Origin of the sequence: Microbacterium sp. 1S1, from assembly GCF_008271365.1 — a bacterium.
Classification (GTDB): Bacteria; Actinomycetota; Actinomycetes; order Actinomycetales; family Microbacteriaceae; genus Microbacterium.
Map to the genome: position 1 here is coordinate 2,196,429 of NZ_CP043430.1, position 57,010 is coordinate 2,253,438.

General features: G+C 70.4%; 52 protein-coding genes and 1 tRNA gene (2 of these 53 only partly in view). 27 read left to right on the forward strand and 26 right to left on the reverse strand.

Going from position 1 to position 57,010, the window contains the following annotated elements; genetic code table 11:
• Window positions 1–1,040: the 5' portion of an ABC transporter substrate-binding protein gene (locus FY549_RS10595; RefSeq protein ID WP_149084979.1), read on the reverse strand. It extends 481 nt beyond the left edge of the window; the window shows 1,040 of its 1,521 coding nt (coding positions 1–1,040); it begins with the start codon at window positions 1,038–1,040; the stop codon falls past the left edge of the window.
• A gap of 46 nt (window positions 1,041–1,086) precedes the next feature.
• Window positions 1,087–2,049: an alpha/beta fold hydrolase gene (locus tag FY549_RS10600; RefSeq protein ID WP_262380921.1), complete on the reverse strand. Its 963-nt coding sequence runs from the start codon at window positions 2,047–2,049 to the stop codon at window positions 1,087–1,089.
• Window positions 2,050–2,226: 177 nt separating this feature from the next.
• Between FY549_RS10600 and FY549_RS10605 the strand changes: the two genes are divergently transcribed.
• The 3 genes from FY549_RS10605 to FY549_RS10615 are packed head-to-tail and all read left to right on the forward strand — an operon-like array spanning window position 2,227 to window position 3,938.
• Complete coding sequence (locus tag FY549_RS10605) at window positions 2,227–2,703, forward strand: carboxymuconolactone decarboxylase family protein (RefSeq protein WP_149084981.1); 477 nt, start codon at window positions 2,227–2,229, stop codon at window positions 2,701–2,703.
• Window positions 2,700–3,434 carry a tyrosine-protein phosphatase gene (locus tag FY549_RS10610; protein ID WP_149084982.1) on the forward strand — a complete coding sequence of 245 codons (735 nt, stop codon included), beginning with the start codon at window positions 2,700–2,702 and terminating at the stop codon, window positions 3,432–3,434. The genes FY549_RS10605 and FY549_RS10610 overlap by 4 nt, the downstream gene beginning before the upstream one ends.
• Before the next feature lie 33 nt (window positions 3,435–3,467).
• A complete protein-coding gene (locus tag FY549_RS10615; protein WP_149084983.1) occupies window positions 3,468–3,938 on the forward strand; it encodes an SIP domain-containing protein in 471 nt (156 codons plus the stop codon).
• Between the two features lies 1 nt (window position 3,939).
• Here FY549_RS10615 and FY549_RS10620 read toward each other — a convergent pair whose 3' ends face one another.
• The 4 genes from FY549_RS10620 to FY549_RS10635 form a co-directional block, all read right to left on the reverse strand.
• A complete protein-coding gene (locus FY549_RS10620; RefSeq protein ID WP_149084984.1) occupies window positions 3,940–4,383 on the reverse strand; it encodes a Fe-S oxidoreductase in 444 nt (147 codons plus the stop codon).
• Window positions 4,380–5,183 carry an arginase family protein gene (locus tag FY549_RS10625; RefSeq protein WP_149084985.1) on the reverse strand — a complete coding sequence of 268 codons (804 nt, stop codon included), beginning with the start codon at window positions 5,181–5,183 and terminating at the stop codon, window positions 4,380–4,382. The genes FY549_RS10620 and FY549_RS10625 overlap by 4 nt, the downstream gene beginning before the upstream one ends.
• A gap of 63 nt (window positions 5,184–5,246) precedes the next feature.
• Entirely contained in the window at window positions 5,247–5,990 is a 744-nt protein-coding gene (locus FY549_RS10630; RefSeq protein ID WP_149084986.1) for a PspA/IM30 family protein, read from the reverse strand.
• A 59-nt stretch (window positions 5,991–6,049) separates the two neighbouring features.
• On the reverse strand, window positions 6,050–8,083 hold the full coding sequence (locus FY549_RS10635; protein WP_149084987.1) for a TPM domain-containing protein: 2,034 nt from the start codon (window positions 8,081–8,083) through the stop codon (window positions 6,050–6,052).
• A gap of 122 nt (window positions 8,084–8,205) precedes the next feature.
• Here FY549_RS10635 and FY549_RS10640 point away from each other — a divergent pair, with 122 nt between their 5' ends.
• From FY549_RS10640 to FY549_RS10655, 4 genes are read left to right on the forward strand one after another with little or no spacing between them, the layout of a single operon-like run.
• Window positions 8,206–9,045 (forward strand): DUF3097 domain-containing protein, encoded by an 840-nt coding sequence (locus tag FY549_RS10640; RefSeq protein ID WP_149084988.1) that lies wholly within the window; start codon window positions 8,206–8,208, stop codon window positions 9,043–9,045.
• A 41-nt stretch (window positions 9,046–9,086) separates the two neighbouring features.
• Window positions 9,087–9,812 (forward strand): tRNA (guanosine(46)-N7)-methyltransferase TrmB, encoded by a 726-nt coding sequence (gene trmB, locus FY549_RS10645; RefSeq protein WP_149084989.1) that lies wholly within the window; start codon window positions 9,087–9,089, stop codon window positions 9,810–9,812.
• Window positions 9,809–10,660 (forward strand): CPBP family intramembrane glutamic endopeptidase, encoded by an 852-nt coding sequence (locus FY549_RS10650; protein WP_149084990.1) that lies wholly within the window; start codon window positions 9,809–9,811, stop codon window positions 10,658–10,660. Before trmB ends, FY549_RS10650 begins: the two co-directional genes overlap by 4 nt.
• 39 nt (window positions 10,661–10,699) lie before the next feature.
• Window positions 10,700–11,776: a DNA polymerase IV gene (locus FY549_RS10655; protein WP_149084991.1), complete on the forward strand. Its 1,077-nt coding sequence runs from the start codon at window positions 10,700–10,702 to the stop codon at window positions 11,774–11,776.
• Window positions 11,777–11,795: 19 nt separating this feature from the next.
• Here the strand turns inward: FY549_RS10655 and FY549_RS10660 are convergent, their stop codons facing one another.
• From FY549_RS10660 to FY549_RS10670, 3 genes are all read right to left on the reverse strand, one after another.
• Complete coding sequence (locus tag FY549_RS10660; protein WP_149084992.1) at window positions 11,796–12,197, reverse strand: RidA family protein; 402 nt, start codon at window positions 12,195–12,197, stop codon at window positions 11,796–11,798.
• A gap of 43 nt (window positions 12,198–12,240) precedes the next feature.
• Window positions 12,241–13,074: a mechanosensitive ion channel domain-containing protein gene (locus FY549_RS10665; RefSeq protein ID WP_149084993.1), complete on the reverse strand. Its 834-nt coding sequence runs from the start codon at window positions 13,072–13,074 to the stop codon at window positions 12,241–12,243.
• Window positions 13,075–13,185: 111 nt separating this feature from the next.
• Window positions 13,186–13,572 carry an SHOCT domain-containing protein gene (locus FY549_RS10670; protein WP_149084994.1) on the reverse strand — a complete coding sequence of 129 codons (387 nt, stop codon included), beginning with the start codon at window positions 13,570–13,572 and terminating at the stop codon, window positions 13,186–13,188.
• Between the two features lie 183 nt (window positions 13,573–13,755).
• Here FY549_RS10670 and FY549_RS10675 point away from each other — a divergent pair, with 183 nt between their 5' ends.
• The 3 genes from FY549_RS10675 (at window position 13,756) to FY549_RS10685 (ending at window position 19,194) form a co-directional block, all read left to right on the forward strand.
• Complete coding sequence (locus tag FY549_RS10675) at window positions 13,756–15,429, forward strand: SulP family inorganic anion transporter (protein WP_200839145.1); 1,674 nt, start codon at window positions 13,756–13,758, stop codon at window positions 15,427–15,429.
• Window positions 15,430–15,538: 109 nt separating this feature from the next.
• Window positions 15,539–16,519, forward strand: coding sequence for an FUSC family protein (locus FY549_RS10680; RefSeq protein WP_149084995.1), 981 nt, complete (start codon window positions 15,539–15,541; stop codon window positions 16,517–16,519).
• Between the two features lie 131 nt (window positions 16,520–16,650).
• On the forward strand, window positions 16,651–19,194 hold the full coding sequence (locus tag FY549_RS10685; protein ID WP_149084996.1) for a LuxR C-terminal-related transcriptional regulator: 2,544 nt from the start codon (window positions 16,651–16,653) through the stop codon (window positions 19,192–19,194).
• An 83-nt stretch (window positions 19,195–19,277) separates the two neighbouring features.
• Here the strand turns inward: FY549_RS10685 and FY549_RS10690 are convergent, their stop codons facing one another.
• The 4 genes from FY549_RS10690 to FY549_RS10705 form a co-directional block, all read right to left on the reverse strand.
• Window positions 19,278–19,994 carry a GAP family protein gene (locus FY549_RS10690; protein ID WP_149084997.1) on the reverse strand — a complete coding sequence of 239 codons (717 nt, stop codon included), beginning with the start codon at window positions 19,992–19,994 and terminating at the stop codon, window positions 19,278–19,280.
• 43 nt (window positions 19,995–20,037) lie between these two features.
• Window positions 20,038–20,709, reverse strand: coding sequence for a GAP family protein (locus FY549_RS10695; protein ID WP_149084998.1), 672 nt, complete (start codon window positions 20,707–20,709; stop codon window positions 20,038–20,040).
• Window positions 20,710–22,389: a SulP family inorganic anion transporter gene (locus FY549_RS10700; protein ID WP_149084999.1), complete on the reverse strand. Its 1,680-nt coding sequence runs from the start codon at window positions 22,387–22,389 to the stop codon at window positions 20,710–20,712.
• 126 nt (window positions 22,390–22,515) lie between these two features.
• Window positions 22,516–23,646: an AI-2E family transporter gene (locus tag FY549_RS10705; protein ID WP_200838735.1), complete on the reverse strand. Its 1,131-nt coding sequence runs from the start codon at window positions 23,644–23,646 to the stop codon at window positions 22,516–22,518.
• A gap of 126 nt (window positions 23,647–23,772) precedes the next feature.
• On the opposite strand from FY549_RS10705, the gene FY549_RS10710 reads away from it, so the two are divergent.
• Window positions 23,773–24,396: a hypothetical protein gene (locus FY549_RS10710; RefSeq protein ID WP_149085000.1), complete on the forward strand. Its 624-nt coding sequence runs from the start codon at window positions 23,773–23,775 to the stop codon at window positions 24,394–24,396.
• A 152-nt stretch (window positions 24,397–24,548) separates the two neighbouring features.
• Window positions 24,549–27,020 carry a LuxR C-terminal-related transcriptional regulator gene (locus FY549_RS10715; RefSeq protein WP_259614018.1) on the forward strand — a complete coding sequence of 824 codons (2,472 nt, stop codon included), beginning with the start codon at window positions 24,549–24,551 and terminating at the stop codon, window positions 27,018–27,020.
• A gap of 13 nt (window positions 27,021–27,033) precedes the next feature.
• On the opposite strand, the gene FY549_RS10720 is transcribed toward FY549_RS10715, so the two are convergent.
• Window positions 27,034–27,459, reverse strand: a complete 426-nt coding sequence (locus FY549_RS10720; RefSeq protein ID WP_149085001.1) for a DUF6325 family protein — start codon at window positions 27,457–27,459, stop codon at window positions 27,034–27,036.
• Window positions 27,460–27,610: 151 nt separating this feature from the next.
• Here FY549_RS10720 and FY549_RS10725 point away from each other — a divergent pair, with 151 nt between their 5' ends.
• The 5 genes from FY549_RS10725 (at window position 27,611) to FY549_RS10745 (ending at window position 33,101) form a co-directional block, all read left to right on the forward strand.
• Entirely contained in the window at window positions 27,611–28,045 is a 435-nt protein-coding gene (locus FY549_RS10725) for a DUF6325 family protein (RefSeq protein WP_149085002.1), read from the forward strand.
• Between the two features lies 1 nt (window position 28,046).
• The gene (locus FY549_RS10730; RefSeq protein WP_149085003.1) at window positions 28,047–28,403 is read left to right on the forward strand and encodes an SHOCT domain-containing protein; all 357 of its coding nucleotides are present in this window, start codon (window positions 28,047–28,049) and stop codon (window positions 28,401–28,403) included.
• A 22-nt stretch (window positions 28,404–28,425) separates the two neighbouring features.
• A complete protein-coding gene (locus tag FY549_RS10735) occupies window positions 28,426–29,763 on the forward strand; it encodes a hypothetical protein (RefSeq protein WP_149085004.1) in 1,338 nt (445 codons plus the stop codon).
• Window positions 29,764–29,842: 79 nt separating this feature from the next.
• Entirely contained in the window at window positions 29,843–32,176 is a 2,334-nt protein-coding gene (locus tag FY549_RS10740) for an arylsulfatase (RefSeq protein ID WP_149085005.1), read from the forward strand.
• Window positions 32,177–32,207: 31 nt separating this feature from the next.
• Window positions 32,208–33,101: a formylglycine-generating enzyme family protein gene (locus FY549_RS10745; RefSeq protein WP_149085006.1), complete on the forward strand. Its 894-nt coding sequence runs from the start codon at window positions 32,208–32,210 to the stop codon at window positions 33,099–33,101.
• 19 nt (window positions 33,102–33,120) lie between these two features.
• Here FY549_RS10745 and FY549_RS10750 read toward each other — a convergent pair whose 3' ends face one another.
• Window positions 33,121–34,053 carry an HAD family hydrolase gene (locus FY549_RS10750; protein WP_149085007.1) on the reverse strand — a complete coding sequence of 311 codons (933 nt, stop codon included), beginning with the start codon at window positions 34,051–34,053 and terminating at the stop codon, window positions 33,121–33,123.
• Window positions 34,054–34,211: 158 nt separating this feature from the next.
• Here FY549_RS10750 and FY549_RS10755 point away from each other — a divergent pair, with 158 nt between their 5' ends.
• The 4 genes from FY549_RS10755 to FY549_RS10770 all read left to right on the forward strand — a co-directional run bounded on the left by FY549_RS10755 (window position 34,212) and on the right by FY549_RS10770 (window position 39,243).
• Window positions 34,212–34,421, forward strand: coding sequence for a heavy-metal-associated domain-containing protein (locus FY549_RS10755; protein WP_149085008.1), 210 nt, complete (start codon window positions 34,212–34,214; stop codon window positions 34,419–34,421).
• A gap of 12 nt (window positions 34,422–34,433) precedes the next feature.
• Complete coding sequence (locus tag FY549_RS10760) at window positions 34,434–36,701, forward strand: heavy metal translocating P-type ATPase (protein ID WP_149085009.1); 2,268 nt, start codon at window positions 34,434–34,436, stop codon at window positions 36,699–36,701.
• A 23-nt stretch (window positions 36,702–36,724) separates the two neighbouring features.
• The gene (locus FY549_RS10765) at window positions 36,725–36,985 is read left to right on the forward strand and encodes a YHS domain-containing protein (protein WP_149085010.1); all 261 of its coding nucleotides are present in this window, start codon (window positions 36,725–36,727) and stop codon (window positions 36,983–36,985) included.
• A gap of 62 nt (window positions 36,986–37,047) precedes the next feature.
• Window positions 37,048–39,243, forward strand: coding sequence for a heavy metal translocating P-type ATPase (locus tag FY549_RS10770; protein ID WP_149085011.1), 2,196 nt, complete (start codon window positions 37,048–37,050; stop codon window positions 39,241–39,243).
• Between the two features lie 27 nt (window positions 39,244–39,270).
• On the opposite strand, the gene FY549_RS10775 is transcribed toward FY549_RS10770, so the two are convergent.
• The 7 genes from FY549_RS10775 to FY549_RS10800 all read right to left on the reverse strand — a co-directional run bounded on the left by FY549_RS10775 (window position 39,271) and on the right by FY549_RS10800 (window position 45,364).
• The gene (locus tag FY549_RS10775) at window positions 39,271–39,837 is read right to left on the reverse strand and encodes a hypothetical protein (protein WP_149085012.1); all 567 of its coding nucleotides are present in this window, start codon (window positions 39,835–39,837) and stop codon (window positions 39,271–39,273) included.
• A 2-nt stretch (window positions 39,838–39,839) separates the two neighbouring features.
• Window positions 39,840–40,988, reverse strand: coding sequence for a zinc-dependent alcohol dehydrogenase (locus tag FY549_RS10780; protein WP_149085013.1), 1,149 nt, complete (start codon window positions 40,986–40,988; stop codon window positions 39,840–39,842).
• Between the two features lie 61 nt (window positions 40,989–41,049).
• Window positions 41,050–42,756: a cytochrome c oxidase subunit I gene (gene ctaD / locus FY549_RS10785; RefSeq protein WP_200838740.1), complete on the reverse strand. Its 1,707-nt coding sequence runs from the start codon at window positions 42,754–42,756 to the stop codon at window positions 41,050–41,052.
• Window positions 42,757–42,826: 70 nt separating this feature from the next.
• Entirely contained in the window at window positions 42,827–44,125 is a 1,299-nt protein-coding gene (gene nhaA / locus FY549_RS10790) for a Na+/H+ antiporter NhaA (protein WP_149085014.1), read from the reverse strand.
• A 61-nt stretch (window positions 44,126–44,186) separates the two neighbouring features.
• Entirely contained in the window at window positions 44,187–44,360 is a 174-nt protein-coding gene (locus tag FY549_RS16530; protein ID WP_187614854.1) for a hypothetical protein, read from the reverse strand.
• 105 nt (window positions 44,361–44,465) lie between these two features.
• A tRNA-Arg gene (locus tag FY549_RS10795) sits at window positions 44,466–44,538 on the reverse strand.
• Window positions 44,539–44,554: 16 nt separating this feature from the next.
• Window positions 44,555–45,364 carry an SGNH/GDSL hydrolase family protein gene (locus FY549_RS10800; RefSeq protein ID WP_149085015.1) on the reverse strand — a complete coding sequence of 270 codons (810 nt, stop codon included), beginning with the start codon at window positions 45,362–45,364 and terminating at the stop codon, window positions 44,555–44,557.
• Between the two features lie 93 nt (window positions 45,365–45,457).
• Here FY549_RS10800 and argS point away from each other — a divergent pair, with 93 nt between their 5' ends.
• Complete coding sequence (gene argS / locus FY549_RS10805; RefSeq protein ID WP_149085016.1) at window positions 45,458–47,122, forward strand: arginine--tRNA ligase; 1,665 nt, start codon at window positions 45,458–45,460, stop codon at window positions 47,120–47,122.
• A 7-nt stretch (window positions 47,123–47,129) separates the two neighbouring features.
• Window positions 47,130–47,975, forward strand: coding sequence for an LmeA family phospholipid-binding protein (locus FY549_RS10810; RefSeq protein WP_149085017.1), 846 nt, complete (start codon window positions 47,130–47,132; stop codon window positions 47,973–47,975).
• A gap of 14 nt (window positions 47,976–47,989) precedes the next feature.
• Here FY549_RS10810 and FY549_RS10815 read toward each other — a convergent pair whose 3' ends face one another.
• The 4 genes from FY549_RS10815 to FY549_RS10830 all read right to left on the reverse strand — a co-directional run bounded on the left by FY549_RS10815 (window position 47,990) and on the right by FY549_RS10830 (window position 51,098).
• Complete coding sequence (locus FY549_RS10815) at window positions 47,990–48,724, reverse strand: alpha/beta fold hydrolase (protein ID WP_149085018.1); 735 nt, start codon at window positions 48,722–48,724, stop codon at window positions 47,990–47,992.
• 1 nt (window position 48,725) lies between these two features.
• Window positions 48,726–49,016 (reverse strand): hypothetical protein, encoded by a 291-nt coding sequence (locus FY549_RS10820; protein WP_149085019.1) that lies wholly within the window; start codon window positions 49,014–49,016, stop codon window positions 48,726–48,728.
• A 63-nt stretch (window positions 49,017–49,079) separates the two neighbouring features.
• Window positions 49,080–49,970, reverse strand: coding sequence for an alpha/beta fold hydrolase (locus FY549_RS10825; protein WP_149085020.1), 891 nt, complete (start codon window positions 49,968–49,970; stop codon window positions 49,080–49,082).
• A 54-nt stretch (window positions 49,971–50,024) separates the two neighbouring features.
• A complete protein-coding gene (locus FY549_RS10830; protein ID WP_187614855.1) occupies window positions 50,025–51,098 on the reverse strand; it encodes a YihY/virulence factor BrkB family protein in 1,074 nt (357 codons plus the stop codon).
• A 147-nt stretch (window positions 51,099–51,245) separates the two neighbouring features.
• Here FY549_RS10830 and lysA point away from each other — a divergent pair, with 147 nt between their 5' ends.
• From lysA to rho, 4 genes are all read left to right on the forward strand, one after another.
• On the forward strand, window positions 51,246–52,664 hold the full coding sequence (gene lysA / locus FY549_RS10835; RefSeq protein WP_149085021.1) for a diaminopimelate decarboxylase: 1,419 nt from the start codon (window positions 51,246–51,248) through the stop codon (window positions 52,662–52,664).
• A gap of 21 nt (window positions 52,665–52,685) precedes the next feature.
• Window positions 52,686–53,990: a homoserine dehydrogenase gene (locus FY549_RS10840; RefSeq protein WP_149085022.1), complete on the forward strand. Its 1,305-nt coding sequence runs from the start codon at window positions 52,686–52,688 to the stop codon at window positions 53,988–53,990.
• Entirely contained in the window at window positions 53,987–54,955 is a 969-nt protein-coding gene (gene thrB / locus FY549_RS10845) for a homoserine kinase (RefSeq protein ID WP_200838742.1), read from the forward strand. Before FY549_RS10840 ends, thrB begins: the two co-directional genes overlap by 4 nt.
• 164 nt (window positions 54,956–55,119) lie before the next feature.
• Window positions 55,120–57,010 carry the 5' portion of a transcription termination factor Rho gene (gene rho, locus FY549_RS10850; protein ID WP_222930637.1) on the forward strand. Its footprint extends 65 nt past the window's final position, so only the first 1,891 of its 1,956 coding nucleotides appear in the window; it begins with the start codon at window positions 55,120–55,122; the stop codon falls past the right edge of the window.

The following is a 57,010-nucleotide window of genomic DNA, read 5'->3' on the forward strand; positions in this document are numbered from 1 at the left end:
AGCAGCTCCTTGGCCCGCTCCGGGTCGTACGAGATGACGTCGGAGAGGTCTTCGTAGCCGGGGTCGAGTTCGGGGATGGGTCCGTACAGCGGCGTGCCCGCGCCGACGGCCTCGATGAGCGCCTCGTGGTCGATGGCCAGGCGCAGCGCCTCACGGACCCGGACATCGTCCAGCGGAGCCTTCTTGTTGTTGAAGGCGAGCGTGGCCTTGTCGGTCGTGCGGCCCGTCGTGAGCGTGAACTCGCCGGAGTCCTCGAGCTGCGGGGCCAGGTTCGGGTCCACGGCGGTGAGCACGTCGACGTCTCCGGCGAGAGCGGCGTTCACTCCTGCCGTGAAGTCGGGGATGTACTGGAACTCGACCTCGGCGACGCCGGCCGGGTCTCCCCAGTACGCATCGTTGCGAGTGAAGGTGATCGTGCTTCCCTTGTTCCAGCGCGCGAGGGTGAACGGCCCCGTGCCGTTCTCCGCGGTCTTGAGGTCGGTGGTGTCGCCCTTCTTGAAGACGAGACCGGCCGGGCCCGTGAGCGCGAACAGGAAGTTCTGGTTCGGCTCCGACAGCACGATCTGCACGGTGGCGGCGTCCGGGGCCGAGATCGAGGCCACGGATGCGAACTCCGCGTTGCCCTGCACCGTGGCGTCCGTGCGGACGGTCTCGTAGGAGGCGACGACGTCTGCGGAGGTCAGGGTCGAGCCATCGTGGAAGGCGACCCCCTCGTTGAGGGTGAACGTGTAGGTGAGGCCGTCGTCGGACACCTCGTAGTCGGAGGCGAGACGCTCCACGATCTCATTCTCCTGCGTGCGGCTCACCAGGCCCTCATAGATGTTGTCGATGAGGATCTGCTCGAGGGCGGCGCCGCTGGTGTGCCGGATGTCGAGGTTCGTGGGCTCGAGCACGAGACCGACGTGCAGGGTGGCGTCGGGGTCGGGCTCTCCGCCGCCCGCCGACGGGGCGGGGTCGGCTGAGCCGGAGCAGGCGCTGAGGATCACGGCGGTGGCCGCGAGCGCGGAGATCAGCGCAAGGCGTCGATGACGTCGGAACATGGGTTTCCTCTCGGGGCGGCAGGTGCTGTGTGCCGGTGGGACGAGCCTAGGGTCGGGCGGGGGCGTGCGGGGCGGGTGCGGAACGGAACGTCATATTCCGCCTGCCGCGGCCGCGGCGAGGAGCGCCGCGAGTCCCTGGGGGGGCGGTCTCCTGGACGTTGTGGGTGGCGTCCAGGACCACCACGCGGGCGTCGGGGAGGCGCCGCTGGAACTGCTCGGCATCGGCAGCGCTGACGAAACCGCGCTCGGCGCGGACGAGCGTGACGGGCGCGGAAACCGCGGCCAGATCGTCCCAGCCCGTCTCGTGCAGTGCAGACGGGGCCGTCGGGGTGCCCGGGTCGTGGGCGGCGAGCGCGGCGGCCGCGAGGTGCGCGAAGTGGTGCTTCCACTCCACCCGCCCGTCATCACGGACGCGGGTGTTGAGGAAGACGCCGCGCTCGGTCTCCGGGCGGGTGCCCCCGAATCCGAGAGCCATCGCCTTGTCCACGAGCTCGTCGCGGCTCGCGAAGTCGGTGGGGCCGGCGTAGAACTCCCGGAGGGCGGCGGGGCCGGCGGAGACGTCGATGCCGGGGGTGATGTCCACGACGATCAGCTCGGCCACCAGGTCGGGGCGGGCTGCGGCGACGGCCGCGCCGGTGAGGCCGCCGAGCGACTGACCGACCAGGACCTGCGGCTGCGAGGTCCACGCCTCCAGCGCAGCGACGACATCGGCAGCCAGGGTACGCGGGGAGTAGTCGGCGTCGTCGCGCCAGGAGGAGTCGCCGTGACCGGCAAGGTCGATCGCGAGGATCGGCTGTCCGAGCGCCAGCACGGTCGTGTCCCAGGTGTGGGCATTCAGGCCGGCGCCGTGCAGGAACGTGACGCGGGGAGTCTCGGCCCCGAAGCGCAGGGCGCTGACGACCCGGCCGTGGGGGAGCGGGAGCGTCAGGCGCTCCACCGTCGGGAGGGGGACGCCGAGAGCTTCGGCCTGCGCGGGAAGATAGGAGAACTCGCTGCTGTCGATCGCCACGCGGCTATTCTGCGCCCCGACCCGGGTTCCGGAGAAATGCCGGAGCAAATCGACAACCTGTTTCAGCTGTATGCAATGCATTCCGCTAGGTCATCCCTCATCTGGCTTGCCAGATTGCATTTCCCGCCTTCTTGATCGAGCCGCTTCCGACCCTGCTCGTCGGAATATCATGGAGATATGACCGAACAGCGCGTGCACCTGTCCAAGACGGAGCCGGCCGCCTATCAGGCGCTCGATGCCTTCTCGAAGACGGTGGGGAGCATCTGTGCCGCGAACGGGATCGACGATCGCCTCAAGGAGATCGTCATGATCCACTGCTCCCAGCTGAACGGATGCAGCTATTGCACGCGGATCCACGTGGATCGGGCGGTCGCTGCGGGCCTCGATGCCGACACGATCAGCCAGATCGCGGTGTGGCGGGAGAGCGGCGTCTTCAGCGACCGGGAGCGTGCCGCCCTCGAACTGGCCGAGGCCTTCACGTTCATCGCGGAAGACGGCATCTCGGATGAGGTGTACGACCTGGTCGGCGGAGTCTTCACCGAGAAGGAGTACGCCGCCCTGAGCTGGGCCTGCGTGTCGATCAACGCCTTCAACCGCATCGTCATCGCCGGGCGCTACCCGGTACCGCCGCGCGGCGCTCAGGCGGGCGCGTGACGATCCTCGACGTCGAGGGCGTGACGAACGTCAGGGACGTCGGCGGCATCCCCGCGGAGGGCGGACGCATCCGCAGCGGTGTCCTGTTGCGCTCTGGACAGCTCTCGAACGCGACGACGCGCGGGGCGGCACGGCTGCGGTCGTCGGTCAGACGTATCGTCGACCTCCGCGACGGCGAGGAGGTGGCCGCGGAACCGAGCGAGATCGAGGGCCCGGAAACGACCCACCTTCCGTTGTTCCTCGGATCCGTACGCTCCTTCTTCGAAGCCGACACGAGCCTGGACGACCTCTACCTGCATCTGCTGGAGGAGAGCGGGGACCGGCTGGTCGCCGCTGTCAGGGTGATCGCGGCGGGAGAGCCCACCCTGATCCACTGCACCGTGGGCAAGGACCGGACGGGGGTCACGGTCGCCCTCGCGCTGTCCGCGGTCGGAGCTGATCGCGAGGCGGTCATCGAGGACTACGCGCTCACCGAATCCCAGTTGCCCGCGGAGCGCTCCCGCCGGATCGCCGCCTACCTGCGGGCGCAGCACCCGGAGGCGGTGCACGCCGTGGATCTCGCCACCCGCTCGCCTGCCGAGGTGATGCGACGCCTGCTCGCCGCGGTGGACGAGCGCTGGGGTTCCGCGGCGGGTTATCTGCGGGCGAACGGAATGACCGACGAGGAACTCGCCGCGCTTCATGACGCGCTCGTGGAGCCGCTGCCGAGGGAATCGGCGGTCGAAGGTTAGGCAAGCCTTCGCTTGGTGTACGATGGGATCACCATGGACACCACGCTCGACACCCGGGGCACGCGTGCGGCACGCCGCGCGGCGCGCCGTCGCGCACACCACCTGGTGACCGCCGACGAGCACTCACTGCTCGATCTCGAGGCGTTCCTCGCGACCCTCCCTTTGTGCGCATCCGGCCGCATCTTCATCGAGGTGCCGGAGGCGTCCGACATCGGGCGCATCCACGCGCCCGGCCGCATGACGGTCACCTGGCTGGCGCGCTCCGCGCGTTCGGGGGCTCCCGGCAGCGGTCGCGGCTGTGCACCCGGCGAGGCGCTGGCCAGAGCCACCTGCGCATGGGCCGACGAGATGCTGCTGGACGACGAGGTCGAGACGCAGGTGACGCTGCTCGGGGGCTACCTCGGCACGGCCGACATCGTCGAGCACCTCACGGAGCGGCTGGCGGTCGCGCCGAACCGCATCCGCGTGCCCGAGCGGTTCGGCTTGCTCCGCGTCGAGAGCTGACTCAGCCAGCGCGGCGCACGTAGTTGCCGTCCGCCAGCCCGGCCTCGATCTCGAAGCGGTTCCGCAGCGGATTCCGCCCTGCGACGAGATAGAGCAGGGGCATGAGGAACCCGTAGCGCAGCCACTGCGCTTTGTGCACTCTCTCATGGCGGAGGACCGCGTCCGTGGGGGCCTCGTCGCCGGTGAGGAAGCACCCTCCCACGCACACCCCGCCGCGGTTGAAGGTCCACCGGGGCATGCCGCGGAAGATCCAGAGGCCGGCGCGCCGTTCGATCGGACCAGTGCTCCACAGTGATCCCCACACCCAGCCGACCGCAGTGCCCCAGGCATAGCCCAGGCGGCTGATCGGCGAGCGCAGGAGGAACGACGGGATGCGTCGATCGAGACGGCGTCCGCGAGCGAGGCGCTCCGCAGCGGTCTCCTCCCAGCCCGACCCGGCCGTCACGCGACGGCTCCGACGAGTCGGAGAAGGGCGCCGAGGTCGTCGACCGCATCGGCGGGTGTCCGGGGGGCGAAGCCTGCGACCGTCGCTCCGGCGAGCGGGACACGGGAGCGCAGCTCCCGGATGGCTGCGCTCAGGGCGGCTGGAGTGGTCCCGAACGGGACCGGGGAGGAGACACCGGAGAAGGAGGCGGGGTCGAGGACGTCGACATCGATGTGCACCCAGACGCGTGTCGCCCCGGTCGCCTCCACCGCGCCGGCGAGGGCAGCGGTGTCCTCCACGTCGTTCACACCGAGGTTTCGCAGGCGGTCCAGTTCGTCGGTCTCGGTGTCGTCCACGGTACGGACGCCGACGGTGACCACCCGCTCCCGAGGGACCCCGGGGGAGAGCGCGAGTCGCGCCTCTCCCTCGCCGAGGACCGCCCGCAACGCCATGCCGGAGAAGGCGCCGGAGGGCGACGTGTCGGGCGTGTGCAGATCCGCGTGCGCATCGCACCAGACCACCGCGAGGTCGTCGGTGCCACCGGGGAGCGCGTCGAGCGCCGCGACGGTGACGCTGCAGTCGCCGCCGATCACCACGGTCCCGGCTTCGAGGTGCCCGGCCACCAGCTCCCGTGTCCTCGAGAGCGTGCTGAACCGCCGGACACCCGTCCCCAGGGACTCGCCGGCTTCGACGGGAACGTCGAGGACGGTCGTCGCGGCGCGGGGCAGGTCGCCGGCGATGGCCGATGCGCCGTCGACGAGGAGCATCGCCCGCGCGGCGGGCGAGCCCTGCCACTGCGGCACGACGAGGAAACGCACCATGGAGACCTCCCGAAAACGGAACGGCGGGTGCCCGGGCACGGGGCCCGGGCACCCGGGACGGTGTCAGTTGCCTTCAATCGCCTGCCGCGGCGCGGTGCCGCCGGCCTTCAGCTCGGCGAGCCGCGCCTCGACCTCGGTGAGCTCCCCGAGGTCCTCGAGGCTCTCGAACTGCGCGTCCAGGCTCGATGCGGCGAGCTCCGCCTTGCCCTGTGCGATGGCTTCCTGACGACGGACCTTGTCCTCGAACCGGCCCAGCTCGCTGGTCGGGTCGAGCACGTTGATCGAGCTCACTGCGTCCTGCACCTTGGTCTGCGCCTCGGCGACCTTGGCGCGAGCGAGGAGTTCGCTGCGCTTGTTCTTCAGCTCGTTGAGCTTGTCCTTCATGCCGTTCAGGCCGCTCTTGAGCTTGTCGACGATCTCGGTCTGCGCCGCGATCTGCGGCTCGGCACCGGTCGCCTCACGCTCAGCGCTGATCTGGCGCTGCAGAGCGATCTTGGCGAGGTTGTCGAACTTGTCGGCGTCGGCGGTGTTGCCCGCTCCGCGCATCTCATCCGCCTTGCGGCTGGCGGCCAGGGCCTTGTTGCCCCACTCGGTCGCGGCCTGCACGTCTTCCTCGTGGTCGCGCTCGAGCAGGCGCAGGTTGCCGATGGTCTCGGCGATGGCCGACTCGGCGTCGGCGATGCTGTTCGTGTAGTCGCGGACGAGCTGGTCCAGCATCTTCTGCGGGTCTTCCGCAGAATCCAGGAGGGCGTTGATGTTCGCGCGGACGAGGGTCGAGATCCGTCCGAAGATGGACTGCTTGGTCATGCGTGGTTCCTTTCAGAGGGGCGTCTTCGAGAGCTTGGCGTATGTGTCTGTGCAGGGGATCAGAAGCGTCGACCTCCGGAGCGTCCGCGGCCTCCGCTGCTGCGGGATCCGCCGCCCCCGAAACCGGAGCTGCGGAAACCGCCCGAGGAGCGCCAACCACCGCCGCGACGCGAGGATCCGCCGCTCCCGCCACCGGCGAGGAGACCCCCGATGATCCCGCCGAGGATGTCGCCGCCGATGCCGGAGCTGGTCGAACGCGATCCGGAGCCGCCGAACAGCCCGCCCCAACCGTCGTCCCCGTAGCCGCCGGGGGAGTAGGAGCGGAGGTCGGCCTCCGCCGTCGCTGTGGCCTGGCGAGCGAGGTCGAGGGCGCGCTGTGCCTCGCCGAGGGCGGCTTCGACGTCGGTCGTGCGCAGCGTGAGCGCCTGGGTGAGCGCGGCGTCCGCAGCCGCGAGCCGGGTGCGGGCGGTGGAGCCCACCGTCCCCCGGCGCGTTTCGATGAAGTCGCGCGCCGCGCGGATCTCCGACCCGGCCTGAGCCAGCGTCTGTTCGAGGAGCTGCTGCGCACGGTGCGCGCGTTGCACGGCTTCCCGCCCTTGCGCGATCGCCGCGTCGATCTGGGCGTTCGCCGCGGTGAGAGCGTCGAGCGCGCGCTGCGGGTTCCGCGGCGTTCCGAGGAGATCGGTCTGCGCCGCCTGCAGCTGTGCCGTGACGGCGCTCGCCGCGGATGCGAGGGCGCCGGACGGATCGGGGAGCTGCGACGCCGCGCTGACGTCGGCCTGCAGCTCCGCGACCAGCCCCTGGGCCTGCGCGTCGATGGTGGACAGCTCGGTGCCCAGCGCGGTGAGGGCTTGGACGAGTTGCGCGGCCTGCGCGATCGCCTGTTCGGCGGTGCGGATCGCGAAGGCGGCCTCGCCGCTGCGGCCCGCGGCCAGCGCCTGAGCCGCCGCGTCGATCGAGCGATCCGCCAGGGCAGCGCGCTCCTCCGCCTGTACCGCGTTGTCGGCCACGGTGGTCAGCGCGCTCTGGTCGTAGGTCGCGGAGAGCGCGGCCAGCGCGGGGGCGGCAGAGGCGAGGAGCGGCGTCAGCTGATCCCGCTCCCGACGGACCCGATCGAGCTCCTGCGGAGCGTTCTGTTCCAGCTGGCGCAGTTCGTCGAAGGCCTCGGCGTTGTCATCGAGGATGTCGTCGATCTCGTCGGCGAGCCGGATGATGCGGATATGCCACGCGCGGCGGTCGTGGATGGAGTCCTCGACCTCGTCGTCGAGCTTCTGCCGGAGGTCGAACGCCTCGGCGATCTTCGCTTTCGCTTCGTCGACCGCCCGGGAGAATTCGGCCGTCGCCCCGTCCCCGTACTGCGCCACGGCGAACCCCAGCTCCTCCCGGCTGGACGTGATGGCGTCGTCGGCGCGCACGAGTGCGACCCCGGCCTGCTGCTCGACCTGCGCATCCGTCAGCGTCGAGAAGGGATCGCGGGGATCGGGGTTCTCTGGCATGGCGCCCCGCTCGCGGATCGCGGCGTTGCGCCTGGCACGTCGGACGAGCACGACGATGAGCCACACCAGCAGCGCGGCGGCGACCACCCCGAGGACGACCAGCGTGACGCGGAGCGCCGCGGCACCTCCGTCTCCCTGGATCTCGTCGGCGGCCAGCGTGATCGCCCCGGTCCAGTCGCCGCTGCCGGCGAGGGGCGCGATGGCGTCTTCGATGGCGGCGAGCTGCCCGTCGCTCAGCGGCCCGGAGGAGTCGGCGGAGATGTAGAGGCTCCGGCCCTCGACGGCGATCGCGAGCAGGTACTGATCGGGGCCGAGGCGGTTGTCGTTGGCGACCTGGTCGGCCCAGGCGACGCTGTCGCTCGGGTTGGTGAAGTCGTCGACGAGGACGACGAAGAGGTCGGCAGAGGAGTTCGTGGTGAGCTCCTGCAGGCGTGCCTCGACCTGCTCCTCTTCGGCGGGGGAGAGGACCTCCGCCTGATCGGTGACGTATCCGGAGTCGAGGGGAAGCGGATCGGTCGCGGACGCCGCCGAGGCGGAGAACGCACCCATCGCGACCGCGAGGGTCAGAGCGCCCAGCGTCAGCCACCGTTTCGTCATCGTGTTCCCTCCGACCGGCAGCCGAGCCCCATGTGACGAGTCTATGCATCGCATCCGACACGCGACAGCACTCGCGCGCGTCTCGCCGTTCGCCCTCAGCGGAGACACATACGCTGGAAGGCATGGACGACAGGTATGGATCGGACGTGCTGGCGGCGGGATGGCGCGACCGCGGCGCGAAGCCGGTGCCGCAGGTGCCCGCGGAGATCGACCTCGTGGTGGAGGTCGCGGCGGATGGGTTCTGTGGCGCGGTGACGAAGGTGCAGGGCGGCGCCGTGGAACTCGAGGATCGGCTCGGCAGACGACGACTGTTCCCCCTCGGCGGCGGCTTCCTCATCGACGGCGCACCGGTTCGGCTCGCCGTGCCGTCCGCCTCCGCACAGGGGCCCCGTCGGACGGCCTCCGGGTCCTTCGCCGTGGCCGATCAGCGTGCGCGGACGGCTCTGCCCAGCCGCATCCTCGTGGAGGGGCGACACGACGCCGAGCTCGTGGAGAAGGTGTGGGGTGCCGACCTGCGCGTCGAGGGTGTCGTGGTGGAGTATCTGCAGGGCGTCGATCTGCTCGACGACCTCCTCGCGGCGGAGCCCCCGAGCGCGCGACGGCGGTACGGCGTCCTCGTCGACCACCTCGTTCCCGGGTCGAAGGAGTCCCGCATCGCCGACGCGGTCGCCCGCGGCCCGCACGGGCGGCACGTCCGCATCGTCGGACACCCGTTCGTCGACGTCTGGCAGTGTGTCACCCCGCGGGCCCTCGGCATCGCCGCGTGGCCGGAGATCCCGCGCGGCGTCGATTGGAAGACCGGCATCTGCCGCGCCTTCGGCTGGCCCCATGAGACGCAGGCGGATACGGCTCGCGCCTGGCAGCACATCCTGTCGAGGGTGACCACCTACCGCGATCTCGAGCCCGCGCTGCTGGGTCGCGTCGAGGAACTGATCGACTTCGTCACGGAGCCCGCGGCCTGACCGCGTCCGGGCGTCGCGACGTCGACGGCTACCCTGGATCCATGCCCGAACCCCGAACCTTCCGCGACGAACCGGTGTCTTTCGTGCGCCGGAGCGGCCGGATGTCCGAGGCGCAGGAGCGCGCCTTCTCCGACCTCGCCCCGCGGTACCTGCTCGACGTGCCCCGCGACGTCGCGTGGACGTCGGTGCACCCGGAGGCGCGGCTCGACATCGGCGAGGAGTACGGCAGGGACGCGGATCTCTATGTCGAGATCGGGTCCGGCCAGGGGCACGCCATCGTCGCGGCGGCATCGAGCCGCCCTCACGACGATTTCCTCGCGGTGGAGGTCTTCCGCGCCGGGGTCGCGCGCACCATGCTCGACGCCGATCGTGCCGGCGCGCACAATCTCCGTGTGGTCGAGGCGAACGCGCCGGAGGTCCTCGCCTCCTACCTGCCGGAGGGCGCCGCCGCCGAGGTGTGGATCTTCTTCCCCGACCCGTGGCACAAGAAGCGCCACACCAAGCGCCGCCTCGTACGACCGGGCTTCGGTGACACCGCCGCCAGGGCGCTCCGCGACGGCGGCCTGCTCCGACTCGCGACCGATTGGGAGGATTACGCCTTCCAGATGCGGGAGGTCCTCGACGCGGAGCCGCTCTTCGAGCGGGCGTTCGACGGCGACTGGGCGGAAAGGTTCGACGGTCGCGTGATGACGGCCTTCGAGCGCAAAGGGATCGCGAAGGGACGTGACATCCGTGATCTGGTGTACCGCCGACGGGACCGTGTGTGACTCAGCCGACCGTGGTCTCGACGGCCGGTGAGCGGCTCGTCCCGGCCGTACTGGTGTGCGCGGCGGCCCCGGCCTTCTTCGTCGCGGCGCTGCCCTGGCTCGGCTGGCTGCTGCTGGCGCTCGGGGTGGGCGTCGCCGCACTGATCGAACGCCGCGAGCCGGTGCCGACGGCGGCCGAGCGAATGCGGCGTCCATCTCTCACCCGCGATCTCGCGCTGATCGCCATCGGCATGCTGATCGTGAGCGCGATCCCGCTCGCGGCGGAACTGGACAACCTGGCCATGCTGCGCTTCACGATCGCGCTGGGCGGAGCGGTGCTGGTGCCGTACGTGCTCTCGCGATTCGTCTTCCGCGACCACGCGATCCGTTTCCCGTGGCGGACGGGGCAGCGCTGGGGGGCGCTCCAGTGGGGGTGGCTCGCCGCCGTCCTTGTGCTGGGCTGGCTGATTCTGCCGTTCTACTTCATCAGCAGCGGGGTTTACCAGAACTGGCCCGTGGTCGACACGCCGGATCTCATCGTGCGCCTCTTCGTCGGCGTCGGCGCGGTCGGCATCTGGGACGAGCTGTTCTTCATCTGTACCGTCTTCGCCCTGCTGCGCCGGCACTTTCCCGACGCGCTCGCGAACGTGCTGCAGGCCGTCGTGTTCGTCTCCTTCCTCTGGGAGCTGGGGTATCGGGAGTGGGGACCGCTGCTGACGATCCCGTTCGCCCTCCTGCAGGGATTCATCTTCCTCCGCACGCACTCGCTGGCCTACGTCGTCACCGTGCACCTCCTCTTCGACGCGGTGGTCTTCGCGGTGCTCGTCCACGCGCACAACCCGGGTCTCCTGCCGATCTTCTTGGTCTGACGGGGTGACTTCCCGGTCGCGAGCGGCCACACTCGATGCATGGCCGAGTGGGTGCTGCACGTCGACATGGATCAGTTCATCGCGGCCGTCGAGGTGCGGCGCCGCCCCGAACTCGCCGGCCGCCCGGTGATCGTCGGCGGACGGGGCGATCCGACGGAACGGGCCGTCGTGTCCACGGCCTCCTACGAGGCCCGCGCGTTCGGTATCGGCTCGGGGATGCCCTTGAAGGTCGCCGCACGGAAGGCGCCGGAGGATGCGGTGTTCCTTCCCGTGGATCATGCCGAGTACGAGCGTGCGTCCGACGAGGTGATGGCGGCGCTGCGTGGCCTGCCGGACGTCGTGCTCGAGGTGATCGGATGGGACGAGTGCTTCCTCGGGACGGTCACCGACGACCCGGAAAGCGTGGCCCGCGCCGCTCAGCGCGCCGTGGACGAGGCGACAGGACTGCACTGCTCGGTGGGTATCGGCGACAACAAGGTCAGGGCGAAGATCGCGACGGAGTTCGGAAAGCCGCAGGGCGTGTTCCGACTGACCGCCGACAACTGGTTCGCGGTGATGGGGGACCGGCCGACGCGCGACCTCTGGGGCGTGGGCCCCAAGGTGCAGAAACGGCTCGCCGCCCACGGCATCGACACTGTCCGTGAACTGGCAGCGGCAGACGAGGCGACGTTGGTGGCGGAGTTCGGTCCGAAGATGGGGCGCTGGTACCTCGGGCTCGGTTCCGGGCTGGGTCCGCGGGTCGTCGACGACACCCCCTGGGTGGCACGGAGCCACAGTCGGGAGACGACGTATCAGCAGAACCTCACGACTCACGGCGAGGTGCGGGACGCCCTGCGGGAACTCGCCGAGCACGCCTTCGACGACTGCGCTGCCGAAGGCCGCCCGGTGACGAGGGTGCATCTGAAAGTGCGGTACGCGCCGTTCGAGACGAAGACCTTCGGTCGAAAGCTCGCGGCGCCCACGACGGAACGCGAGGAGGTCGTCGCCGCGGCGCTCGCCCTCGGCGACACCCTCGACCCCGACCGCGAAGTGCGCCTGCTCGGTGTGCGGGCAGAGATGGCGATGCCGGACGCACCGGGCGGTGTCGAGCGGACGCCCGTGCGAGGCCGGATCTGAGCTCAGTGGCGGACGGCGCTCAGTCGCGGACGATCGCCGCGATCGCACTCACCTCGATGAGTGCACCGGGTACCCCGAGTCCGGCGACGCGTGCGGCGGTCACCAGGGGCGGGGCCCCGTCCCTGGTGAGGGTGGAGGCCACGGCGCCGTACGCGGCGCGCAGATCGGCATCCTCGTGGATGAGGATGGTCCAGCTCACGACGTCGTCGAGCGTCGCCCCCGCGGACTCCAGCGCGACCCGCGCGTTCTCGACAGCGCGGCGGGACTGCTCACCGACGTCGGGCGAGACGACGGTGCCGGACGCGTCCACGCCGTTCTGCCCGCCGAGGTAGACGGTGGTCGCCCCGGGTGGGACGACGGCGGCGTGACTGAAGGCCGGGCTGCGGACGAGTCCGTCGGGCTGCAGGAAGGTGATGTTCATGCGCCGATCATCCCGCGGGCCACCGACATCGCGCCCCGGGGACTCACACGGGGTCGGACGGGACGAGGGCGGGCGGGCCGGGAACGCTGGTGACCGTGCCGGTCGTCCCGAGCGCGCGCAGGGCGTCAAAGACCGCGACCACCACCGCGGCGCTCACCACCGCACCATGCAGGGGATGGTGCCAGAACTGGAGCCGCGCGATCAGCCGGTCCTCGCTCACACCGACGACGAGCGCCCGGACCGCCTCATGCCGGCGCACTCCCTCGGCGGTCGATGCGGCGGCGACGAGCGGCGCGATCACCTCATCGATTCCGGTCGAACCGTCGCGTCGAACCCGCACCTGCACCTCGCTGCGGCGCGCCCCGTGGGTGGAGTCGTTGACGACGGGCTCCGAGAGGAGCCGCGCGTTGGGGATGTGGAGGGCGCGCCCGTCCGCCGTGTGCAGGATCACGGCACGGGCGTTGAGCTCGGTCACCGTCCCGGCGATGACGGAGTCCAGCGCCTCGACCACGACCTCGTCGCCGATGCGGACCGTCTGCCGTGCCTGGAGGAGCACCCCGGCCGCGAAGTTGTCGGCGACGCCCCGGAGGACGAGGACCGCGACGACCGCGAGGATGACGACGATCGCCAAGAGGGGCTGGACGTTGGCGCCCAGCATCGCGAGGGCGATGCCGAAGCCGAGGAGAAGGATGGCGTACCCGACGAACTGCGCGATCGCGGTGCCGACTGCGGCCGATATCCCGGGAGCTCGCCGGAGGAGGGCCGTCGTGCCTCGCCGCGCGAATCGCGAGACGATCCAGGTCGACACGGCGACGAGGAGGGCGAACAGCAACTGCCACCAGTCGATGTCGGTGGGCAGAACATCCTGAAGGTCCATGCCATGGACTCCTCGAGGTGGTCGGTGTCGGAGAGGTGATCGTCGGCGGCGGCCGAGATGTCACCGTCCGCGGGGGGGGGGGGCGGGAATTCCGCACCTCCGCGGGGCGCCCTACTGGAGGGCCTTCGCCTTGATGAGGGAGTACTCGTCAGGCGTGATCGTGCCCGCGTCCAGGAGGGCCTTGGCCTTCGCGATCTCCTCGCTGGGGCTGCTGCCGGCGACCTGCTGGATGTACGCGTTCGCTGCCTCCTGCGCCCGCCGGGCCTCGGCACTGCTGCGTTCAGCCATCCCGTCGCCGCGTGCGATGAGGTACACGAGCGCGGTGAGGAACGGCACGAAGATCAGGAAGAAGATCCACACCGCCTTCCACCAGCCGCTCAGCTTGTGGTCACGGAACAGGTCCCCGATGATCGCGAACAGGGCGAAGAGATACGCGGTGAACGCGAAGATCCACAGGAACCACCAGATGATGTCCCAGAACGATGCCCAAAATCCCATGACTGCTCCTTTCTCGGTGCCCGCCGTCGCCGGGGGCACGCTGGGACCATACCGGCGAGCGTGGCACCGGCGCACCGGTTCCCTGTCGAGTTCACCCTGGTGACTCGTCGAGTCCAGAGGATCTCGGTCCTCCGCCGCCTTGTCGTCGGCAGTACGCTTCCCCCGACGGCGGAGGGAGCCCTGATGAGCGCAGTGCGCAGACCGTCCTGGCTGCTGAGCACCCTGCACGGCTACCGGCGCCGCTGGATCGTACGGGATGTGATGGCCGGTTTGTCCGCAGGTGCGGTCGTGGTGCCACAGGCCATGGCGTACGCCACGATCGCGAACCTCCCGGTGGAGGTCGGCCTCTACACGTGCATCGTGCCGATGCTCGTCTACGCCCTCCTGGGCGGCAGCAGGGCGATGAGCGTGTCGACGACCTCGACCATCGCCACCCTCACGGCGACGACCCTCGTGTCGGCGGGGGTCGCTGCCGGGGCGGACGATGCGATCGGCTCGCTCATGATGCTGACGCTCCTGGTAGGAGTGGTGCTGCTGCTGGCCCGCGCGTGCCGTCTCGGCTCCGTCGTCGAGAACATCAGCGGAGCCACCGTCCTGGGATTGAAGATCGGCGTCGGAGCGACGGTCGCGGTGGGGCAGCTCCCGAAGCTCCTGGGAGAGTCCTTGGACTTCTCCGGCCACGGATTCCTCCGCTCGCTCTTCGCCGTCGGCGGAGCGTTGGACAGCGTCAACGTGCCCACTGTCCTGCTCTCGGTCGGCTCCATCGCCACCCTTCTCCTCCTCAAGAGCGTCGCCCCGCGGGTCCCGGGGACGCTCGTCGTCGTCGCCGGGGGGATGCTGCTCGTGGGGCTCGGCGGGATCGACGATCTCGGCGTCGACCTGATCGCGCCGGTGCCCGGCGGTCTGCCCGCCCCGGGGATCCCCGACGCTTCGGAGGCGATCGCGCTCGTGCCCGGGGCGCTCGCCATCGCGGTGATGGCCTTCCTCGAGTCCGCTGCCGTCGCTCGGAGCATGCGCGAGGCCGGTGAGCCGCAGATCGACAGCGACCAGGAGCTGTTCGCGACCGGGGCGGCGAACACCATCGGTGCGTTCTTCGCGGCGATGCCCGCGGCGGGCGGATTCTCGCAGAGCGCCGTCAACCAGGATGCCGGCGCCCGTTCCCAGCTCGCGACGCTGACGACGGTGGCGCTCGCCGTCCTCGTCGCGCTCTTCCTCGCCCCCGTGCTCGGTCTGCTCCCCGAGGCGACGCTCGCCGCGATGGTCTTCACCGCGGTGGCCGGACTCATCAACATCCCCGAGCTCGTGCGGTGGGCGCGCATCAGTACGATGGACTTCTGGGTGGCTACCGCCGTCGCGGCGATCGGACTGACGGCGGGGCTCCTCCCCGCCGTGGCCGTCGGCGTGGTGGTGACGCTGGTCCTGGTGCTTCGCGAGCTGAACATCCCCCGGGTCCGCGTGGTGGGGCGGCGCGGGAGCGCGCTCGGTCTGGAGTTGGAGCGGGGGCTGTACTCCGCTAATGCGCTCGCCAACGAACGGCTCGTCATCGAGACCGTGACGTCGGAGGACGGGCCGGTGAATGCCGTGGTGCTCGGGCTGCCGCAGCAGGTGGTGATGTCGATCACCGTCCTCGATGCGCTGGAGGCGCTGGACAGGGAACTGGCACAACTCGGTGTACGACTCCACTGCGCGGCTCTCCCGCCGCAGGCGACGGTCGTGGCCGCGCGGACGTCCTGGTACTCGGCGCTCGTCGCGGAGGGGCGCGTGCACTCGAAGGTGGACGTCGGGCTGGCGGCTGCGTCCGCGGGCATGACCGCGGGAGGAGGCGTTCACCCGGGTGAACTGCCCGACGAACGCTGACGCCGCCGTGCTCGATGCCTAGGCTGACCACACCGATCACGCGAGGAGCTCATCGAGACGGGGGGGACGGGATGCCGAGCCGCAGGGGCGACAGGGGAGCGAGGCCGGGGTGGCGGTGCGGGGAGCGCTGACCTGGCAGTGGTCGCGTTTCGGCCTCGGCGTCCTCTATGCCGCGCCCACGCTCGCGATCGCTCCGGCCGATCCGCGGATAGCGCTGGCATTGAGCGTCGGGGTGCTGCCGGCCGCGGCGATGGGGCTGCCCCCGCGGCGCCGCGCGAGGATCGCGATACCGGCGCTGGGAATCCTGGTAGCGCTGGGCCTCCTGCTGGGAGCCACGCTCGCGCTCGCGCCGATCCTCGCGGTCCTCGCGGTGGCCGGTCTGTCCGTGCTCGCCAGCGTGGGGGCGGGGCGGGGGCGCGCCGGTCAACTCGCCCTGACCCTGGTGCTGCCGATGGTGGGAATCGGTCTGAGCTTCCCCCTTTCGGCCTCGACGGTCTCGCTGGCCGCGGCGATCCTGGCCGGGTCGGTGTACGCATGGCTGGTGAGCCTGCTGTGGCCGGAGCGCGCCGAGAAGTCCCCTTCGGCATCCGCGATGCCGAAGGGTCGGCCCATGGTCGTGTACGGCATCCTCCTCGGTGCGGCCGCGGCGACGGCGGCCGGGGTCGGCTTCGCCGCCGGCCTGGAACACGTCGGCTGGGCCACGGGGGCCGTGCTGCTCGTGATGCGGCCCGTCCGCGGCCAGCTCGTCCTACGGAGCGTCGGGCGCGCGGGCTCGGTACTTGTCGGAGCGTCGGCTGCAGCGGGGTTGGCCGTCCTGTCCCCGAACGGCGTGACGGTCGGCGTCGCGATCGCCGTGGCGGTCGGCTCCCTCTGCGCGATGCAGGAGAGCCGGTGGTATGTCGCGCCGGCCTTCACCACTTTCCTCGTGCTCACCCTGCTCCTGTCGACCTCGACGGCCTCGCCGTCCGCTCGATTCCTCGAGCGCACCGTGGAGACCTTCCTCGGGATTGCGATCGCCCTGTTCTTCGGCGCCCTCGTTCCGGTTCTGCTGGCGATGCGGCGGCCCGCTGCCGCGAACGACCCGCAGTGAGCGCCGCGCGCGTCCCTCTTGCGGGACCGCTCTCAGGGGGGAATAGACTGCCCGCGAGGGGGAGCAGGATCGGAATCGGGGGGTTTCGAGTGCTACGTGGTGCAGGAACGGCGGGAATCGGCGAGAGTGCGGTGCCCGCTCCGGTGAAGGGCGACGTCCGGCGGCAGCGGCTGATCTCCAAGTTGACATCCGCGATGGACGGGCCGTGGACGCTCACGCTCGTGAGCGCGCCGGCCGGCTCCGGCAAGACGAGGATGCTCGCCCAGTGGGCCGGCGATTTTCGCGCGGACCCCGGCGTCGAGCTCGTCTGGGTGTCGCTGGAGCGCGGAGAGGCCGATCTGCCCCTCGTGCGCACAGCGTTGGAGCGCATCGACGACCCGGTTCTGCGCAGGGCTCTGGACCGCGTGCCGCCCGTGCGGTCCGTCGCCACGGCACGAGCGCTCGCGCGCTCCCTTCAGGAGGCCGGGAACCGAATCGTCGTCGTTATCGACGATGTGCATCGTGTCGAGGATGAGGAGACGGCTCAGCTGCTCTCCGCCTTCGTGCAGAGCGCTCCGGGCAACGTGCACATCGTGCTGTCCGGTCGCGGCATCCGAGCCATCCCGCTCGCCCGCCGCCGCCTCGCCGGCGTTGCACTGGAGATCGATGCCGATGCACTCGCGTTCACCCCTGCCGAGGTGCGGGACTTCTTCAGGGCGCGGGGCATCCGGCTCTCCCAGGGGGAGGTCAGCACGGTGCTCTCACGCACAGAAGGATGGGCGGCCGGGCTGCAGCTCATGGTGCTGGACGCCGCCGGTGAGCAGTCCGTCCTCACTCATCCACTTCGCGGGGACGCGCCGGGAGTCGCGGACTACTTCCTGGAGGAGCTCTTCGGAGAGCTCGACGCTCCTCTGCGGACCTTTCTGGAGACGACGGCCGTGGCCGAGGCGTTCACGCCCGAGCTGGCGTCGGTGCTCTCCGGCGGTTCCCCGGTGGCAACCCTGATCGACCGCCTGCTGCGGATGCAGGTGCTCACGCAGCGGGATGGCGCGGACCCGGCCCAGTATCGCTATCCGCCGCTCCTGCGGGAGTTCCTCCTGGGACGGCTGCGGGCCAGCGGCGCCGACCGGGTCGAGCGACTGCATCGATCTGCGGCGGAGTGGTTCGCCGCGCAGCAGCAGCCGCTCCTCGCCCTGCAGCACGCCATCCGCGGTGGCGAAGGGTCCTGCACCGCCGGCGTCCTGCGCCGGTGCGGGATGCAGCTCGTGCTCGACGGGCGAGCCGATGCGGTGCGGCAGGCCATGGCAGAGCTGCCCGTGGCGCTGCACGCCGCGCCCACCGTGCGTATGCTCGCCGCCGCCGCGGACCTCGCGTGCGGTGACGCATCGGCGGCGATCGTGGTGCCACCGATCGGTGCGGAAGAGTGCGAGGCCGACCGACGCTGGCGTGTCGGGATCGAGCTGCACACCGCGCTGCGGCGGGGCAGAATCGCGGAGATCCTCGACGCTGCGGACGCCGACCTGGGTGCCCTCAGCGGAGACGACCAGCTCGACACCTACGTGCTGCTCGAGGCCGCGACGGCGGAGCTGTACGTGGGCATGCTCGACCGTGCGGAGGCCACCGCCCGCACGGCGCGCGATCTCGCCCGTGCGATCGGGGCCGGTGCGGCGGAGCTGCAGGCGGAGGCCGTCCTCGCTACGGCCGGGCTGTTCCGCGGCCGGCTCCGCGACGCGATCGAGGCGGGAACGGCGCTCGAGCGGCGCTGGACCGAACTCGGCGCGCCGGACAGCCCGTTCTTCGAGGTCACCAGGGTCTGGCGTTTCTGGGTGCCCTACGAGAGCATGCAGACCATCGACGCCGGAGAGACCCTGCGGACGGCAGCAGAGATCATCTCGAGTGGCGGGGAGGCCGCCATCTCCCGGGGGCTGCGGGGGATGCGGACGCTCCTCGGCGTCGACCAGATCCTCGACCCCCGCGAGGCCGCGGTCGCTCTCCTCGACACCCTGACTCCGCGGGACGATCTGCCACTCCCGCCGCACTGGTACGCCATGATGGGCGCCTTCGCGGTGCGTGCCTTCGATCGGCTGCAGGAGCCGACGCTCCGCGACCGGTTCATCTCCGCTGTCGAGGAGGCTCTGGGTGACGTCGGAGACGTGCTCGTCTTCCGTGCGATCGCGGCCGCGCATGATCGCCGCGACGGCATCGCGCGCGGCGCGCTCGCTCCCGTGCTGGAGGGCTCCGTGCCGTGTCTGCTCCCGGCATCCATGGTCGACGCCTGGCTCGTGGAAGCGGAGCTCGATGTGAACGACGGGGAGCCCGACCGTGCGCAGATCGCGCTCGCGACCGCCCTGGCTCTGGCGGAGCCCGAGGACCACGTGCGACGCGTCGCCGAAGCCGGCCCTGTCGTCTCGCGTCTGCTGACCGCCAGGGCGACGCCCGGGGCCCGCACGCACCTCGCCGGACGCGTGCGGGAACGGCTCGCCGCTGCCGGGGTCCTGGTCGACGAGGAGCTCACCCAGCGCGAACGCATCGTGCTGGCCGCGCTGAGCCGGAATGCCACGCTGCGGCAGATCGCCCAGCAGGAGTACATCTCCCCGAACACCGTGAAGACCCACGTCCGCAACATCTACCGCAAGCTGGGTGTCTCGGATCGCGACGGTGTGACGGCGGCCGCCCACGCCCTCGGATTGCTCTGAGGGCGCGGGCGCCGCCAGGGTCGTCCGTCGCGGGCCATGGCTGCCGCCAGGTGTGCCTCCAGGTCGAGGTCGCGTGTCCCACGTCAGACCAGGGCGGTGAGCCCTTTGTCCAGCTGCAGCCCTCCGATCACGAGCAGCATGGCGGCGTTGAGGACATGGGTGTTCCCGGCGATCCACGTTCGCAGACGGTCCAGCGCCGGCTGTGCGGCCGCGCCACGGGCGACGACGTACAACACCGGGCCGGCGATCGGCAGCGCCCCGAGGACAACGAAGACGACGGCGGTGGCAGCGGTCGCGGGGGGACCGACGTCGGCCAGCGAGATGTCGAGGGCGGCGATGACCGCGCAGGACGCGTCCACGGGATTGAGGACGAACAGGGCGAGCCCGAGCAGGAACGTGCGACCCGGCCGGAACGACTCCACCGAGCGCAGCCATCCCGGAAGCTGGGGGGAGGCGGCGACCACCTCTCGCGGCGACGAGGCCCCGGCCATCGCCACGATTCGTGCTCGTCCCTTGCGATACACCCAGATCGCGGCGCTCGTGAGAACGACCCCCAGCAGGAGCCGCACGAGCGGAACCCAGAGCGGCGGCTCGAGCCGCTCGTGGACGGCGACCGTGCGGAACAGCCAGAGGTACACGACCAGCAGGCCGGCGAGTCCCACCAGCCAGCCCAGCAGGTAGGCGATTCCATTCGCGCGAGCACGTCGCGAGACCAGCACCGCCACAAGCGCCATGATGGCCAGCGGGCTCAGGATCACCCCGAGAACCACGGGGAGCAGCGAGACGACGAGCTCGCCCATACGTCCCTCCTTCCCGGCCACTCGCTGCGCCGGTACGCCGCGCTCAGAAGCTGCCGATGCCCTTGCCGATCATGGAGACTCCGATCACGAGCAGCAGCACGGCCATGATGACGGCGTTCTCGGCGGCGAGCCATCCGCGGAGCGCGTCGAGCGGAGCCCGCAGCCGGGCGGCCGCGAACAGGTAACCGATGACGGGCACCAGTACCGTCGACGCCCCGATCAGCGTGAAGACGGCGATCACGAGGATCGTGGAACCCACGTCCAGCGATGCGGCACCGATGTCGACGCCGGCGCCGGCCGCGAGCAGGAGGTTCTTCGGGTTCACGGCGGAGAGGAGGAGTCCCAGTCCGAGTGCCACGCCGAAGGACATCGTGTCGATCGCCTTCATCCACGGCGGAAGGGCGGCCGATCGTCCGGCTTTCGGGCGCTTCCGCCACTGCCCGACGGCGAGCACGAGCAGGAGGATACCGAGGAGGAGCTGGATAGCGCCCCGGACGGGGCGGGAGGCATCGGGATCCTCCTCGGGGAGCACCGCCGACAGCAGCGTGAACACGGTGACCGCCGCGACGATGCCAACGACCCAGCCCATCAGGAACCCGACGCTCGTGACGCGGGCCTTCGGGGACAGCAGCATGAGGATCGCGGCGATGATGGGCACGGGGCTGATCGCCACTCCCACGGCGAGGGGGAGTATCTCCCCGATGACGGCACCCATTCAGTCGCCCTTCCTGTTCGGCGCCGGCGACGTGGTGTCGGTCGACGCGAGATCCTTGATGGCGGCCCGGTTGGTCGCGTAGACCGTCTCCCGGTCGAGGAGTCCCAGGGCTCGGAGCCGGTGGAGCGTGTTGGGCCGGACGCGGCTGAAGGCCAGGGAGATCGACTGAGCGTCGAGCCACTCCCGCAGCGCTTGGAAAGCCTCGGCCCCGGTGACGTCGACGTCGGTGACGGCCTCCATGTCGATCACGACATGCCGCACGGAGGGGGTGCCCGCTGCCCGCACGGCCTCCTTCACCGCACTGGAGAACACGGCACCGTTGGCGAAGAAGAGGGGGGCGGCGAGGCGCACCACGATCACGCCCGGGGCGGTCGTCGTGCCGGCGGGGGCGTCCTCTAGCAGGGACTCACCGGGGTCACCCGAGGATTCCAGGACATCGATCGCCGGGTGGGAGGCCCGTTGCGCGAGGTTGACGAGCGCGAGCACGAACGCCACGACGATGCCCGCGATCGAGCCGACGAAAAGGGTCACGAGGAAGCAGACCGCGCCGATGACGAACTCGAAGCGGTCCAAGCGCCAGAGGGCGATGAAGTCGCGCACACCGAGAAGCGGGATGATCGCCACTCCGACGATCGCCCCGATCGCCGGAGAGGGGATGTCGGCGAGGAGGGCGGTGCCGAACAGCAGCAGGAGGAGCGTGCCCACGGCGAGCACGAGGGCCGGGAGCTGCGTGCGCGACCCCGCCTGATCCATCGCCGCCGTGCGGGAGGTGGACGACCCGACCGCGAAGCTGCCCTGGGCGCCCGCGGCGAAGTTCGCGACCCCGAAAGCGAGCAGATCGCGGTTGGCGTGGAACGGGTAGCGGTGCTTCTCGGCGTACGACCGGGACACGAGCAGACCCTCCGCCGTGGTCACCAGCGTCAGCGCGATGGCGGACGGGACGAGCGCGAGCCACAGGGACCAGTCGATGACCGGCCAGGTGAGCGCCGGTGGCCCGGCGGGCACTTCCCCGAGAACGTCCACCCCGCGCCCGTCGAGGCCGGTGAGCACGACCACGACCGTCGTTGCGATGAGGACGACGAGAGCCCAGGGGACGGCACGGAGGTAGCGTTTCCCGAGGAGCAGCACCGCGACGGAGGCGGCGGCCAGGAGCACGGACCACCCGTTGAGCGTGGGAAAACCGGTGATCAACGCCACGGTCTTGTCGACGAACTCCGCTCCGGAGTCGATCTTCACCCCGAGCATCTTCGCGATCTGGCTCACCATGATGTCCAGCGCCAGGCCGCCGACGAAACCGACGAGGATCGGCTTGGAGAGGAAGTTCGCCAGGAATCCGAGCTTGAAGACGGCGAGCAGCAGGAACATCCCGCCGCAGAGGATCGCCTGGGCGAGGGCCAGCGTGGCGTAGTCGGCGCTGCCCGCGACCGCCAGGCCGCCGATGGAGGAAGCCACGAGGGCAGCCGCGGCGGCGTCGGGTGAGGCGACGACCTGCCGAGACGAGACGACGAGGGCGTAGGCGACCGTCGGGACGATCAGCGCGTACAGACCCGCGGTCGCCGGGAGGCCGGCGATCTGCGCATACCCGATGTTGAGCGGGATGGCGATCGCCAGGAGCGTGACCCCCGCGGTGAGCTCGGTTGCGAGGTTGCGCCTGGTCAGGCCGGCGAGCGGACGCGGCATGCGTTCTCCCTTCGTCGGCCGGCGGCACGTTCCGGCTTCACGATGGCACCGCTTCGCGTCCGCGGCCAGAGCGACGCGGAACCTCGCCCTGGTGATTTCCGCCCGCCCCGGAACGGCGCGGCCGTGTCAGCGCCGTCGGAACGGTCGCCGCGGTGGCGCCTGCGGCTCGGCGGCCTGCGGGGCGGGGAGGGCGGTGCGATCACCGCTGATCCAGCGCACCCAACTGGCGCCCGGATCGCCCTCCAGCACGACGGCGCGGACGAGCAGCGTCAGCGGGATCGACAGGATCGCACCCAGGGGCCCGATCACGAAGGTCCAGAAGATGACGGAGAAGAAGCTCAGGGTGAGGCTCAGGTCGACCGCATCGCTGACGAACTTGGGTTGGACGAGGACCTGGAGGACGACGTTGACGACGCAGTACACCGCGACCACCCCGAGCAGCAGCGGCCACCCGCCGACCACGAAGGCGAGGATCGCCGGCGGGATGAGCCCCAGGACGAAGCCGATGTTCGGGATGAAGTTGGTCACGAACGCGAGGATGGCCCAGACCACCGGTGCGGGCACCCCCAACCACCACAGGGCGAGACCGTCGATGATCGCGACCACGGCACCGAACGCGGCATTGACGACGTAGTAGCGACGGACGCCCGTCTGCAGCCGGGTGATGCGATCGAGGACCGCTCCGTGAGTGGCGCCGAAGAGAGCGCGGGCCTGGCGGTAGCGAGCGGCGTCCGCCGCGAGGAAGATGATGTAGGCGCAGACGAAGAACAAGGCGGTCGCCACGCCCAGCACCGCGGCACCCAGGCTTCCCGCGACGCCGAGGAGCGTCTCCGGGTCGAGGACGGAGGCGGCAGCATCCGCCGCCTCCTGATCCAGCCCCAGGGACTGCAACCACACGACGACGCCGTCTGCGGTGCGCACGAGGTCATCCTGGGACGCGAGGTCGCCGACGAGCCGGGCGAACTGGGTGCCGGCCAACCACAGCAGCGCGGCCATCGCCGACAGGATCACGTAGGCGAGCACGATCACCGCCGTCGTGCCGACCCAGGCAGGCCAGCCTCGGCGCTGGAAGGGACGGCGGAGGGGCTCGCAGATCACGACGATGACGATCGCGAGGGCCAGCGGGCCGAACACCTCACGGGCGACGGCGATGCCGGCGAGAGCGATGACGCTTGCCGCCAGGATCAACAGAACCTTCAGCGCCGGCGGCATCGTGCGGTCCCGGTCGGGGCCGGGGGAGTTCGGAAGCGAGGTCACGCCGCCAGCGTATCCGCCGCACGGGCCGACCCTCCGGGGCTCGCCCGATCCGACCGGTGATCGGACGTCACCCGCCCCGGGTGAGCGTCGCGGCTCGGGACAGGCGGTGGCCCCAAGAATGAGTGCATGACCGCGCACAGCGAGACCCGGCCGTCGCATCGGTTCCTCGATGTCGCCACCGTGGTCCTGCTGTCGGTGACCGCCGTGCTCACGGCGTGGTGCGGTTTCGAAGCGTCCAAGTGGGGAGGCGAGATGTCCATCGCCTTCAGCCAGGCATCGTCGGCGCGCGTGGAAGCGGCGTCTGCCAGGGCGACGGCGCAGGCCGCACGTCAGTACGACCTCACGCTCTACACGGAGTGGGTGCTCGCCGAGGCGGACGGCCGCGCGGACCTCGTCCCGTTCATCGAGCAGCGCTTCACGGAGGAGTTCGCCGTGGCGTTCGACGCCTGGGAGGCGGGCGGGCGGAGCGAGCGGGGACCGTTCGTGATGGAGGAGTACGTCCCTCCGGGAACGGTCGAGGCCGAAGAGCTGTCCGCCGAGGCTGATGCGCGGTTCGCCGACGCCTTGCGGAACAATCAGCGCGGCGACGACTACTCTCTCCTCACGGTTCTCTTCGCGCTCGTGCTGTTCTTCGCCGCGCTCTCGCAGAACCAGCGCGCGATGTGGCGCCGCACGGTCTTCCTGGGCCTCAGCGGTTTCATCGCGGTCATCGGCGTCGTCCTGCTCGCCACCTTTCCGATCAAGCTCTGATTCTTCCCGCCCACATTCATCCGGGTGATTGCCGGTCCGATGGCTAGGGGCGGAGTTCCCGCCCGTGGTTTCGTGTTGGCATGTCGCCTCCCGTACGTTCCACGAGGCCGGGACCGGCGATGCGTTTCCGGCCGCCCGCCCCTCCTGCCGGCGTGCTGCGCCGGGACCGCGTGACCATGGCGATCACGGCGGCCGTGGATGCGGATGGCGTGACGGTGCTGAGCGCTCCCAGCGGCTACGGGAAGACGACGGCGGTCGCGGCCTGGGCGGCGGCGCGAGAGGATGTCGCCTGGCTGGAGCTGAGCGCCTCCGATGACGACCCCGCCCTGGTGACGTCCGGTGTCGTCGACGCGCTGGCGCTCGCCGCCGACCGCTCGGGCCGTCCCTTCGAGGTCCGGCGCGATCCGGGGGATCCTCGTCGGGCGTACCGGGAGATCTGCACCGCCCTCCACGATGGGGAGCGTCCCGTGTACCTCATCGTCGACGATGCCCATCGTGCCGGCGAGGCCTGGCGCGAGGGATTGCTCGGCATGCTCGCCGAGCAGGCTCCGGAGGGCCTGCGCCTCATCCTCGTCGGGACCACGCTGATCGAGCTGACCCTCTCCCGTCATCGCCTCACGCATCCGGAGTGCTTCGTCGGCATCGAGACTCTCCGGTTCACCAGGCAGGAGATCGAGAGTCTCTCGGCGTCCGCGACGGACCGTCCCGACGCCGCGGCGGTTCTGGAGGAGACGGGAGGGTGGCCGATCGCCGTCCGCCTCCTGCTGATCGGCGGTGCCCTCCCGGTCGCGGGGGCGACGAGCCCCTCGTCCTTCCTCGGCGAGTACGTCCGCGAGCATGTGCTGGACGTGCTGCCCGGCACTCTCGCGTCATTCGTCCTCGACGCCACCGCCTGCGCTGAGCTGAGGCCCGATACCGCCGCTCTCGTGACCGCCAGGGAGGATGCGGCGGAGATGCTCGAGAGCTGCGTCCGGCTCGGCCTGTTCCTGGACCGTTTCGACGGCCCGGACGGCCCGTCGTATCGCTGGCATCCCGCGTTCGCGCGTCGCTGCGCGGACCTTTCCGTCGCCGACGCGGATCGGTACGTCGCCGTGCACCGCCGTGCCGCCCGCGCACTGGAGCGCACCGATCCCATCGCGGCCGTCACGCACGCCCGCCGTGCCGGAGATCGTGCGGAGGCCAGAGAGATCCTGCTCCGCCACTGGCTGGGTCTCGTGGTCGCAGCGTCCGCGAGCGACGTGGAGCGGACCGCGACGATGCTCCTGCGCGACACCCCGGATGATCCGCTCCTGCTCCTCGTCCGCGCCGGTGCCAGCGATGTCCTCGGAGACCACCGCGTGGCCCGCGAGCTGTGCCGACGCGCGGAGGCGATCCTCGACCGGGCGCACGTGCACGCCGAACCGGCCGTGCTGAGCATCGTGCGCCTGCTCCTTGCGGAGTCCTCGGTCGAGAAGGCTGTCTCCGGCCCCGAGATCCAGGCGGTGCTCAACGCTGAGGATCAGGGGATGTACGGGGGACGGGTGGCGCTCAACCATCTGCTCGGATGGGCCGCGCTGCACCATCGCGAAGCCCCCGACATCGCGGTCGAGTACTTCTCCGCGGCGGCGCGGGAAGCGCGGGACGCGGGCGACGCGGAACTGACGACCCGGGCCCTCGGTCACCTCGCGTACGGTCTGGCAACCTCCGGCCGCCTTGCCGAGGCCGACTCCGTGCTGAAGGAGAACGGCCGCGACGCGGACTCCCGGCTCCCGGTCAACACCTTCGCCCGAGGAAGCGGCACGTCCGCCGCAGGATGGGTCGCTTATTGGGGTGGCGATGCCGAGGAGGCGGTGCGGCTCTTCGACGCCGTTCGCGACGTGGCCGGTGCCGGGCGCGGGCTTGCGGGCCATGCACGCATGATGACCGCGTACGCCGCGGCACTGACCGGAGACGTGAGCATGTGCCGCCGGGCGGCGATCGGCGTCCAGGAGCTTCCGATCGAGCCGGTGCAGGGGGTCGCGTGGCCGGCGTTCCGGGAGTCCGCCGTGGCGTTGCTCGAGGAGGCCGTGGGCCGGAGGGAACGCGCACTGCGCATCGCGAGGAAGTACGTGGGCACGGACCTGCCGCTGGTCGGTGTCGCCCTGTCGGGCGTCCTGCGGCGAGCGCAGCAGCACGCGGCGGCTCTGGAGATGCTTCGCGCGATGCGCGCCTCCACAGAGGTGTCCTACGTCAAGGCGGCCACGCTCATCACTGCGGCGGTCCTCCGGCGGGCGTCCGGGCATCACGAGGATGCCCACGAGCTGTGCGAGGCGGCGCTCGCGGTCGCCGCCTCGGAGAACCTCCTCGTGCTCTTCGGCCCGGGCGAGACCGAGGTGCGCCGGCTGGTCAGGGCGCATCTGCACCACGGCACGCAGTTCGAGGACTTCATCGGGCGGTGCCTCACGGTGGACGCGGCGGGGAGCGTGACGGATCGTCTTTCCGAGCGTGAACGCGATGTGTTCCATCAGATGCAGACGGCGCGGACGCTGCCGGAGATCGCCGCGGAGCTGCGTGTCTCGGTGAACACGGTCAAGACGCACCAGCGGGCGATCTACCGGAAGCTCGGAGTGACGTCGCGGCGCGAGGCCGTGCGCGTGACGGTGTGATGCCGGGACCGCATCAGGGAGGCGAGGGCAGGGTGCCGACGAGAGCGACGTTCGCGATCGCGGACGGGATGCTCTGCCTCGCCAGTACCCGGTCGCCCGCCTCCTCGACCTCACGCAGGAAGTGAACGTCCCAGAGCTGCTCGACGAGCACGACCGCGGCCGTCGACCCCAACGGTACCCAGGGAAGGAAGTGGGAGACGTCGTCGAGCGCGATGAGCCCGGGGGCGTAGAGGCGGAGGCCCGCGAGGGTGAAATCCTCGGCGTCGATCTCCGTGATGCGGTGTCCCTCGGCATCGCGGCGCACGACCAGGAAGTCGAGGACCCGAATCCGGCCGGCCTCGACCTGCCGCAGCAGGGGCTCCAGCACGGGCGGCCCCGGGCGTTCGCGGCGCAGCTCGACCAGGACGAACGCGACGTCGCCGAGCGCACGACCCCTCATGTCCACCCCTGTCGGTCTCATCCGTCTCGTTCCCCGATCCTGACAGTCGCGGAAGGAGGGCCAGCTCCTCCGCTCACCCGGTGGGGGTGAGACACCGTATGTACGCGCGATGCGAGGGTGCGATCCTGCTCGCGGACGAAAGGGTGGCGACATGAAGGAATTCCGATTCGGGCCCGCCGAGTTCTATCTCGTGGGCTTCGAGGGCGAACGGCCGGATCCGGCGACGTTCGGCGCGCTGGCCGACCTGGTCTCGCGCGGGGTCGTGCGCGTGCTGGACTTCGTGCTGCTGGCGAAGGCGGCGGACGGCACCATCGACATCCTCGAGATCGAGGAGGGTGACCCGGCCCTGTCGCTCGGGGGGCTAGAGCCGATCGCGGCCGGCCTCGCGAGCGAGGAGGACGTCCTCGCCCTCGCGGAGATCGTGCCGCCCGGACGCTCGGCGGCCGTCGTCGTCCTGGAGCTCGCCTTCGCTCGCATCCTCGCCCAGGACCTCGCCGCCGCGGGAGGGCAGGTACTCCGCAGCGAGCGGGTTCCGGCGCCGGTCGTGAACGCGGTGATGGACATCCTCGATCAGGAAGGTGAGTGACATGCCCTTGAGAAGATTCGGTCGGCCTGGCCTCATCGGTCTCGCCGCGCGCACCGCCGTCGTGGCCGGTACGGCCAGCGCGGTGCAGGGGGCGGCGATGCGGCATCAGGAGCGTCGCGCCCAGAGCGAATACGAGCAGCAACAGTACGAGGCCGCGCAGCAGCAGGCGCAGCTGGACGCCGCAGCGCAAAACGCTGCCGCACAGTACGCACCCGCGCCAGCGGCCGCGCCGGCCGCCGCCGCGGCGGCACAGGGGGACGATCTGATCGCGAAGCTCCAGGAGCTCGGGTCGTTGAAGGCGTCGGGCGTGCTGACGGAGGAGGAGTTCACGGCCGCCAAGCGCAAGCTGCTGAACTGATCGCGACCGAGGCGAGGCACGGATGAGCGAGATCGACGAGCTGCGGGCGCGGCTTCGAGAGCTGGAACAGGAGAACGAGGCGCTGCGACGGCCGAAGCACAGGGTGTCGGGTCGGAGCATCCTCGCCGGGGTCGTCCTGGTGATCGCGGTCCTCCTCGCGCCCATCGCCGCCATGGGGACGTGGGCGCGACTCCAGCTCGTGGACGCCGATCGGTTCGTCGCGACGTTCGGCCCGCTGGCGGAAAATCCGGCCGTTCAGGACTTCGTCGCCGACCAGGTCACCGCCGCCATCGACGAGCAGGTCGACGTGGACGCAGTGGTCGGGGAGTTGTTCGACGGGCTCCGAACCCTCGATCTGCCTCCACGCGCCGAGTCTGCTCTCGGTCTGCTGCAGGCACCTGCCGCCACCGGCCTCTCCTCGCTGATCGACACGGTGGTGCATGACGTGGTGTCCTCGCGGCAGTTCGCGGACATCTGGGCGGAGTCCCTGCGCTTCACCCACGAGCGTGCGGTGGCGATCCTCCAGGACGAACCGGGCACGGCCCTGCAGCTCGGCGCGGACGGAGTGCTCTCCGTCGACCTGGGGGTGGTCGTGGAGCGGGTCAAGGAGGCACTCGCGGAGCGCGGAGCCGGATTCGCCGAGCTGATCCCCGTGATCGACCGCACGATCCCGGTGGTCCAGGCCGATGCGCTCGTGCTCGTGCGCACGGTCTACCAGCTCGCCGTCGCGGCAGGTTTCTGGCTGCCCTGGGTCGTTCTCGGCCTCGTCGTTCTCGGCGTCGTCCTCGCGGTGAACCGACCCCGAGCGCTCCTCTGGACGAGCGCGGGGTTCGCTGTGGTGTTCCTCCTTCTCTCGGCGGGCATCGGGCTGGGGCGCGGATTCTTCGTCGGAGCCGTGAGCCCCTCGATCATGACGGCCGCGGCCGCCGAAGCCCTGTTCGACCAGCTCAAAGCCCTGCTCGGGTCGACCGTCGCGGCGCTGGCGCTGGTCGGCGTGCTGATCGCGGTCTGGGCCTGGCTGGCCGGATCGAGCCGGAGCGCATCGACCGTCCGCGGGCTCACCGAGAGCGGGTTCGCCGCTGTGCGCGGCGCCGCGGAAGCGCGCGGACTCTCCACCGGGCGATTCGGACGCGCGGTCGACCGCTATCGCGGTGCGATCCTCCTCGCCGGGATGGCGATCGGTGTGCTGATTCTGCTGGCGAACCGCCCCGTCACCTTCGGTGCTGTCATCGGCGTCGCGATCGGCGTGCTGGTGCTGACGCTGCTCGTGGAGCTCTTGCGGCGTCCCGCGCCGTCGGCGGACACGGCACACGAGCGGGGGGAAGACGAAAGCGTCGCCGGGGTCACCCTCGCGGGGTGAGGGCGCCCGGCCGCAGTGCCGTCGGCGCGGGAGACTCACCCCGAAGGGGCTGGGCCCCGCCGTGAGCGAAGGAGAGACGATGTCGGAATTCAACTCGGACTTCTCGGGCGAGATCACGCTGGATGTCCGCGACTCCCGTCCGGACTGGGCGCCCTACGAGCTGCGGAAAGCGCCCGACGGGGCGCCGAACGTGCTCGTCGTGCTCTACGACGACACGGGGTTGGCATCGTGGTCGCCCTACGGGGGACGGATCGCGATGCCGACGATGGACCGTCTCGCCGCCGGTGGCCTGACCTATACGCAGTGGCACACGACGGCGCTCTGCTCGCCGACGCGGTCCACGATGCTCACCGGACGCAACCACCACGTCAATCGCGCCGGCGTGATCATGGAGGGCACCAACGGGTTCCCCGGTTTCGCCGGTCGACTCCCCGCGGAGTGTGCCACGATCGGCCAGGTGCTGCAGGAGAACGGGTACAGCACGTTCTGGCTCGGAAAGAACCACAACGTTCCCGAGGAGGACATCGCGCCGGGGGGCAGCCGGTCGACGTGGCCGCTGCAGCTGGGTTTCGACCGGTTCTACGGATTCCTCGGCGGGGAGACGAACAACTGGTACCCCGACCTCGTCGAGGACAACCACTTCATCGAGCAGCCGTACCGCCCGGAGGACGGGTATCACCTCTCCAAGGACCTCGCGGACCAGGCGCTCGCGATGCTCCGCAACCAGCAGGCGTCGAATCCCTCCAAGCCCTGGTACATGTGGTTCTGTCCCGGTGCCAACCACGCCCCGCACCACGCGCCGCAGGAGTACATCGACAAGTACAAGGGGGCCTTCGACGACGGTTACGATGCCTACCGCGAGTGGGTGCTCGCCCGGATGATCGCGAAGGGCATCCTGCCGGAGGGCACGCAGCTGACGCCGTTCAATCCGCTGCCGGAGGACGCCGCGAACCCGGCCGACCACGTGCGCCCCTGGGCGGAGTTGAGCGGCGACGAGCGGAGGCTGTTCGCCCGGATGGCGGAGGTGTTCGCCGGATTCTCGGAGTACACGGACGCCCAGGTGGGCCGGATCGTCGACTACCTCGAGGAGACCGGACAACTCGACAACACAGTCATCTTCTACTGTGCAGACAACGGCGCCTCGGGGGAGGGGTCGCCGGACGGGTCCGTGAATGAGAACAAGTTCTTCAACGGCTACCCCGACGACCTCGCCGAGAACCTCGCGATGATCGACCGGCTCGGCTCGGCGGACACCTACAACCACTATCCGACCGGGTGGGCGGCGGCGTTCTCCACGCCGTTCCAGATGTTCAAGCGATACTCGCAGTACGCAGGGGGCACGTGCGATCCTCTCGTCGTCCACTGGCCGAAGGGCATCGCCGCCAAGGGAGAGCTGCGCCACCAGTACCACCACTCGGTCGATGTGGTGGCTACCGTGCTGGACGTCATCGGTATCGAGATGCCCGAGACCTTCCGCGGGGTCGTGCAACGCCCCCTCGACGGGGTCTCCATGAAGTACTCCTTCGATGCCGCTTCGGACGGGCCGACGGAGAAGAAGGTGCAGTACTACTCCATGCTCGGGACGCGCGGGATCTGGAAGGACGGCTGGAAGGCGGCGGCGGTGCACGCTCCGTTGAGCGGGAAAGGTCACTTCGATGACGACGTCTGGGAGCTCTATCACGTCGCGGAGGACAGGTCCGAGTCGAACGACCTCTCCGGGACCCACCCGGAGAAGCTGCAGGAGCTGATCGCGGCGTGGTTCGCGGAGGCGGAGGCGAACTTCGCGCTCCCGCTGGACGATCGTTCGGCGCGCGAGCTGCTGAACGTCGCCCGCCCGCAGGCGGAGCCGCCTCGCGACCGGTACCTGTACTTCCCGGGGACGGCGGCCGTGCCCGAAAGCGTCGCGGTCAACGTGCGGGGCCGCTCCTACAAGATCATCGCCGACGTGGTCCTCGACGAGGGCGCAGAGGGCGTCATCTTCGCACACGGCTCCCGCTTCGGTGGGCACTCGCTCTTCATCAAGGACAACCGGCTGACGTACGTGTACAACTTCCTCGGCATCCCGCCGGAGCAGACGTTCGCGTCGGACGAGCTCACCCCGGGGCCGCACACTCTGGGCGTGGAGTTCGTCCGGGAGGGAGCCGGTGAGCACGGCGAGTCCCTCGGGACCACCACGCTCTACGTCGACGACCGGGCGGTGGCGTCGGGGCCGATGCGCGCGCAAGTGGGCAAGTTCACGCTCTGCGGTGACGGGCTGTGCGTCGGGTGGGACAGTGCCGATCCGGTGAGCGCGCAATATCGCAACCCGTTCCCGTTCACGGGCGGCAAACTACTGGGCGTGGCGATCGACGTGAGCGCGGAACAGTACCTCGACCTGGAGCTCGAGGCGGCTGCCATGCTGTCGCGCGAGTGAACCACGAGATCGGCGACCATAGCATGTGGGCATGGTGGCGATGAGAGCGATCCCCGGCGGCACCCTCCTCATGGGGTCGGACGAGTTCTACCCGGAGGAGGGACCGGTGCACGAGCGAAGGGTGGAGCCGTTCACGTTGGACGAGCACCCCGTGACCAACCGCCAGTACTCCGCCTTCGTCGAGGACACCGGGTACATCACGATCGCCGAGCGGCCGATGGACCCCGCCGACTACCCGGGCGTGCACCCGGAGGACCTCGTTCCCGGCGCGATGGTGTTCACCCCGACGCGCGGACCGGTCGATCTGCGCGACTGGCGGCAGTGGTGGCGCTGGGAGCCGGGAGCGTCCTGGCGGCACCCCTTCGGGCCGTCATCGTCGATCGAGGACCGCCTCGACCATCCGGTCGTGCAGATCGCCTTCCCTGACGCCGCTGCGTACGCGGCCTGGGCCGGCAAGCGGCTGCCCACCGAAGCGGAATGGGAGTGGGCGGCGCGGGGCGGCCTCGTCGGCGCTCGGTTCGCGTGGGGCGAGGAGACGAAGCCGGACGGCGCCCTCATGGCCGACACCTGGCAAGGTGCCTTCCCGTACCGGAACGACGGCGCCGGTGGCTGGGTCGGCACGGCCCCGGTCGGGTCGTTCCCCGCCAACGGTTACGGCCTGCGCGACATGATCGGGAACGTGTGGGAGTGGACGGCGGACTACTGGACACACCGGCACGTTCCTCCCGGGACCGTGGGGGTGGACGCGGGCCAGCGCGCGAGCTTGTTGTCCTCCGAGCCGGGGTCGCCCATCCCACGCCGAGTCCTCAAGGGCGGCTCTCACCTCTGCGCACCGGAGTACTGCCTGCGGTACCGGCCGGCGGCGCGATCGGCTCAGGCCGAGGACACCGCCATGACGCACATCGGGTTCCGCTGCGCCCTGTGATCGCCCGATGCTCTCCGCCTCAGGCGGGAGGGGGGAACACCGACGCCCAGTCGTCCCTGACGCTCACCACGGTGTAGCCCCGGTCGACTGCGGATTCCAGCGCCTGCTCGGCGCCCGTGTCGTAGGGCGTGTCCCCGCGTCCGGCGTCATCGTGATGGATGAGCAGCGCGAGTCCGGGGCGGGGGCCGCGCCGCGCGAAGTCGAGCATCGGGATGTCGCCATTCGAATTGCCGGCCGCGAGCAGGGGGCGTCGGCCGACCCGGCTCCAGATTCGCACCGGCTTCTCGGGGCCGTCGTCGAAGAACGCCAGGGCCGAGGAGTAGTGGACGTCGGCATCCCTCTCGTCATAGGTGAGGCCCAGCGCCGAACCGATCACGCGCTCGGGAGGGATGCCGTAGTTCGCCTGCGTCATCGGCCGCATGAAGTCGCGCTCGCCGCCTGACACGATGTAGCAGGTGAAGCCGTGGCCTTCGAGGTAGCGAAGGAGCTCGACCATCGGCCGGTACACCGCGTCCGCGTAGGGGCGTCCGAGGAGCGGATGCTGGGCGGTGCGATAGAACTCCGTCACCGACCGCGCGTACTCTTCCACGCTGACGCCGTCGGTGAGCCCGACGAGCGCCTGGAGGACGACGCCGAGGTCGGAGTCGTCGCCGGCGTAGTGCTTGTCGATCGCGGCTCCGAGCCAGGCGAGGTCGCCCGTGACCGCGGCGCGGTAGGGCTGCGCGTCGGCAAGGGAGGGATCTCGGATGGCCGCCTCCCGCCAGCGCTCCACCACGTAGTGGAGCTGGGTAGGCATGGGCTTCTCCGACCAGAGCGTGCCGTCGTTGTCGAAGACGGCGATGCGCTCAGCGACCGGGACCGCACGGGGCCCGGCGGTCACGGAGGCGACGAACGACTCGAGGGCGCGACGTGTGGCGGTGTCACGCCACGACGGCAGGGAGGCAGTGTCCATGCGCGGATCCTCGCAGTTCGAGGGTCGGTGTACCATCCCGTGCTCACCCGCGGTGGGGGAGCCCCGGCGCCGGTGGAGGGTGCGGGAATACCTACGCAGGGTATAGAGTTGGCCTGAGGTAGTACCCCAGGGGGGTATGCCGAAGGAAAGGAAGAACCATGAGCACGAGCGAGTACCAGGTCACCGGAATGAGCTGCGGTCACTGCGAAGTCGCGATTCGCGAGGAAGTGTCCCGGATTCCCGGCGTCGACGGCATCGATGTCAGCGCGCAGAGCGGGAAACTCGTCGTGCGCAGCACGGGACCCGTCGACGACGCCGCCGTCCTCGCCGCCGTGGACGAGGCCGGTTACCAGGCCGCCCGGTCCTGACGGGAGGACACCATGACGGACACATCGTCACTGACCGATCCGACGAGCGTGGAACTCGAGATCGGCGGCATGACCTGCGCCTCGTGTGCCATGCGGATCGAGAAGAAGCTCAATCGTCTCGACGGTGTCACCGCGACCGTGAACTACGCCACCGAAAAGGCCAAGGTCACCGCGCCCGCGGGCTTCGACCCGGCCGTCCTCATCGCCGAGGTGGAGAAGACCGGGTACACCGCGGCGATGCCGGCTCCCGCCGAGCCCGTCCGTCCGGAGCCCGGCGGGGAGGCGCCGGACGTGGAGCTCGCGTCGGTGCGCCAGCGGCTCATCGTCTCCGCCGTGCTGACGGTGCCCGTCATCGCGATGGCGATGATCCCGGCCCTGCAGTTCACGTACTGGCAGTGGCTGTCGCTGGCGCTCGCCGGGCCGGTCATCGTGTGGGGAGCCTGGCCCTTCCACCAGGCGGCGTGGACCAATCTCCGCCACGGCGCCGCCACGATGGACACGCTCATCTCGATGGGCACGATCGCCGCGCTCCTGTGGTCGCTGTACGCCCTGTTCTTCGGCACAGCCGGCATGCCGGGCATGACGCACCCGTTCGAGTTGACCATCGCGCCCAGTCACGGCGCCGGGAACATCTACCTCGAGGTCGGAGCCGGGGTGACCACGTTCATCCTCGCCGGCCGCTACTTCGAGAAGCGCTCGAAGCGTCAGGCCGGGGCGGCGTTGCGCGCACTCCTGGAGCTCGGCGCGAAAGAGGTGGCGGTGCGCCGCGACGGCGTGGAAACACGTATCCCGATCGGCGAGCTGCAGGCAGGGGACGAGTTCGTCGTGCGCCCCGGGGAGAAGATCGCCACCGACGGCGTGGTCGTCTCCGGCACGTCGGCCGTCGACGTCTCGATGCTGACCGGCGAGTCCGTCCCCGTGGAGGTCCGAGAGGGTGATGCCGTGACCGGCGCCACCGTGAACGCGGGCGGACGGCTCGTCGTCCGCGCGACCCGCGTCGGCGCCGATACGCAGCTCGCGCAGATGGCGCGACTCGTGGAGGACGCACAGACGGGGAAGGCCGAGGTGCAGCGGCTCGCCGACCGCGTGTCCGGCATCTTCGTCCCGATCGTCATCGTCGTCGCGCTGGGAACCCTCGCTGCGTGGCTGTTGACCGGCTTCCCCGCGTCCGCGGCCTTCACCGCCGCCGTCGCGGTGCTGATCATCGCCTGCCCCTGCGCGCTCGGCCTGGCGACCCCGACCGCCCTTCTCGTCGGAACGGGACGTGGCGCGCAACTGGGCATCCTCATCAAGGGGCCGGAGGTTCTCGAATCGACGAGGAAGGTGGACACCGTCCTGCTCGACAAGACGGGAACCGTCACCTCCGGCCGCATGACGCTCACCGCTGTGCACACCGATGAGGGGGTCGAGCGCGCGGAGCTGCTCCGCCTGGCGGGTGCCCTAGAAGACGCATCGGAGCACCCGATCGCGCAGGCCGTGGCCGCGGCGGCGACCCGCGAGCTCGGCTCCCTGCCGCGCGTCGAGGGCTTCGCGAACGTGGAGGGCAAGGGCGTGCAGGGAGTCGTCGACGGTCGCGCGGTGGTCGTCGGTCGTTCCTCCCTGCTCGCTGACTGGTCACAGCAGCTCACCCCGGCGCTGAGCGCCGCGAAGGCCGAGGCGGAAGCACAGGGCAAGACCGCGATCGCGGTGGGCTGGGACGGCCGGGCGCGCGGTGTGCTCGTCGTCGCCGACACGGTGAAGCCCACCAGTGCGGAGGCGGTGGCGCAGCTCAGGGAGTTGGGCCTCACGCCGGTCCTCCTCACGGGCGACAACAGTGCCGTGGCGGAGCAGATCGCGCGCGAGGTGGGGATCGGCGAGGTCATCGCGGAAGTCCTGCCCCGAGACAAGGTCGATGTGGTGCGCCGACTCCAGGGAGAGGGCAAGGTCGTCGCCATGGTCGGAGACGGCGTCAACGATGCCGCGGCACTCGCGCAGGCCGACCTCGGCCTAGCGATGGGGACGGGCACCGACGCGGCGATCGAGGCGAGCGACATCACGCTCGTCCGCGGCGATCTGCGCAGCGCGGCCGACGCCATCCGGCTCTCCCGACGCACGCTGAGGACGATCAAGGGCAACCTGTTCTGGGCATTCGCCTACAACGTCGCGGCGATCCCGCTCGCGGCCCTCGGGCTGCTCAACCCCATGCTCGCCGGCGCGGCGATGGCCTTCTCGAGCGTCTTCGTCGTCGGCAACAGCCTCCGCCTGCGGTCCTTCCGCAGCACGGCGGGGGACACCCCGTGAACGAACGAAAGAGGAGCATCGACATGTCCGATTCCCCCGCAGGATCCTGCTGCAGCGTGCCGCGTCAGAGCGGCGTCGCCGCCGAGGGGCGCACCGACCTGCTCGCGCCCCCCGCCGAAGGCATGGCTGAATGCCCCGTCATGACCGGCACCCCGGTCGTGATCGCCACGGCCGAGGCAGCGGGCCTGTACCGCGATTACGAGGGCACGCGCTACTACTTCTGCTGCGCGGGCTGCGGACCGGCGTTCGACGCCGATCCGGCGAAGTACACGAAGGCGGCCTGACCCCCGTGCGGGGCCGGGACAGAACCGGCCCCGCACGTCATCATCGACGTTGGAGGGAACCCATGAGCACCCCGCACCACCATTCCGACCACACCGCCCACGGCCCGTCCGCGGCGGACACGGCCGACACCCACGCGAGTCACGCCGCGCCTGCCGCGCAGAGCGGTCATACGGACCACGCCGCTCACGCAGAGCACGCCGCTCACGCAGAGCACGGCCATCACAGCAGCCATGCGGGACACGGCGGTCACGCGGGGCACGGCGGCCATGCCGGACACGGCGACCATGTCGCCCAGTTCCGGCGTCTGTTCTGGATCATGCTCGTCCTCGCGGTCCCCACCGTGCTGCTCTCCGGCATGTTCGCGATGATCCTCGGCTACCGGCTTCCCGACATCCCTGGCCTGACCTGGGTGTCGCCCGTCCTCGGCACCGTCATGTACGTGTGGGGAGGCAAGCCGTTCCTCGTCGGCGCGCTCAGCGAGATCCGCGCCCGCAAGCCAGGGATGATGCTGCTCATCGGCCTCGCGATCACCGTGGCGTTCGTCGCCTCGTGGGGAGCCAGCCTCGGCCTTCTGCACCATGAGCTCGATTTCTGGTGGGAGCTCGCATTGCTGATCGTCATCATGCTGCTTGGTCATTGGATCGAGATGCGGTCGCTCGCACAGACCACCTCCGCGCTCGACTCACTGGCCGCCCTGCTGCCGGACGAGGCCGAGCGCATCGAGGGCGATCGGGTCGTCCTGGTCTCGCCCTCGGAGCTTCACGTGGGCGACATCGTGGTGGTGCGCCCCGGCGGCAGCATCCCCGCCGACGGCCGCATCGTCGACGGCCGCGCTTCGATGGACGAGTCCATGGTGACGGGGGAGTCCCGGACCGTCACCCGTGCGACCGGAGACCCCGTGACGGCAGGCACCGTTGCCACCGACTCCGGGCTGCGCGTCGAGATCACCGCGACCGGAGACGACACGACGCTCGCGGGGATCCAGCGGCTCGTGACGGAGGCGCAGAACTCCTCCTCGCGCGCGCAGCGCCTCGCCGACACCGCTGCGGGCTGGCTGTTCTGGTTCGCGCTCGGCGCCGCCGTGATCACTGCGGTGGTCTGGAGCGCCGTCGGTCTGGCGGACGACGCCGTAATCCGCACGATCACCGTCCTCGTGATCGCCTGCCCGCACGCGTTGGGGCTCGCGATCCCGCTCGTCGTGTCGATCGCGACCGAGCGCGCGGCCCGCGGCGGCGTCCTCGTGAAGGATCGGCTCGCGCTGGAGAGCATGCGCACCGTCGACACCGTGCTGTTCGACAAGACGGGCACCCTGACCAAGGGCGAGCCCGTCGTGTCCGAGGTCGCAGTGGCCGCTGAGAGCACAGCCGACGAGGTTCTGGCGCTTGCCGCAGCGGCCGAGGCCGACAGCGAGCACCCGCTGGCGAAGGCGATCGTGCGTGCCGCCCGCGACAAGGAGCTCCGGGTGCCTGCCAGCCGCGACTTCTCGTCCTCCCCGGCGGTCGGCGTCACAGCCACCGTCGACGGTGCCACGATCCGGGTCGGCGGCCCGCACCTCCTGAGCGAGGAGGGGGTGCAGGAGCTTCCCGTCGCCGATCGCTGGCGTGCAGACGGGGCGATCATCCTGCACGTGCTGCGCCACGGTCGGGTCGTCGGCGCGCTCAAGCTCGCCGACGAGGTCCGGGCCGAGTCGAGGGAGGCGGTCGATGCACTCCACGCTCTCGGCGTGCAGGTCGTGATGATCACGGGAGATGCCGAGGCCGTCGCGCACACCGTCGCGGAGGATCTCGGCATCGATCGCGTGTTCGCCGGCGTCCGGCCGGAGGACAAGGCGGCGAAGGTGCAGGAGTTGCAGCGCGAGGGTCGCAAGGTCGCCATGGTGGGCGACGGTGTGAACGATGCGCCCGCCCTCGCCCAGGCCGACGTGGGGCTCGCGATCGGCGCGGGAACCGACGTGGCGATCGCGTCCGCGGGGGTCATCCTCGCGGGCGACGACCCCCGTGCCGTGCTGTCCGTCATCGAGTTGTCCGGCGCCTCCTACCGGAAGATGAAGCAGAACCTCTGGTGGGCGGCGGGGTACAACCTGCTGTCCGTCCCACTCGCCGCCGGCGTGCTGGCTCCGATCGGGTTCGTGCTGCCGATGTCGGTGGGGGCGGTGCTGATGTCGCTGTCCACGATCGTCGTGGCGCTCAACGCGCAGCTGCTGCGGCGGCTCGACCTCCGTCCCGAGGTCGTCACCGCAGGCATCCTGCAGCGCTGAGCGCCACCACGTCGTCTTGGTCCCGGCTCAGCGTCGGCGCCCGAGACGACGAAGCTCGCGGACGCCCAGGACCACCGTCAGCACCCAGGGACCCACGACGATGATGGGGTCGAGCCAGGTGTGCCGGAGGTCGATGCGGCCACGTCCGAACCGTGAGGCGAGCGGACGGTGACGCGGCTCCGCGAGGACGCCGGTCTGGGTGATCGGGTCGTCCGGTCGCCGGGTGAGCAGCGAGCGGGCATGCGCTGTGACGGCGTCGACGCGGTCGCCCAGGACCAGCAGGAGCCAGCGGGTGTTCTTCGTCTCGCTGAACCGATCGTAGGCCACGCGCCGGATGGCTCCGGACAGGCCGTGCAGCGGCTGCGCGGTACCCCAGACCGGGGGGAGCATGCCGTGCTCGATCGAGCGTTCGCGACCGCGGTCGGGGCCCTGGCGTTCCGGGAGGTCCCAGTGCGCACCGGTGTCGCCGATGTCCTCTCGTTCCTGCCACGTGCGGCGATGCTCCGGCGCGAGATCCGCGCCCCAGCCCGGGATGCGGGAGCGTAGTTTGTCCGGGGTCGGCGCCGGGACGGGCCGGGATCCTTCGTACGGCATGGTCATTCCTCTCCGACGACGATGAGCGGCTTGATGCAGTCGTCGAGCTTGGACGAGAACACGTGATAGGCCTCGGCGATGTGCTCGAGCGGGAAGCGATGGGTGAGCAGTTCGGACGGACGGATGTGCCCGGACCGGATGTGGTCGAGCAGACGCGGCCACTGCCGTTTCACGGGCGCCTGGTTGCCGCGTACCGTGAGCCCCTTGTTCAGGATGTCGCCGAGGCGCACCGAGGTCACCAGAGGACCGTACGCGCCGAGGATCGACACGGTGCCGCCCTTGCGCACGCTGTCGATGGCCCAGTTCACGGCGACGGGCGAACCGCCCTGCAGCTTGAGCTTCGCGCTGGACACGTGCTGTATGACGCTGCCGTCCGCCTCCGCGCCGACCGCGTCGATCGCCACGTCCGCCCCGAGGTAGCCGGTCGCCTTCTTCAGTGCGAGGACGATGTCCCCGGCCTCGTGCAGGTGCATCGTCTCGGCGAAGGCGAAGTTGCGGGCTTTCTCGAGTCGGTAGTCGAGGTGGTCGACCACGATCACCCGCCCCGCGCCGAGGAACCAGGCCGAACGGGCGGCAGCCAGCCCGACGGGCCCGGCGCCGAAGACGACGACCGTGTCCCCTTCCGCGATGTCGGCTTGTTGAGCCCCGAAGTAGCCGGTCGAGAACGCGTCGGTGAGGAGCAGCGCGTCCTCGGAGGCGAGCCACTCCGGGATCACGGACGGGCCGACGTCCGCGAACGGCACGCGGACACGCTCCGCTTGCCCGCCGTCGTACCCACCCGTCGTGTGCGAGTACCCGTAGATCCCGCCGACGGCGGTCGCGTTGGGGTTCACGTTGTGGCAGTTGGAGAAGAGGCCTCGGCGGCAGAAGAAGCAGGAGCCGCAGTAGATGTTGAACGGCACCATCACCCGGTCGCCCGGTCGCAGGGTCTCGACGGAGGGACCGACCTCCTCGACCACCCCGACGATCTCGTGACCGAAGGTGTGCCCGATGCGGGTGTCGGGCATCATGCCGTGGAACAGATGCAGGTCCGAACCGCAGACGGCTGCTCTCGTGACGCGGACGATCGCGTCGTTCGGATGCTGGATCGCCGGATCGGGTTTCTCCTCGACGCGGATCTTGTACGGTCCGCGGTACGTCATGGCCTTCATCGGGTGCTCCTTCGGTTCATCGTGCCGGTCGGTGTCGGATCCCTCCCCCTCAGAGGAGGCGTCAGTCGGGCGTCCTCCTCGAGTCCGGTGGCGGAGGGGCGACCGGACCTTCGGTCACGCCCTGATGGTTCAGATCGAACGCCGGACGCTCGCTGCGGATGCGGGGCATGGACGTGAAGTTGTGCCGCGGCGGCGGGCACGACGTGGCCCATTCCAGCGAAGCACCGTACCCCCACGGGTCGTTGACCAGTACTTTGGGTGCTTTGCGGGCGGTGATCCAGACGTTCAGGAAGAACGGCAGCATCGAGGCGCCGAGGATGATCGCACCGATCGTGGACACCTGGTTCTGCCAGGTGAACTGGTCCTGATCCGCGTAGTCGGCATAGCGCCGCGGCATGCCCTCGACGCCGAGCCAGTGGTGGATGAGGAAGGTCATGTGGAACCCGACGAACAGCATCCAGAAGTGCACGTAGCCGAGACGCTCGTTGAGCATGCGACCCGTCCACTTCGGCCACCAGAAGTAGAACCCGGCGAACATCGCGAACACCACCGTGCCGAACACCACGTAGTGGAAGTGCGCCACGACGAAATAACTGTCGTGGAGCGGGAAGTCGAGAGGAGGGGAGGCCAGGATCACGCCGGTGAGACCGCCGAAGACGAACGTGACGAGGAACCCGAGGGCGAAGACCATGGGCGTCTCGAACGTGACCGAGCCCCGCCACATCGTTCCGATCCAGTTGAAGATCTTCACCCCGGTCGGCACGGCGATGAGCATCGTGAGGAGGGCGAAGAAGGGCAGGAGCACAGAGCCGGTGACGTACATGTGGTGCGCCCATACGGCGACCGAGTAGGCGGCGATGGCGATCGTGGCGTAGACCAGGGTCTTGTACCCGAAGATCGGCTTCCGGCTGAACACCGGGAAGATCTCGGACACGATGCCGAAGAACGGCAGCGCGATCACGTACACCTCCGGATGGCCGAAGAACCAGAACAGGTGCTGCCAGAGCAGCACACCGCCGTTCTGGGGATCGAAGATGTGGGCGCCGAGGATCCGGTCCGCCGCTGCGGCGAAGAGAGCGGCCGCGAGCACGGGGAACGCCATGAGCACGAGCAAGCTCGTGATGAGGGTGTTCCACGTGAAGATCGGCACCCGCCACATGGTCATGCCCGGCGCACGCATCGTGATGATCGTCGTGATGAAGTTCACCGCACCGAGGATCGTGCCGAAGCCCGAGATCCCCAGACCCACCATCCAGAGGTTGCCGCCCACACCGGGGGTGAAGGTCGCGCTCGCCAGCGGTTGGTAGGCAGTCCAGCCGAACGACGCGGAGCCCTGCGGGGTGAGGAAGCCGGCCACCGCGATGGTCGAGCCGAACAGGAACAGCCAGAACGAGAACGCGTTCAGACGCGGGAACGCGACATCGGGAGCCCCGATCTGCAACGGCATGATCGCGTTCGCGAAGCCCGCGAACAACGGTGTCGCGAACATCAGCAGCATGATCGTACCGTGCATCGTGAACAGCTGGTTGTACTGCTCCTTCGTCGGCACGATCTGCATCCCCGGCGCGAACAGCTCCGCACGGATCACCAGCGCCATCACGCCGCCGAGGAGGAAGAACATCACCGAGGCGATGAGGTACATGTACCCGATCGTCTTGTGGTCGGTGGAGGTGATCCACTTGACGACGATGTTGCCCTTCTGCTCGACGCGCGAGGAACTCATCAGCGCAGCGCGACGGGCATCGGCGCGTCTGGTGTCGGTCGACATCGAACCCTCTTCCTCCCCGCGCCCGGTGCGCGATGGATGCGCCGAACGTAGGCGCGGGGGGAAGCGCCTCTCAGGGCGTTGACAGATCCGGCAGTCGGGAGGATGATCCGCGGCGAGCCCGGCCGCTCCGAGCCGCCAGCACGACTCCACCGAACACCGCCGCGAGGAGCGATCCGACGAGGACGCCGATCTTCACGTGATCGTCCGCGACGCTGCTGCTGCCGTAGGCGAGCTCACCCACCAGGAGCGAGACGGTGAATCCGATGCCGGCGAGGAGGGACATGCCCGCGAGGTCCGGCCACCGCAGGGACTCGTCGACACGAAGCGCCGGTACACGGCTCAGCAGGAACGTCGTGAGAAGGATGCCGATCGGCTTCCCGAGGACGAGCCCCACGATGATCCCGATCGTGATCGGGTCGGTCAGCGCCGAGACGAGACCGTCGACACCGCCGATCCCGACTCCGGCCGAGAAGAACGCGAACACCGGCACGGCGACGAGGGTGGCCACGACGCCCCAGCGGTCGGCGAAGTGCGCGGCGAGGCCGTCGTACACGGGTGCGCCGTCGGCGTCCGTTCCGGTGCGCACCCGCGCGCGCTCGGTCGGACGCACGGGCACCATGAAGCCGAGCAGCACTCCGGCCACCGTCGCATGCACCCCCGACGCATGCACGAACCCCCACACGGCGAGGGCGAGGGGGAGCAGGATCCACCAGGACCGGATGCCGTTCTGCGCGGCGAGCGCGAAGCCCGCGAGCGGAAGGAGCGCGAGGATCAACCACGGGAAGCTGATGCTCTCGGTGTAGAAGGTGGCGATGATCGTGATCGCGATGAGATCGTCGATGATCGCGAGCGTCAGCAGGAACACCCGCAGGGCCGGGGGCAGGAAGCGGCCGACCACGGCGAGCACGGCGATCGCGAACGCAATGTCGGTGGCCGTGGGGATCGCCCACCCCCGCAGCACGTCGCCGCCAGAGGTCGCGTTGATCGCGACGAACATCAGAGCAGGCACGACCACACCGCCGACCGCGCCGGCGATGGGAAGAGCGGCACGGCGCGGATCGCGGAGGCGACCGGCGACGAACTCCTCCTTCAGCTCCAGTCCGACGACGAAGAAGAACACCGCGAGCAGGCCGTCGGCGGCCCAGGCGCCGACACTGAGCTCGAGGTGCCACTCCGGAATCCCGAAGCGGAAGTCCCTGACGGCCTCGTACCAGGGGGCGGCGGGGGAGTTGGCGAGGATCAGCGCGGCGAGCGTGGCGGTCAGCAGCAGGCCACCGCCGAGCACGTCGCTGCGGGCGGTGGAGCGGATGCCGCGCCAGAGCTCATGCGGCGCGAGGCGGAAACGGGTAGGGGACGACGAAGAAGACACAGGGATACCTCACGGCAGATGGATGGGTGACGCGATGGCGCCGCACCCGTCCGGGCGCGGCTTATCCCCGTGGCGGCGGGCAGCCAGCGATCTCGCCGTGCGAGAGGGTGCCCCAGACGCTCGTCCACCCGTTGGTGCCGGGGTGCAGGACCACGCGCATCCACTCCGTCATCGGCGTCGCGGACGACAGGCGGCGCGGAGCGCGCGTCGAACCGGCGACGTGGAGGGAGGGCACGGATCCAGGCTATCGGTCCGTGCGCCGGGTCTGCTGACGGAGTCCTGGGGACATCGGAAGACGGGAAGAGGGACCGTCCGTGCGGACGATCCCTCTTGCTGTCCGTGCCCCCGACAGGAGTCGAACCTGCGACCTACGGTACCGGAAACCGGCGCTCTATCCACTGAGCTACGGAGGCGTACCGATCGACAATATCACTCGTCGGGGGTGGTCTCCGACATGCCGGCCTCCGTGACCGGCGCGGCGCGCAGTTCGTCGAGCGCTGCGGCCAGCTTTTCCGCGAGGTAGCGGTGCCCGTCGGTGGACGGGTGCTTGCGTCCGACCTCGACGTCGATGACGGAGCGATAGTTGTCGTCGGTGATCCAGTCGAGCTCGATGGGGGAGATGTACCACCAGCCGCGTGCCGAGGCGAGTGCTGCGAGGTCTCGGTCGATCCGTGCCGTCTCGGCACCGACCGGCAGCTCGTGCGGCGCGGGGCCGAGCACGACGATCGCCGCCTCCGGGTACAGCGCGGTCAGTGCGTCCCAGGCGGAGGTCACGGCCTCTCGATAGCCGGCCGCCCCCTGGGCACGATCATTGATGGAGCCCTGGATGATGACGAGATCCGGATCCAGGGTCGGGTCCAAGGCGGCGATGCGGTCGCCGAAGGTGGGGCCGTCGATACCGGGCTTGAGGTAGCCGCTGCCACGGACGCCGTCCACGATGGTGGAGCCGTGCAGGAGATCGGCGAGCACGTACGCGTAGCCCAAGGTGGGCTCGGAGGCGGCCGAGCCGTAGGTCCAGGAATCACCGAAGACGAGCACGGTCGGCTCATCGGGGAGCGCGAGAGGCACGGGGGCGATCACGGTGGTCGCCTCGTCTCCGGCGGGGGCGCCGATCGGCGCGGAGGAGGGTGCCGGAACCCAGGGGCGCCAGACACCGAGGACGCCCGCGGCGACGGCGACGAGGAGGGTGGCGGCGACACCCGCGATGCGCAGTCGGCGAGAGGCGGCGGGGGCGTTCATGGCATGAGAGTAGATCACGGAGGACGGATCGCAAACTCCACGCGACGTGGGGGGACGGAACGAGCCGGCGCACCCCCGTAAACTGGGCAGTCTATGAATCCTGAAACGCTCGCCCACGCCCTCCTCGCCGTCCTCGCCCCCATCGCCGAGGAACGACGTCCGGGCGAGCCGTTCGACCTCTCCGCCGCCGACATCGTGCTCGAGCGCCCGCGCAACCGCGACCACGGCGACTGGGCCTCGAACATCGCCATGCGCCTGGCGAAGCCGCTCGGTACGAACCCCCGCGAGCTCGCCCAGCAGATCGCCGACGGGCTGTCCGGTGTGGACGGCATCGCGAGCGCCGAGGTCGCCGGCCCGGGGTTCCTCAACATCCGCCTCGACGCGGCGGCCGCGGGTGCGCTCGCGAAGGTCATCGTCGACGCCGGTCCCGCCTACGGGACGAACTCCTCGCAGGAAGGCGTGAGCGTGAACGTCGAGTTCGTCTCCGCCAACCCCACCGGACCGCTGCACATCGCGCACACCCGCTGGGCTGCCCTCGGCGACGCGATCGTCCGCCTGCTCCTCGCCAGCGGTGCCCACGCGGTACGCGAGTACTACATCAATGACGCCGGTGTGCAGATGGACCGGTTCGCCGCGTCCGTGCTGGCTGCAGCCAAGGGGGAGCCCACTCCGGAGGGCGGTTACCCGGGCGAGTACATCGCGACGCTCGCCGGCCGCGTGCGGGAGGCCCGCCCCGACCTGCTCGACCTTCCGGAGACGGAGCAGCTCGCCATCGCCCGCGAGCTCGGCTACGAGTACCAGCTCGCGGAGATCAAGAACTCCCTCGAGCGCTTCAACGTGCCGTTCGACGTGTGGTTCTCCGAGCGCACGCTCCACGCGAAGGACGCCTCGGGTTCCAGCCTCATCGACCAGGCCGTCGACCGTCTGCGCGAGCAGGGCCATGTGTTCGACCAGGACGGCGCCGTGTGGGTGCGTACGACCGACTTCGGCGACGACAAGGACCGCGTGATCCGCCGCTCGAACGGCGAGTACACCTACTTCGCCGCCGACGCCGCCTATTACCTGAACAAGGGCGACCGCGGCTTCCGCGACAAGATCTACCTGCTCGGGGCCGACCACCACGGCTACGTCCACCGCCTCAAGGCGGTCGCAGGGGCGGCGGGCGACGACCCGGCGAAGAACATCGAGGTGCTGATCGGCCAGATGGTCTCGATCAACGGCGCGCGCCTCAGCAAGCGCGCGGGGAACATCATCGAGATGGACGACCTGCTCGACTGGCTCGGCACGGACGCGCTGCGCTACTCGCTGGAGCGTTCCCCCGCCGATTCGCCGCTCGACCTCGACCCGGAGCTGCTGCAGAAGCGCACGAACGACAACCCCGTGTTCTACGTGCAGTACGCGCATGCCCGTACCCACAACGTCGCGCGCAACGCCACGGACTCCGGCGTCGACCGGTCGGTCTTCGCCCCGGAGACGCTCACGCACGAGACCGAGGCCGCGCTGCTGGGCGCGCTCCAGGAATTCCCGCGCATCGTGGCCTTTGCTGCCGAGGTGCGCGAGCCTCATCGCGTCGCCCGCTACCTGGAAGAGCTCGCCGGCCTCTACCACCGCTGGTACGACAACTGCCGAGTGATCCCGCTGAGCGACGCCCCTGTGGAGGATGTGCACCGCACGCGTCTTTGGCTCAACGACGCCGCAGGGCAGGTCTTCCGCAACGGACTCGACCTGCTCGGCGTCTCCGCACCCGAGCGGATGTAGGGGCCCCATGAGCGACGACAACCGGACCCTGCCCTACCCGGAGCCTTCGGGCGAGCATCCGACCCTCGTGATCCCCGACTCTGCGGACGGTCGTGAGCCCGCGAAGGTCGCGCGCCGCCGCCGGTGGCCGTGGGTCGTGCTCATCGTCGTCGTCGTGCTCGCGCTGCTCGTCGTCGCAGCGGAGCTCGTCGCGCGGGCCGTTCTTCCCGGGGCCGTCCGCTCGATCGTGATCGAGCAGCTCGACCTCCCTGCCGACCAGCAGCTCGACGTCGAGACCGAGGGACTCCTGCTGCCGCAGCTCGTCGCGGGCCGCCTCGACACGCTGCACCTGTCCACCGAGGCCGTCACCCTGGAGGGGATTACGGGGGCGGCGGATGTCACGGCGACGTCGGTCCCTCTGCGGGGCGGCGACCTCGGCGGCGCGGACGGCACGATCCGCATCGATCAAGATCAGTTCACGGCGCTGCTCTCCGACACGGAGCTGCCCGTGGACACGGTCGAGTTCGCCGCGCCGAACGCGACGCTCGGGGGTTCGTTCCCGGTGCTCGGCACCGCGGTGCCCGTGTCGGTGACCCTGAAGCCCGGAGCGGTCGAAGGAGACCTCGAACTCACGCCGGTGGCGGCGAGCGTCGGCGGGGTGGACATCGATCTCGACCGTGTGGGATCGTCACTCGGCTCTCTGGGTGAGGGGATCACGGAGCCCCGGCGCGTGTGCATCGCGAACCAGCTCCCGGCCGGTCTCACTCTGACCGGCCTCGAGATCGTGGGCAGCGAGGCCGTGATCGACATCGACGTCGACGGAGCGATCGTGACGGACGAATCACTCCAGGAGAAGGGCACCTGCGACCGCTGAGCGGTCCCCCCGGATCAGGGGGCCAGGCGCTTCTCCAGCCGGGCAGCGAGCTCCGACGGACGTTGCAGGGGGATGCCGTGTCCGCACCCCTCGACGACCTCGAGCGTGGAGCCGGCGTGCACGCGGCTCAGCAGCGCGGCGGAACGGCGCATGAGGGGCTTCTCTTCTGCGCCGACGAGCACCAGCGCGGTGCCGGAGTGCGCGCGCCAGGCGGGCGGGGCTGTGAAACGCAGGTTCTCCTCGACCGCGCGCAGCAGGGTCGTACGGGAGATGGTGCGCGAGGTCTCCAGGTAGCGGGGGAGGAGCTCTTCCGGGATGAACAGCTCTCGTGCCTGCAGGCGGGCGAAGCGCTCGTTCCTGGCGAGGCCGGCCGTCAGCCGGAGCAGCGCGAGCGTCGGTCCGATGGCGCGCAGCGGTTCCGCCTGGGCGCTGATCACCACAGCGTCCGCGACGAGATCGGGTCGCCGCGCCGCGAGCAGGACGGCGAGCTGGGCGCCGAGTGAGAAGCCGACCACGGTCGCCGGCCCCGTTTCCCGCTCCAGCAGCGGTGCGAGCGCTGCCACCGTCTCCTCATGAGACGTGTAGTCGGCTGTCACGCTGCGGCCGTGGCCCGGGAGATCCGGGACGATGACCCGCCGTTCGGGGTGGAGATGACCGCGCACCGGCTCCCACATCCAGCCGGCGACGCCGCCGCCGTGCAGGAAGAGGAGGGGCGGCCTGCCCGGCGGACCGAACGTCTCGTGATGCATGTCACTCCGTCTCGAAGCTCGCGGCCATGCGGCCGATCGTGTCGATGGCGCTCTCGGGCGTGCGCCGGTCGAGGGGACCCAGCGTGCGCGCGGCGCAGAGCACCCCGAGGGTGGCACTGGGCAGCGCGAGGACCAGAGCGCCGGGCTCCACGTCCGGTACGATCCGGCGCCCATCCTGCCGTGTGCGGATTCCGTCGACGACATGGTCGTGACGCGCCCGGTACCGGGCGGGTGGCCGCGCGGCGACGTGCGCGCCGAGCACTCCCGCGACGTCGAGGAACGCGGCGGTCATGAGGTCGTCGCCGAGCAGCGCCGCCGGGTCGAAGGTGCGGCCCCGGCGGTCGCCGCCAACGGCCTAGGCATCGGGCCTTCGGGCGAACCACTCGCGCAGCGCGGGGATCACGAGGTCCGGGCGGTCGCGTTGCACCCAGTGCCCGGCACCGGGAGCGACCAGGAGCTGCCCCGCCGGCAGACTCTTCGCGGCTTCCTCGATTCGCTTCAGCGACACGCCGGAATCCCGCTCACCGTGCACGAGAAGGACCGGGACGCGGATCTCGGAGAGCCGGTTCCGGTAGTCGGTGCGGAGCCGCAGCGGTCGCATCTGGTCACGCTGCCAGCCGCCGAACGTCGTGAGACCGGGGCCGGTCGCGGCCTCGGCGAGAACCGCGTCGACGAGAGCGGGGGTACGGGCATCCGGGGAGCGCACGAGAGCCTGGAGGCCGCGCGCCATCGACTTCCGGTCGCGCGCATATGCGCGTGTCATCGTGCCGAGCAGCCCGGAACGCAGGAGAAGGAAGGTCGACAGGTGGGCGATGGGGCCGAACATCCCGTCCGTCAGGCGGGGCATCAACCCATAACTGCCCAGGAGTGCTGCGGAGGTCGCGCCATCCGGACGGTCGAGGAGGTGCCCCACCACCAGCCCGCCACCCAGGGAGAGGCCCCCGATGGCGTACGACCGCAACCCGAGGGCATCGACCAGGTCGCCCACGTACTGCACCAGGTGCTCCTGCGTCAGGGCCGCACCGAGGCGCGGACTGCGCCCGTAACCGGGGTGGTCAGGCGCGAGCACGCGGTGCCCGGCGGCAGCCAACGCCGGCCCGACCTCGCCCCACGAGAGTTCCGCGCTGTCTGCACCGCCGCCGTGCAGGAGCAGCACAGGCGCCTGCGTCTCCGCGGCGGGGCGCCACTCCACGACCGACACGTCCGCGCCGCGGACTGCCACGGTGTGCCGTCTTGGTGCAGACATGCGGACCCCCCCTCGTCGTGACCACCGTATCCGTCGCGGCCACAACGAGGAGCGTCATCCCTTCTCAGCCGTGCCGTTCTCCTCGGCCGCCGCGCGCTGGGCGTCGCGGAGCTCGGCCGTGGCGATCTTGACGTCGACCTCCGCGCGCTGCAGTCGGCGCTGGACGAAGGTGCGCGCGCCGTACCGCTCGTGGAGTCGATCGCCACGCTCCTCCTCGGCCGTGACGATGTAGGCGCAGGCGACGAGGATGACCTGCGTGGACAGCTGCAGCCAGATCAGCAGGGCGAGCAGCGACGCGAAGGAGGCGAGCAGCGGGTTGCTCGTCGCGCCCCCCACGAAGAGTCCGGAGAGCTGCTGCAGCACGATCAGGCCGAAGGCGCCGAGGAACGCGCCCGCCCAGAGCGACCGCGCCGCGGGGCGCACCCCGGAGAGCAGGAGGAACGCGCCGACGATGAGGGCCGCGTCCAGGATGAAGACCACCAGCAGCGACAGGATCCGGACCGTCCACGCGAGCAGCGGCGAATCCGACGGTACGCCGAGCAGGTCCCCGATCCAGGTGACGCCGAGCTGGCCGATGAACGTGACCCCGGCGGCGAGAACGAAGGCGAGCCCGATGCCGACGCCCAGGAGCAGGTTGCGGATGATGACCCAGATCCACAGGATGTCGGACTGGATCGTGCCGGCGATGGTACGGATGGCGGTGCGGAGAGACCCGATGGCACCCAGCGCGGCCCCCACGAGAGCGACGAGAGAGATGATCCCGGCGATCGAGAATGATGCCGGGGCCCGGAGGTCCTTCGTGCTGATCACACCGTCCTCACCGATGAGCCCGGGGACTGCCGACTGCACGGCATCGATGATGGCCCGCCAGGCGTCCGGATTGCCGGAGAGCCAGAGAGCAGCGAGGGAGAAGCCGAGCAGCACGCCCGCGAAGACGCTGAACAGGGCGCGGTAGGTCACGCTGTCCGCGAGCATCGGGCCGCGGCGCTCGGTGTAGAGCAGTGCCGCCCTGACCGGGCGCCGGGCCAGTGCCCAGGCGATGATCGGTCCGGTGATGCGGGCGACGAGTCCCGGTCGTGCCGGGGCTGCGGAGCGGTTCTCGGAGTCTCGGGTGTCGGTGTCTGCCACGCCCCTACCCTATGAGCCGCCCGACGGCGGTCCCCAGGGGGTTGACGCGGCGTGTCACCATGACCAGGCGGGTCCGGGGGGTGCCCTAGAATCGGGGCAACTCGATGTGCGCCTTCCGCCCGAGATCCGTCCCATGATTGGTGTTCCGTGCTCGACTCTGCCGCCACGCTCGCTCCGGACTGGCTCGTCATCCCCGACGATCCGAACGATCTCGCGGCTGGGGTCTGGCCGGCGTCGGCGCGGCGGGACGAGGACGGATCGCTCGTTCTCGCCGGTGTCCCCGCGCCTGAGCTCGTCCGGACCTACGGCACCCCGCTGCTCGTGCTCGACGAGGACGAGGTGCGCCGACGCGCCAGGGCCTTCCGCGAAGCGTTCGACCGCGCCGCCGCCGCACACGGAACGGTCGCACAGGTGTACTACGCGGGCAAGGCCTTCCTGTGCACGACCGTCGCCCGGTGGGTCGTCGACGAGGGGCTCCGCATCGACGTGTGCACCGGAGGCGAACTCGAGGTGGCGCTCGCCGCGGGCGTCGCCCCGGCCTCGCTCGGTTTCCACGGCAACAACAAGTCGGTGGCGGAACTGGAGCGCGCGGTCGCGCTCGGCGTCGGCACGATCGTCGTCGACAGCGCGATCGAGATCGAGCGTCTGGCCGCCATCACCGCCCGCACCGACGCGGTGCAGCGCGTGATGGTCCGGGTGATCAGCGGCGTCCACGCCGAGACCCACGATTTCCTCGCCACCGCCCACGAGGACCAGAAGTTCGGCTTTCCGCTCTCGGAGGCGGAGACCGCCGTGGCCCGGATCCGCGAGATCCCGGGCCTGGAGTTCGCAGGCCTGCACTGCCACATCGGCTCCCAGATCTTCGGCGTGGCCGGCTTCCGGGAGTCCGCGTCGCGCGTGCTGGAGTTGCACGCGGCGCTGCTCGAGGACGGCCCGGTACCGCAGCTGAACCTCGGTGGCGGCTTCGGTATCGCCTACACCCGGGTCGACGACCCCACTCCCATCGACGAGCTGGCCGACGGCATCGTGGCGGCGGTGGCCGAGGGATGTGCCGCGCGCGGCATCCCCGTGCCCGCGCTCTCCTTCGAGCCCGGTCGCGCGATCGTCGGCACGGCGGGGGTCACCCTCTACGAGGTCGGCACGACGAAGGACGTCACGGTGGCCTCCGGGGCGACCCGTCGCTACGTCAGCGTCGACGGCGGCATGAGCGACAACGCTCGGACGGCCCTCTACGGCGCCAGCTATTCCGCCCGGTTGGCCTCGCGCACGGGGACGGGCGATCCGCAGCTCAGCCGCGTGGTCGGCAAGCACTGCGAGTCCGGCGACATCGTCGTCGACCACGAGTTCCTGCCAGGCGACGTCGCACCGGGCGATCTGCTCGCGGTGCCGGCGACCGGTGCCTACTGCGCCTCGCTCGCGAGCAACTACAACCACGTCCCGCGGCCGCCGATCGTGGCGGTCCGTGACGGGCACTCGCGCCTGATCGTCCGCGGCGAGACCGTCCACGACCTGCTGGCCCGAGACGCGGGCATCGACGGGGCACATGCCCCCGAGGGAGCACGATGACCCACCCCCGAAGGAGCATCCATGACTGACTACAGACGACTTCGCGTGGCGCTGCTGGGCGCCGGAGCCGTCGGCTCCCAGGTGGCGGCCCTCCTGCTCCGCCACGGCGACGAGCTCGCCGACCGGGCGGGGGCCGCGCTGGAACTCGCCGGCATCGCCGTCCGAAACCTCGATGCCCCCCGCGACGTCGAGCTGCCGAAGGAGCTCTTCACGACGGATGCCGAGTCGCTCATCCTCGGCGCCGACATCGTGATCGAGCTCATCGGCGGCATCGAGCCCGCCCGCTCGAACATCCTGCAGGCGATCGGCTCCGGTGCAGACGTGGTCACGGCCAACAAGGCGCTGCTGGCCACCCACGGCCCCGAGCTGTTCGAAGCCGCGGACCGCGTCGGCGCCTCGGTGTACTACGAGGCGGCCGCCGCGGGGGCCATCCCGATCATCCGTCCGCTGCGGGACTCGCTCGCCGGCGACCGGGTGGTGCGCATCATGGGCATCGTCAACGGCACCACGAACTACATCCTCGACCGGATGGACACCGAGGGTGCCGACTTCGCCGACGTGCTCGCCGATGCGCAGCGCCTCGGGTATGCGGAGGCCGACCCGACTGCCGACGTCGAGGGCTACGACGCCGCGCAGAAAGCCGCGATCCTCGCCAGCCTCGCCTTCCACACCGCCGTGCCGCTGGACGCCGTGCACCGAGAAGGCATCACCTCGATCACCGCGTCGATGATCGAGGAGGCGAGGGCGGCCGGCTTCGTCATCAAGCTGCTCGCGGTCTGCGAGCGGATCGAGGCCAACGGTGCGGAGTCCATCTCCGTGCGGGTCTATCCGGCCCTCGTCCCCGTCTCGCACCCGCTCGCCTCCGTGCACGGAGCGAACAACGCCGTCTTCGTCGAGGCTGAGGCCGCCGGCTCCCTCATGTTCTACGGAGCGGGGGCGGGCGGCGTGCAGACGGCCTCCGCCGTCCTGGGTGACGTCGTCTCGGCCGCACGCCGGCACATCGCGGGCGGCGTCGGGGTGGGTGAGTCCACGCGCGCGAACCTGCCCGTCGTGCCCATCGGCCACGTCACCACGCGGTACCAGATCACCCTCGAGGTCTCGGACGCCCCCGGCGTGCTGGCCACCGTCGCGAGCATCCTCAGCGACGGAGGCGTGTCCGTCGCCACCGTCGTGCAGACCGTCGAGGGGGAGGACGAGCCGACCGCACGTCTCATCATCGGAACGCACCGCGCGACCGAACAGGCGCTCAGCGACACTGTGGACGTGCTCGCCGAGAGCGATGTCGTCGCCCGTGTGGTATCCGTGCTCCGGGTGGAAGGCGAGTGACGACCGTGACGGCTCCGGCCCCGGAGGAGCACGGTGCGCGCGTCGGCCGTACGGTCGAGGTGACGGTGCCCGCGACGAGCGCCAACCTCGGCCCCGGCTTCGACACGCTCGGACTGGCGCTCGGCATCTACGACCGCCTCGAAGTGACCGCCTTGCCGGAGGGGCAGCTCGAGATCGAGGTCTCCGGCTCCGGCGCCGCGGAGATCCCGCGTGACGCGTCGAACCTCATCGTGCGCACGATCACCTATGTGTTCGCCGACGCGGGGCGTCCGGTCCCCGGGCTGCGCATCCTGGCCGAGAACGCCGTTCCGCACGGCCGAGGTCTCGGTTCCTCCGGTGCGGCGGTCGCGGCCGGCGTGCTGGCGGCGAAGGGGCTGCTGGCGGGTGACGTGGACCTCACCGACACCGATCTGCTGCGGCTCGCGACCGAGCTGGAGGGCCACCCGGACAATGTGGCTCCCGCGCTCTTCGGTGGCCTGACGATCGCCTGGATGGGGGAGAGGGGACCGCAGCACAAGAAGCTCCTCGTGCATCGCGGCGTGTCCCCGCTGGTCCTCGTCCCCTCGTACACCATGTCGACCTCGCAGGCCCGCTCGCTGCAGCCCCCGCACGTCTCCACGGCGGACGCGGTGTTCAACGTGTCGCGGTCAGCGCTGCTCATCGCGGCCCTGATGCAGAGCCCGGAGCTGCTGCTGGACGCGACCGCCGACCGACTGCACCAGGACTACCGCGCCGGGGCCATGCCCGAGACGCAGCGGCTCGTACAGGCGCTGCGTGCCGCGGGCTTCGCCGCGGTCGTCTCTGGCGCGGGACCCAGCGTGCTCGTGCTCGCCGACGGCCCCGGCAGCCGTCTGGACGCCGTGGAGCTGGCCAACCAGGTGACCGACACCCCGTGGGAGGCGCTCCTGCTCGCCGTCGACGTCCGTGGTGGTACAGTGGGGGATCGAGCGGAGGGCTCCACGTAGCATTCGTGAATCTGGCCCGATTGCATCTCTTGCAAGACCCGCACGCGAACCCCTGAGGCACAAGTGCCGAGGCTGGCTGACGCCGAGCGTCAGCCCGTGCGATCGTGCGCAGCACCCGTTGTGCGCGTTCACGCTCATTTCCCATGACCTATAAGGGAGTACTCGTGGAGAACCTCTCCGAGACCCAGAACGATCAGGCGGCTCCGGCCGCCGCTGCCGCCGTCGCCGAGCAGGTGACCGAGTCGGCTCCGGCCAAGAAGCGCGCGCCGCGCCGGGCGAGCACCGCCACGGCCGCCGCCAAGGCAGCCAAGTCCGCGGAGGAGTCCGGTTCCGCTGAGGCGCCCGCGGCTGCGGGTGAGTCCGCGGAGGCCGCGGAGGCCGCGCCGAAGGCGAAGGCGCCGCGCCGCACCCGCGCGAAGAAGGCGGATGCCGAGGCCCCCACCGAGCAGGCGGCCGCCGAGGCGCCGGCTGCCGAGGGCGCCGAGGCTCCGGCCGCGGCACCGAAGTCCGGACGCGGTCGCCGCACGAAGAAGGCCGATGCCGAGGCCCCGGCGGCAGCCGAGACGGTCGAGGCCGCATCGGCGGGCGCCGCGACGGAGGCCGCAGAGCCGGAGGCGTCCGGAGGCGGACAGACCAAGAACGACGGCGCGAAGAACGACGCCAAGAACGACAGCGGTGCCACGAAGGGCGACTCCGGCGACGCGGACGCTCCCGCGAAGGACGCGAACGGCGACGGCGACAACGGCGAGGAGCAGGGCGGCCGAGGCCGCAGCCGAAACCGTAACCGTAACCGCGGCCGCGGCCAGGGCGGCGGTCAGGAGCAGCCCCAGAACGCGCCCGCGGAGGACGACCAGTCCGGCAACGGCAACGGCAACGGACGCAACCGCCAGCGCAACAAGCGCCGCGGTGGAGCGCAGGTCGACGAGTTCGAGACGGAGATCACCGAAGACGACGTCCTCATCCCGATCGCCGGGATCCTGGACGTGCTCGACAACTACGCCTTCGTGCGCACCACCGGGTACCTCGCCGGCCCCAGCGACGTCTACGTCTCGCTCGGCCAGGTCAAGAAATACAACCTCCGCAAGGGCGACGCGGTCGTCGGCTCGATCAAGCAGCCGCGCGAAGGCGAGCAGCAGGGCCGCCAGAAGTACAACGCCCTCGTCAAGGTCGACTCGATCAACGGCCTCTCGGTCGACGATGCCGCCACCCGCGTGGAGTTCGGCAAGCTCACCCCGCTCTATCCGCAGGAGCGCCTCCGGCTGGAGACGGCTCCGGAGAAGCTGACACAGCGCATCATCGATCTCGTCGCACCGATCGGCAAGGGGCAGCGCGGCCTGATCGTCGCGCCGCCCAAGGCCGGCAAGACGATCGTCCTGCAGCAGATCGCCAACGCGATCGCACAGAACAACCCCGAGGTCCACCTCATGGTCGTGCTCGTCGACGAGCGCCCCGAAGAGGTCACGGACATGGAGCGCACGGTGAAGGGCGAGGTCATCGCCTCGACGTTCGACCGTCCGGCGGAGGACCACACCACGGTCGCCGAGCTCGCGATCGAGCGTGCCAAGCGTCTCGTCGAGCTGGGCCGCGACGTCGTCGTGCTGCTCGACTCGATCACCCGCCTCGGTCGTGCCTACAACCTGGCTGCTCCGGCGTCCGGCCGCGTCCTCACCGGCGGCGTCGACGCTTCCGCGCTGTACCCGCCGAAGCGCTTCTTCGGTGCCGCCCGCAACATCGAGAACGGGGGATCCCTCACGATCCTCGCCACGGCTCTCGTCGAGACCGGCTCGAAGATGGACGAGGTCATCTTCGAGGAGTTCAAGGGAACCGGCAACAGCGAACTGCGGCTGTCGCGCCAGCTCGCCGACAAGCGCATCTTCCCGGCGGTGGACGTGAACGCGTCCAGCACCCGTCGCGAGGAGATGCTGCTCTCGGCGGACGAGGTCAAGATCACGTGGAAGCTCCGCCGCGCCCTCGCCGGCCTCGACCCGCAGCAGGCGCTGGAGGTCGTGCTCGGGAAGCTCAAGGAGACCCACTCCAACGTGGAGTTCCTCGTCC

Bases quoted from the DNA above. Each gene is read 5' to 3' on its own strand.
- FY549_RS10770 (WP_149085011.1), top strand. From the start codon at position 37,048: ATGAGCACCCCGCACCACCATTCCGACCACACCGCCCACGGCCCGTCC.
- FY549_RS10760 (WP_149085009.1), top strand. From the start codon at position 34,434: ATGACGGACACATCGTCACTGACCGATCCGACGAGCGTGGAACTCGAG.
- FY549_RS10665 (WP_149084993.1), bottom strand. From the start codon at position 13,074: ATGGACCTTCAGGATGTTCTGCCCACCGACATCGACTGGTGGCAGTTG.
- FY549_RS10615 (WP_149084983.1), top strand. From the start codon at position 3,468: ATGGACACCACGCTCGACACCCGGGGCACGCGTGCGGCACGCCGCGCG.
- FY549_RS10735 (WP_149085004.1), top strand. From the start codon at position 28,426: ATGAGCGAGATCGACGAGCTGCGGGCGCGGCTTCGAGAGCTGGAACAG.
- FY549_RS10625 (WP_149084985.1), bottom strand. From the start codon at position 5,183: ATGGTGCGTTTCCTCGTCGTGCCGCAGTGGCAGGGCTCGCCCGCCGCG.
- FY549_RS10660 (WP_149084992.1), bottom strand. From the start codon at position 12,197: ATGAACATCACCTTCCTGCAGCCCGACGGACTCGTCCGCAGCCCGGCC.
- FY549_RS10695 (WP_149084998.1), bottom strand. From the start codon at position 20,709: ATGGGTGCCGTCATCGGGGAGATACTCCCCCTCGCCGTGGGAGTGGCG.
- FY549_RS10635 (WP_149084987.1), bottom strand. From the start codon at position 8,083: ATGACGAAACGGTGGCTGACGCTGGGCGCTCTGACCCTCGCGGTCGCG.
- FY549_RS10725 (WP_149085002.1), top strand. From the start codon at position 27,611: ATGAAGGAATTCCGATTCGGGCCCGCCGAGTTCTATCTCGTGGGCTTC.
- FY549_RS10710 (WP_149085000.1), top strand. From the start codon at position 23,773: ATGACCGCGCACAGCGAGACCCGGCCGTCGCATCGGTTCCTCGATGTC.
- FY549_RS10630 (WP_149084986.1), bottom strand. From the start codon at position 5,990: ATGACCAAGCAGTCCATCTTCGGACGGATCTCGACCCTCGTCCGCGCG.
- FY549_RS10745 (WP_149085006.1), top strand. From the start codon at position 32,208: ATGGTGGCGATGAGAGCGATCCCCGGCGGCACCCTCCTCATGGGGTCG.
- FY549_RS10740 (WP_149085005.1), top strand. From the start codon at position 29,843: ATGTCGGAATTCAACTCGGACTTCTCGGGCGAGATCACGCTGGATGTC.
- FY549_RS10640 (WP_149084988.1), top strand. From the start codon at position 8,206: ATGGACGACAGGTATGGATCGGACGTGCTGGCGGCGGGATGGCGCGAC.
- FY549_RS10655 (WP_149084991.1), top strand. From the start codon at position 10,700: ATGGCCGAGTGGGTGCTGCACGTCGACATGGATCAGTTCATCGCGGCC.
- trmB (WP_149084989.1), top strand. From the start codon at position 9,087: ATGCCCGAACCCCGAACCTTCCGCGACGAACCGGTGTCTTTCGTGCGC.
- FY549_RS10765 (WP_149085010.1), top strand. From the start codon at position 36,725: ATGTCCGATTCCCCCGCAGGATCCTGCTGCAGCGTGCCGCGTCAGAGC.
- FY549_RS10675 (WP_200839145.1), top strand. From the start codon at position 13,756: ATGAGCGCAGTGCGCAGACCGTCCTGGCTGCTGAGCACCCTGCACGGC.
- FY549_RS10815 (WP_149085018.1), bottom strand. From the start codon at position 48,724: ATGCATCACGAGACGTTCGGTCCGCCGGGCAGGCCGCCCCTCCTCTTC.
- FY549_RS10780 (WP_149085013.1), bottom strand. From the start codon at position 40,988: ATGAAGGCCATGACGTACCGCGGACCGTACAAGATCCGCGTCGAGGAG.
- FY549_RS10810 (WP_149085017.1), top strand. From the start codon at position 47,130: ATGAGCGACGACAACCGGACCCTGCCCTACCCGGAGCCTTCGGGCGAG.
- FY549_RS10670 (WP_149084994.1), bottom strand. From the start codon at position 13,572: ATGGGATTTTGGGCATCGTTCTGGGACATCATCTGGTGGTTCCTGTGG.
- argS (WP_149085016.1), top strand. From the start codon at position 45,458: ATGAATCCTGAAACGCTCGCCCACGCCCTCCTCGCCGTCCTCGCCCCC.
- FY549_RS10800 (WP_149085015.1), bottom strand. From the start codon at position 45,364: ATGAACGCCCCCGCCGCCTCTCGCCGACTGCGCATCGCGGGTGTCGCC.
- FY549_RS10730 (WP_149085003.1), top strand. From the start codon at position 28,047: ATGCCCTTGAGAAGATTCGGTCGGCCTGGCCTCATCGGTCTCGCCGCG.
- FY549_RS10755 (WP_149085008.1), top strand. From the start codon at position 34,212: ATGAGCACGAGCGAGTACCAGGTCACCGGAATGAGCTGCGGTCACTGC.
- FY549_RS10840 (WP_149085022.1), top strand. From the start codon at position 52,686: ATGACTGACTACAGACGACTTCGCGTGGCGCTGCTGGGCGCCGGAGCC.
- ctaD (WP_200838740.1), bottom strand. From the start codon at position 42,756: ATGTCGACCGACACCAGACGCGCCGATGCCCGTCGCGCTGCGCTGATG.
- FY549_RS10690 (WP_149084997.1), bottom strand. From the start codon at position 19,994: ATGGGCGAGCTCGTCGTCTCGCTGCTCCCCGTGGTTCTCGGGGTGATC.
- FY549_RS10605 (WP_149084981.1), top strand. From the start codon at position 2,227: ATGACCGAACAGCGCGTGCACCTGTCCAAGACGGAGCCGGCCGCCTAT.
- FY549_RS10775 (WP_149085012.1), bottom strand. From the start codon at position 39,837: ATGCCGTACGAAGGATCCCGGCCCGTCCCGGCGCCGACCCCGGACAAA.
- FY549_RS10750 (WP_149085007.1), bottom strand. From the start codon at position 34,053: ATGGACACTGCCTCCCTGCCGTCGTGGCGTGACACCGCCACACGTCGC.
- FY549_RS10820 (WP_149085019.1), bottom strand. From the start codon at position 49,016: ATGACCGCCGCGTTCCTCGACGTCGCGGGAGTGCTCGGCGCGCACGTC.
- FY549_RS10825 (WP_149085020.1), bottom strand. From the start codon at position 49,970: ATGTCTGCACCAAGACGGCACACCGTGGCAGTCCGCGGCGCGGACGTG.
- FY549_RS10720 (WP_149085001.1), bottom strand. From the start codon at position 27,459: ATGAGGGGTCGTGCGCTCGGCGACGTCGCGTTCGTCCTGGTCGAGCTG.
- FY549_RS10700 (WP_149084999.1), bottom strand. From the start codon at position 22,389: ATGCCGCGTCCGCTCGCCGGCCTGACCAGGCGCAACCTCGCAACCGAG.